The organism is Streptomyces sp. NPDC048504 (assembly GCF_043200035.1).
Lineage (GTDB): Bacteria > Actinomycetota > Actinomycetes > Streptomycetales > Streptomycetaceae > Streptomyces.
This window is the reverse complement of the sequence record NZ_JBICXA010000020.1, coordinates 223,270-268,188: the sequence shown is the minus strand read 5'-3', so window position 1 is coordinate 268,188 and position 44,919 is coordinate 223,270. Positions and strand designations below refer to the sequence as shown.

Genomic DNA, 44,919 nt, shown 5'->3' with positions numbered 1-44,919 from the left:
CCTTCGACCCCGTCCGCAAGCAGTACTTCTGGCACCGCTTCTTCTCCCACCAGCCGGACCTCAACTACGAGAACCCGGCCGTCCAGGAAGAGATCATCTCGGCGCTGAAGTTCTGGCTGGACCTGGGCATCGACGGTTTCCGCCTGGACGCGGTCCCGTACCTGTTCGCGGCCGAGGGCACCAACTGCGAAAACCTTCCGGCAACCCACGAGTTCCTGCGCCGGGTACGGAAGGAGATCGACGCGCAGTACCCCGACACGGTGGTGCTGGCGGAGGCGAACCAGTGGCCCGAGGACGTCGTCGACTACTTCGGCGACTTCCCGAGCGGCGGCGACGAGTGCCACATGGCGTTCCACTTCCCGGTGATGCCGAGGATCTTCATGGCGGTCCGGCGGGAGTCGAGGTATCCGGTCTCGGAGATCCTGGCCAAGACCCCGGCGATCCCGTCCGGCTGCCAGTGGGGCATCTTCCTGCGCAACCACGACGAGCTGACCCTGGAGATGGTCACCGACGAGGAACGCGACTACATGTGGGCGGAGTACGCGAAGGACCCGCGTATGCGCGCCAACATCGGCATCCGCAGGCGCCTGGCCCCTCTCCTGGACAACGACCGCAACCAGATCGAGCTGTTCACGGCCCTGCTCCTGTCGCTCCCCGGCTCGCCGATTCTCTACTACGGCGACGAGATCGGCATGGGCGACAACATCTGGCTCGGCGACCGCGACGCCGTCCGCACGCCGATGCAGTGGACACCGGATCGCAACGCAGGTTTTTCGTCCTGTGACCCCGGCCGGCTGTCGCTGCCGACCATCATGGACCCCGTCTACGGCTACCAGGTCACCAACGTCGAGGCGTCGATGTCGTCGCCCTCCTCGCTGCTGCACTGGACGCGCCGCATGATCGAGATCCGTAAGCAGAACCTGGCGTTCGGCCTCGGCTCGTACCGGGAACTGCCGTCGTCCAATCCGGCGGTGATCGCGTTCCTGCGCGAGTACGAGGACGACCTCGTCCTGTGCGTGAACAACTTCTCCCGGTTCGCGCAGCCGACGGAACTGGACCTGCGGGCGTTCAATGGGAGGCATCCGGTCGAACTGTTCGGCGGGGTGCGTTTTCCGGCCGTAGGAGAGCTGCCGTACTTGCTGACGCTGGCGGGGCACGGCTTCTACTGGTTCCGGCTCCGCAAGGAAGCCGCCTAGATCGCTGCTGGATCCGGGCTGGATCCCGGTGGGGCGGGGCGGTTTCGGTTTCCCCCGCCCCGCCCGGGGCACGCAACAGTGACACCCCGACCACCCCCGGGGAAAGGAACGTGACTCCATGGCGGAAACTGTCACACTCTCCGGCCGGACCAGTCCCGGTCCCGGTCCGGACCTCCTCGCGTCACTGGACCCCCTCCTGCGGGAGTGGCTGCCCAGGCAACGGTGGTTCGCGGGCAAAGGCCGTCCCGTCACCGGTTTCTCGCTGGTGGCGGCGACCGAGCTCCTCCCGGTGGACGGCACCAAGCCGGGCCTGTACCACCTCCTGGTCCGCGCCCATCAGTCCCCCGCCCCGGGCGACTGCTACCAACTCCTCATAGGCGTGCGCGAGGCGCTGCCACCCCGGCTCGCGCCCGCGCTCATCGGACATGTGGAGGAGGGCCCGCTCGCCGGTCACACGGTGTACGAGGCCCTGTACGACCCCCGGCCCGCCGAGGTGCTCCTGGAGGCGCTGCGCACCCGGGCCCGCATCGGCGGGCTGCGCTTCGAACGGGCCCCGGACGCCCCGGACATCGGCCCCGGCCTGACCCCGCGCCTGATGACGGCCGAGCAGTCCAATTCATCGGTGGTCTACGGCGACACGTACATCCTGAAACTGCTGCGCAGGATCGTGCCCGGCACCAACCCCGACCTGGAACTCCCGCTGGCCCTGGCGCTGGAGGGCTGCACGCGGGTACCGGCACCGACGGCGTGGCTACGGGCGGAGTTCGCGGACGAACCGTACGTCCTGGGAGTCCTCCAGCCCTTCGTGCGGGGCGCGGCGGACGGCTGGGAACTGGCGCTGGGCGAACTGTCCAAGGGCGAGGACTTCGGCACGGAGGCGAGGTCGCTGGGCCGGGCGACGGCGGAAGTACATGTCGCCCTGGCGCGGGCGCTGCCGACGATGACGTTGGGCCACGCACAGCTGGAACTGCTGGTGAGCGGCATGACGGAGCGCCTGGACGCGGCGGCACAGGCGGTACCGGCGCTCCGCCCGTACGCCCCCGGCCTGCACTCGGCGTTCTCGGCACTGGCGGATCTGGCGGCGGAGGGCCACACCTGGACCGCCCAACGCATCCACGGCGACCTGCACCTGGGCCAGTGCCTGCACTCACCGTCCGGGGAATGGTCCCTGATCGACTTCGAGGGCGAGCCCTCCAGGCCCCTCGCGGAACGCCGTATGCCCCAGCCGCCGGTACGGGACATCGCGGGGATGCTCCGTTCCTTCGACTACGCGGCCCACTCGACGACACCGGCCGCGCCGGGCTGGGCGGACATGTGCCGGGCGGCGTACTGCTCGGGGTACGCGGAGGTGACGGGGGTGGATCCGCGTACGGACCCGGTCCTGCTCCGCGCGTACGAGACGGACAAGGCGATCTACGAAGTCCTCTACGAGGCCCGCCACCGCCCGGACTGGCTCCCGGTCCCCATGTCAGCGGTACGGCGGCTGGCGAACCCCACGACTTGACCCGACCCACCTCGACCTCGACCACATCCCGCCCGCCTCGAACTCACCCCGCTCAGGAGGCTCTACCCGTGACCCCGCGTCCCCCGTCCAACGGTTCGGATCCACAGCCGAGGAAGAAAACGGCCGAGGAGAAGAGCGGTGCGGAAGTACAGCCGACGGCTCCTGCGGAGAAGGGGGGCGGTGACGGCGGCGGGGGTAAGAAGGGCGCCGAGGTTGTGGGGAAGGGTACGGCGGGCAAGGGGGGCGCGCTTAAAGGGGCTGCGGGCGAGAAGGCGGTGGGCGAGGGAGGCAGGGTCAAGGGGGCTGCGGGCAAGGGGGCGGCGGCGGAGAAGGCGATGGAAAAGAGGGGCGGGACGGGTAACGCCGTTGCGAAGAAGGCCGGGTCGAAGGGGGCGGCGGAGACGGCTGCGCCCGGGAAGGCCGGGAAGGCCGGGGCCACGAGGGCGGTGGCGAAGGACGCGCGGGCTGAGACGGCTAAGTCTGGAAAAGCGGCCGGAGCCAAGACAACGAAGAAGAACGCGCCGGCCGAGACGTCTGAGCCCGGGAAGGCCGCGGCAGCCGGAGTCAAAACGGCGAAGAGGTACACACCGGCCGAGACGACCGAGCCTGGGAAGGCCGGGGCCAAGAGGGCGACGACGAAGAACGCCGGTACGAAGAAGGCAGCGGCAACGAAGGCTGCGGCGAAGAGCGCCGTGCTCAAGAAGAAGAACGCCGTGGCGAAGACTGGTTCGGCGGAAGACACCTCGGCGACAGAAGCTGCGACGGAGAAGGCCATGACGAAGACGGGCGCCGCGAAGACGGGTACGGCGAAGAGGACGAACGTGACGGCGAAGGTCCCGGCGGAGACGGGCTCGGCAGAAGACGTCGTGGCGGAGACGGGCAGCACGAGGAAGACCGTGACGAAGAGGACCGCAGCGAAGAAGGGCGCGACCAAGAAGGTCGCCGCCAAGAAGGGTGCCGGGAAGAAGAACTCGGCGAAGAAGGGCCTGGCCAGGAAGACCATCGCGGCTGACGAGAAGTCCACGCGGAGGACGGTTACCGCCGACACGGGGGTGGATTCGGAGGCGGCTCCTCCCACGCAGGAAAGCGCGGCTCCCATATCGGAGGGGGCGGATTCCGCACCTGAGCAGGGGGCTCCCCCGGCGCAGGAGGCTTCCGCAGCAGAGCAGGCGGCTTCCACACCGGGTCAGGAGGCTGACGCCTCTGGCATCGCGTCCACGTCGGAGCCGGGCGCCACGTCGGAGCCGGGCCCCACCTCGGAACCGGGCCCCACCTCGGAACCGGGCCCCACCTCGGAACCGGGCCCCACCTCGGAACCGGGCCCCACCTCGGAACCGGCCTCGCCGCCGGCGGCGGCCGAGGCCGCAGAGCCGGCCACGTCCTCGACGCCGTCCACCGCACCCGCTCCGGCGGCGCCGCCAGCTCCGGACGACACCTCGGGTTCGGGGTCGGCCACACTGCCGACTCCTGCCGATGCCCCGAAGGCGCAGACGGCCACACCAGCGCCCCCGTCAGCCACACCGACCTCATCCACCGCTCCGGCTCCGGCCACACTGCCGGTATCGGCCGATACCTCAGAGTCAGTCACGCCCCCGACTCGGACCCAGCCTCCGATCCCGGCCACTGCCTCGGAATCGACCACACCACCGCCCACCGCACCGGCCTCGGCCGACGCACCGAAGCCGGCCACACCGCCGATCACCGAACCGGCCCCGGCCCCGCTGATGGCCCCGACCGACGCACACGAGTCGGCCACACCGACATCGCCGCCAACCGCATCCGCTCCGGACCAGACTCCGGCCGACGCCCCAGAGCCGGCCATACCCCCGGCCCCGGTAAGCGCTCCGGCTCAGCCCCAGCCTCCGGCCCCGGCCAACATCTCGGAGTCGACGGCACCCCCGACCACCGCACCGGCCTCGGCCACGCCACCGGCCTCGGCCGACGCACCGGAGCCGACCGAACCGCAGGCGCCGCCGACCCCGCTCACCGAACCGGCCCCGCCCGCCGCTCCAGCCGCGACGCCGGTGCCGCTGACAGCCCCCACCGACACCCCAGAGCCGGCCACCCAGCCCACTCCATCGGCCTCGCCCACCCCTCCCCCAACCCTCACCATCTCCCCCGCCCTGGACGCCACAGACCGCGATCGCCTCCTCCACGGAACCCACCACGCCCCCCACTCCGTACTCGGCGCCCACTCGGTCCCCGGCGGAGTAGCCTTCCGCGTGTTCCGGCCCTTCGCCCTCGGAGTCACGGTCGTGGCAGGTCAGTTGAAGGCCGAGCTGCATGATGACGGGGACGGGTTCTTCTCGGGGTTGCTGCCGTTGCAGGGTGTGCCGGAGTATCGGCTCGCCGTGGCCTACGAGGGCACCGTGCAGGAGGTCGAGGACGCGTACCGGTTCCTCCCCGCGCTCGGTGATCTGGATCTCCACCTGATCGGTGAGGGCCGGCACGAGGAGTTGTGGCAGGCGCTCGGGGCGCGGACGATGACGCATCAGGGGGTCGCCGGCACCCGGTTCACCGTGTGGGCGCCGGACGCGCAGGGTGTACGCCTCGCCGGTACCTTCAACTTCTGGGACGGGACGGGCGCCCCGCTGCGCTCACTCGGCGGCACCGGTGTCTGGGAACTGTTCATGCCGGGCATCGGCGAGGGCGAGCTGTACAAGTTCGAGATCACCCGGCCCGACGGGTCGAAGACGATGCGCGCCGACCCGATGGCCCGCCGCACCGAGGTACCGCCCGCCACGTCCTCGATCGTCCACGCCTCGCACTACGAGTGGAACGACGCGGAATGGCTCGCCCAGCGCGCCGAACTCCCCGCCCACAAGGCCCCCTTCTCCATCTACGAGCTCCATCTCGCCTCCTGGCGCCCGGGTCTGACCTACCGTCAGCTTGCCGAGCAACTCCCCGCCTACGTCAAGGACTTGGGCTTCACCCACGTCGAGATGATGCCGGTCGCCGAGCATCCGTACGGCGGCTCGTGGGGCTACCAGGTCACCGGCTTCTACGCCCCGACCGCCCGCCTCGGCACTCCCGACGACTTCAAGTTCCTGGTCGACGCGCTGCACCAGGCCGGTATCGGCGTCCTGATGGACTGGGTCCCGGCCCACTTCCCGCGCGACGACTGGGCGTTGGCCGAGTTCGACGGCCGCCCCCTGTACGAGCACGAGGACCCGCTCCGGGCCGCGCACCCCGACTGGGGCACCCTGGAGTTCGACTTCGGCCGCCGTGAGGTGCGCAACTTCCTTGTGGCGAACGCCGTCTACTGGTGCGAGGAGTTCCACATCGACGGCCTGCGCGTGGACGCGGTCGCCTCGATGCTCTACCTCGACTACTCACGCGAACCGGGCCAGTGGACCCCGAACGAGCACGGCGGCCGGGAGAACCTCGACGCCGTTGCCTTCCTCCAGGAGATGAACGCGACCGTCTATCGGCGGGTGCCCGGTGTCGTGACGATCGCCGAGGAATCCACCGCCTGGGACGGGGTCACGCGCGCCACGCACCACATCGGACCCGGCGGATTCGGCGGCCTGGGCTTCGGGTTGAAGTGGAACATGGGCTGGATGCACGACTCGCTCGACTACATGTCGCACGAGCCGGTCCACCGCAAGCACCACCACGGCGAGATGACGTTCTCGATGGTGTACGCGTACAGCGAGAACTACGTCCTGCCGATCTCCCACGACGAAGTAGTCCACGGCAAGCGCTCGTTGGTGTCGAAGATGCCCGGCGACTGGTGGCAGCAACGCGCCAACCTCCGCGCCTACCTCGCCTTCATGTGGGCCCACCCCGGCAAGCAACTCCTCTTCATGGGCCAGGAGTTCGCCCAAGGCGCCGAGTGGTCGGAGACAAACGGCCCCGACTGGTGGCTCCTGGACCCCTCCTACGGCGCCGAAGCCGACCACCGAGGCGTACGCGACCTCGTCCGCGACCTCAACACGGTCTACCGCCACACCCCCGCCCTCTGGCAACTGGACACGGACCCGTCCGGCTTCCAGTGGATCACCGGCGACGCGGCCGAGGACAACGTCTTCGCCTTCCTCCGCTACGACACCGACGGCTCCCCCCTCCTGGCCGTCAGCAACCTCTCCCCCGTGGTCCGCCACGACTACCGCCTGGGCACCCCCGACGACATCCCCGCCTGGCACGAGACCCTCAACACCGACACGGCCCTCTACGGCGGCAGCGACATCACCAACCCGGACCCCATCAAGCCCGAACCCCAACCGTGGCACGGCCGCCCGGCGAGCATCCGAGTGACCTTGCCGCCGTTGGCAACGGTCTGGCTGCGCCCGGCGTAGCAGCCCCAACTTCGCAACGCCAACCGGGACTTCTTCAACCCCGGCCGGCAAAACCCGGCCCGTCCGGCACTTACTGACGCAGGCCGGCATTACTCAGCCCGTCCGGCGTTTGAGGACGAGGCCCCTTCAGGGCCGATGGGGGTCTGGGGGCGCAGCCCCCAGGACGCCCACACCAACGCTGCCCACCATCACGCCGTCACACCGCCCCCGCTTCCGCCAAGCTCAGCGGCAGCGAACCCGTATGCAGCACCCCCAACCGCTGAGTAGCCCGAGTAAGCGCCACGTACAGATCACTCGTCCCGTACCGCCCCGGCTCGACAACCAACACCGAGTCGAACTCCAGCCCCTTCGCCTGCCGAGGATCAAGCAGAACGACACTCCGCGTCAGATCCGGCTCCGCGCCGGCCGTCACCCCGTCCAGCCGCGCGGCCAGCCTCCGGTGCAGATCACGAGGCGCGATGACCGCCAAGCGCCCCTCCGCAGGGGTGAGTTCATCCACGGCCTTGGCCACCGCACCCGGCAAGTCGTCAGTGGCCCGCACCCAGGGCCGTACCCCCGTGGCCCGCACGGAACTCGGCGGCTCGAAGCCCGGATTCTCCGCGCGGACGACCGCCGCCGCGAGGTCCATGATCTCGGCGGGGGTGCGGTAGTTGACGCCGAGCCGGGTGTGGTCGTAGCGGTCCTCGACGTACGGGGCGAGGATCTCCGACCAGGAGCCGACGCCTGCCGCTTCCGCCGTCTGGGCGGGATCGCCGACCAGGGTCATCGACCGCGTGGGACTCCGCCGCATCAGCAACCGCCAGGCCATCGGGGAGAGTTCCTGCGCCTCGTCGACGATGATGTGCCCGAACGCCCAGGTACGGTCGGCCGCCGCGCGCTCGGCGGCGCTGCGGTGGTCCTCCTCCTCGTGCCGCTCCGCGAAGCGTTCCGCGTCGATGATGTCGTGCGCGGACAGCACCTCGGAGCCCTCGGGGTCGCCCTCCTCCTTGTCCTCGAACTCGAACGTCCGGGACGCGAAGGACACGTCCAACACGCCCTGTGCGAACGACACTTGCTCCTCACGCTCGCGCTGGGCCCGGGCCTGCCGCACCCGGTCGTCCCGCCCGAGGAGCTCCGCGGCCTCGTCGAGCAGCGGTACGTCCGCCACGGTCCACTCGCGGGTCACCGGGCGGCGGATGGCGGCCGCGTCGTCGTCGGAGACGTAGCCCACGGGGTCGGCGAGGAAGTCCGCGACGAGGTACTGCGGGGTCAGGCGCGGCCACAACTGGTCGATGGCGGCCCAGACTTCGGGATTCTCGGCGAGTTCGTCGCGGATCTGGGTGATGTCGCTGGGGTCGAGGAGGTTGCCGCCGTCGAAGGGGTCGGTGCCGATGCGTTCGGCGAAGAGTTCGGTGAGCGTGTTGAGGATGTGGCCCTCGAAGTGCTCGCGGGCCGCGTTGTGCGGGAGCCCGGCCTCGCGGGTGCGGTCACGGGCCACGCGGACGAGGCCGTCGTCGAGCATCAGGATCTCGCGGTCGTGCTCGATCGCGATCACCGGGTCGGGCAGCGACTGCCAGTCGCGTACGACGGCGGCGAGGACGTCGGCCATGTCGGCGCGGCCCTTGACCGCGGCGGCGGCCCGGCTGTCGGTGGCCGTGGCCTTCACGCCGGGGAACAGCTCGCCGACGGTGGCGAGGAGTACGCCGGTCTCGCCGAGGGAGGGCAGCACCTCGCCGATGTAGCCGAGGAACGCGGGGTTCGGGCCGACGATCAGGACCGCGCGCCTGGCGAGCAACTCCCGGTATTCGTAGAGGAGATACGCGGCCCGGTGCAGCGCGACGGCGGTCTTGCCGGTGCCGGGGCCGCCCTCGACGACGAGCACCCCGCGGTAGGGCGCGCGGATGATCTCGTCCTGTTCGGCCTGGATGGTCTGCACGATGTCGCTCATCCGGCCGGTGCGCGCGGAGTTGAGCGCGGCGAGCAGGACGGCGTCGCCGCTCGGGTCCTCGTGGCCGGTGCGGGTGGCGTCGCCGAGGTCGAGGATCTCGTCGTGCAGGGCGGTGACGCGGCGCCCGTCGGTGGTGAGGTGCCGGCGGCGGCGCAGGTCCATCGGGGTGTGGCCGGTGGCCAGGTAGAAGGGGCGGGCGACGTCGGCCCGCCAGTCGATCAGGATCGGTGTGAGGTCGGCGTCGTCGGAGCGGATGCCGATGCGGCCGATGTGGTGGGTGGTGCCGGAGGTCAGATCGATCCGGCCGAAGCAGAGCGAGCCTTCCACGGCGTTCAGCGCGGCGAGCATCCCTGAGCGCTCGGCGACGAGGATGTCCCGCTCCAGCCGGGCCTGCCTGGGCGTGTTGCTCTGCCCGAGCGCGTCCGTGACGGAGTCCTCGGTGGCGTCGCGCAGCGCGTCCACGCGCGCGTACAGACCGTCGATGAATTCCTGCTCACCGTGAATTTCATCGCTGTTTGACAATTCCACTCCCGGACATATATACTGTGCTCACTAAGCCTCTTCGCGACTCAATTCCCGTGAAGTCGCGAACCATTGAATATACGCAAAGAAATCCCCCGAGCGCAATTGCTCGGGGGATTTCTTTGCGTATCGGGCGGGATCAGAGCACGTCGGAGAGCTCCTCCAGCAGCCGTCGCTTGGGCCGGGCCCCCACCATGGCCTTCACCGGCTCACCGCCCCGGAAGACCATGAACGTGGGCATCGAGAGGACCTTGTAGGCGTTCGTGGTCTCCGGATTCTGGTCCACGTTCAACTGCACCACCTTGAGTCGCTCGGCCTCCTCGGTGGCCAGGGCCCGCAGCACCGGCGCCATCTGCCGGCACGGGGGACACCAGTCCGCCGTGAACTCCACCAGCACCGGCAGCTCGGCCCCGATCACCTCCGCCGCGAAATCCTCGTCCGTCACGTCCATGACGTGGGTCACGTCGATCACAGTTCATGCCCTCCCAGTTCGCACAACGGTGGTGGCTCCTCAACCGTCGCGAGCCGCACCCCGATCTCCGCCCGCACCGCCTGCAACTCCCCGATCAGGGAGTCCAGTTCGGCCAGCTTGCGCCGGTAGACCGCGAGCGAGGCCGGGCACGAGTCGCCCTCCGGGTGCCCGGCCCGCAGACACTCCACGAAGGGCCGCGTCTCCTCCAGGTCGAACCCGAAGTCCTGCAGCGTCCTGATCTGCCGCAGCAGCTTCAGATCAGCCTCGTCGTACGTCCGGTACCCGTTGCCGCCCCGCCGCGCGGGCAGCAGCCCCCGCGCCTCGTAGTACCGCAGGGCCCGCGTCGTGGTCCCGGCCCGCGCGGCCAGCTCGCCGATTCGCATGCCTACGACGGTAATCCTTGACGTCGGCGTCAGGGCAACAGCGGTTTGCGCTCCACCGGGGAGGTCAGCACGATCGACGTCGTGGTGCGCCCGAGCGCGGAGACCGCTTCGAGGACCTCCTCCGGGTGGACGGTGTCCCGGACGGCGGTCTTGAGGATCCAGCAGTCCTCGCCGACGACATGGTGCACCTCGGTGATCTCGGGCCGCTCGATCAGCTCCAGGGTCCTGGGGTGCTTCAGGGTGTAGCCGCCGTGCGGGTCGACCCGGATGAACGCCTGGATGCCGTAGCCGAGCCGGCCCGGGACGACATGGGCGCCGTAGCCGCTGATCACGCCCGCGGTCTCCAGTCGGCGCACGCGTTCGGTGACCGCCGCCGGGCTCAGCCGGACCCGTCGGCCGAGCTCGCTGAGCTTGATCCGGCCGTCGGTCTGGAGGAGGTGGAGGATCTGCCGGTCCACCGCGTCGAAGGCAACCGGTGTTTCGGCGGCGGTGGCTCGCGAATGCCGTGGTTCTTTCGGTACGGCGGCCGGAACTCCCATGTCTTCCCCTTCAGATCCCGCGGATACGCCCGAAGAATTATGGCCATGGAAAAGGCACGGGACGTCCTGGTCATCGGCGGCAGCCGCTACTTCGGCAAGCGGCTCATCGCGCGGCTGCTGGCCGCCGGGGACCGGGTCACGGTCCTCAACCGGGGTTCGTCGGCGCCGCCCGCCGGAGTCGTTCACCTGACCGCCGACCGCGACGACGAGGACGCGCTGCGCGCCGCTCTCGGCCCGCGCACCTTCGACGTCGTCGTCGACCAGGTCTGCTACACCCCGCGCCAGGCGGTGATCGCCCGCCGCGTCTTCACCGGCCGCACCCGCCGCTATGTGATGACGTCGACGGTCGAGGCGTACGAGCACGAGGACTCGCCGACGCTCGTGAGCGAGACGGCCGTGGATCCGCTCGCGGTGGTCGTCGACCTCGAACTCCCCTGGGGCGACCCGGAGTTCCTCGACACGCACTACGGCGAGGGCAAGCGGCAGGCGGAGGCGGTGTTCGCGGCGGCCGGACCGGAGTTCCCGTACACGGCGGTCCGTGTGGCCCATGTCCTGGGCGGCGCCGACGACTTCACCGGCCGCCTGGCCCACTACGCCGACCGCATCCGCACCGGCGAGCCGATCGCGGTCCCCGCCACCAACCACCCGGCGACGTACATCCACGTCGACGAGATCGCCGACTTCCTCTTCTGGACGGCCGGCCAGGACTTCACCGGCCCGGTCAACGCGGCCTCCCACGACCCGCTGACCACGGCGGACCTGTGCGCGGCGCTCGCCGCACACCTGCCGTCGGGCAGGACGGCCTTCCGGACGGTGGAGGTGGGCGAGACCTCCCCGTTCTCCTTCGCCCGTTCCTACGGCATGGACAACTCCCGGGCGGAGAAGCTCGGTTTCGCTTTCGGCGACGCACGGCGGTGGCTTCCGCGGGCGGTCGCCGAGACCCTGGGAAAGGACAACTGACGAGCGGTACCGCGCACTTGGCGACCTACGCGTGAGCGCCGTGGAACTCGGCGCGATGCCGCTGTCCCTGGAGGGCCGCCCGCACGAACAACGCGCCCTCGCCCCCGTGCACGCCGCGCTGGACGCGGGCGTGACCCTGCTGGACACGGCGGACTCCTACCACCTTCCGGGCGCCGAACCCGGCCACGGCGAACGGCTGATCGCCCGCGCGCTCGCGACCCACGGCGGTGACACGTCCGACGTCCTGGTCACCACCAAAGGCGGCCGGGGCAGACCGGCCGACGGCAGTTGGACGGTGACCGGCTCCCCACACCTCAAGGCCGCCGCCGAGGCCTCCCTGAAGCGGCTCGGCGTCGACGCGATCGGCCTCTACCAACTCCACAAGCCCGACCCGGCAGTGCCGTACGAGGAATCAGTGGGCGCCCTGCGTGAGCTGCTCGACGAGGGAAAGATCCGGCGGGCCCACGCGATCCTCGGCGACCGCTTGGTCTCGGTGCAGAACCAGTTCTCGCCCGCCGTGCGGGACAGCGTGGCCGAGCTACGGCTGTGCGCCGAACTGGGGCTGGCCTTCCTGCCGTGGAGCCCGCTGGGTGGCATCTCCCGCAGCTCCCTGGACGGCCCGTCGAGCCTGGACCGCGGTCCAGGCTTCGGCACGTTCCACTCCGTGGCGCGCGAGCGCGAGGTCAGCCCACAACAGGTGTGTCTGGCCTGGCTGTTGGCGAAGTCGCCGAGCGTGATCCCCATCCCGGGAGCCAGTCGACCGAGCTGGCCCGCCTGGACACGACGACCGTGCCGATCGTGAACCGGTCGTAGGTGAGGAACTCGTGGACCGGGGTGTCAGACCATCACCCCGGCGGAGGTCTCCACCTCCAGCAGGGACGCGCTCTCCCGCTCCTCGTCGAAGGCCTTCCGCCCGCCGCGCAGCCCGAACAGCCGCTTGGCCAGGGCGATGTAGAGGACGGCGAGTACGTTGAGGACGAGGGTGGCGATCTTCAACCAGCTGATGTGTTCGGTGAGTTCGTAGATCTCCAGCGGCAGGAACGCCGCGGTCGCGACCACCGTCAGGTACTCCGCCCAGCGCTTGGCGTACCAGAGCCCGCCGGCCTCGACGAGTTCGATGAGCGCGTACGCCAGCAGCAGCACGGCGACCAGGACCAGCGTGGAGTGCTTGTAGCCGAAGGTCTTCTGGATGGTGCCGACGATCGGCGAGTGGTCGAGGTCGTAGTGGAAGTGCTTGAAGACCGGACGGAAGACGTCGAGGTAGTCGTCGAAGAGCCGGCGCACCGAGTCCTGGCTGTTGCTGAACTTCCATACGGCGGCGGCGACCAGCACGATGAACACCCCGCGCACGGCCCGCTCGATGGCGAGGAACCGCAGGATGAACAGGTCCCGCAGCACCTTCCCGCGCGGCACCAGGGGAGCGTGCTCGGCGGGCCCCGAACCGTGCGGTTCGCCGAGGACGAAGTCCCCGCAGCGCAGACACCGCCAGGCCTCCCCGAACCGGGTCTCGGCGCGCAGCCGTTCCCGCAGTGCCGTCTCCTCGGGCGCGTACGTGGCGTGCCCGTGCCGTGCGCAGTGCCGCCGGTCCCAGTCGATCTTCATGCCCATGGCCCCCGTGACTCCCACCGAACGCGAACGTGCCGTGCGCGCCGGAGGTTTCCGGCACGGCACGGCACGCTAGTACATCCCTGTAAGGACCGGGCGGCTGAGCGACGGGGGGACACCCAGCCGCCCGGAGTCCGTGGGGCGTCCGGGCCGTGTTCAGGCGGGTCCGGGCGCCCCGGATTCGGGGAGCGTCGACGAAGGCTCAGGCCTTGGCGAGTTCCTTCTCGCCGCCCTGCTCGGGTACGGCGTCGAGGTGGTCGTCGCCGTCCTTCTCGTCGAGCAACGTCTTCTCGTCGAAGGGGAGTTCACCGGCGAGGACCCGGTTCACCCGCTCCTTGTCGACCTCGCCGGTCCAGGTGCCGATGAGCAGCGTGGCGACGGCGTTGCCGGCGAAGTTGGTGACCGCGCGGGCCTCGCTCATGAAGCGGTCGATACCGATGATCAGGCCGACACCATCGACCAGGGCCGGCTTGTGCGACTGCAGACCACTGGCGAGTACGGCGATACCGGAACCGGAGACACCGGCCGCGCCCTTGGAGGCGACCATCATGAAGAGCAGCAGGCCGATCTGCTGGCCGATGTTCATCGGCTGGTCCATGGCGTCGGCGATGAACAGCGAGGCCATGGTCAGGTAGATCATCGTGCCGTCGAGGTTGAAGGAGTAGCCGGTCGGCACGGTGATGCCGACGACCGGGCGGCTGACACCCAGGTGCTCCATCTTCGCGATGAGCCGCGGCAGCGCGGACTCGGACGAGGAGGTGGAGACGATCAGCAGGAACTCGCGGCCGAGGTACTTCAGCAGCTGGAAGAGGTTGACCTTGGCGACCAGCTTGGTCAGCGTGCCGAGCACGACCACGATGAACAGGAAACAGGTGATGTAGAAGCCGGCCATGATCGTGCCCAGCGCTTTCAGCGCGTCCATACCGGTCTCGCCGATCACCGCGGCCATCGCGCCGAAGGCACCGACGGGCGCGGCCCACATGATCATGCCGAGGATGCGGAAGACCAGCTTCTGGATGTACTCGACCCCGCGCAGCACCGGCTCGCCGGTCCGGCCCATGGCCTGCAGCGCGAAGCCCGCGAGGAGCGCGATCAGCAGCGTCTGGAGGACCTGGCCCTCGGTGAACGCCGACACGAAGGTGGTCGGGATGATCCCGAGCAGGAAGTCGACCGGGCCTTCGGCGGCGGCCTGGGCCTGCGTGTGTCCGACGCCCTTGACGGCCTCGGTCAGGTGCATGCCGCTGCCCGGGTGGATGATGTTGCCGACGACCAGGCCGATGGCCAGCGCCACGAACGACATCGCGATGAAGTAGCCGAGCGCGAGCCCGCCGACCTTGCCGACCTGAGCGGCCTTCCGGACCGAGCCGACGCCGAGCACGATCGTGCAGAAGATGATCGGCGAGATCATCATCTTGATCAGCGCGACGAAGCCCGTACCGAGCGGCTTGAGCTCCTCGGCGAAGTCCGGCGCGGCGAACCCGACGGCGATGCCGAGGGCGACCGCGACGATCACCGCGATGTAGAGGTAGTGGGTGCGGTCCCGCTTCGCGGGCGGTGCTGCGGGTGCGGCAGGTGCGGGTGCGGGGGTGCTGGCCACGGCTGCCCTCCTTGACGACGTCGTCGGCATCATCCGGCGTGCGGCTCACGACCGGCGGAACCCGGGTGGCGAGTGCGGCTCACGTCCGGGGTTTGGGGATTTCAAGCGGTCCGGGAGGCGGCTGCTTCCGGGGGTTGCGGTGACTATCTCCCGGCTTGTGAGGGCGGTCACCCTTCCGTTCATTTAGTTCATGCTTAACCTGCGAGGCACACTGACGACATGCGCCTCCCGCACGTCCCCCGCCCCCGCAGCCTCGCCGGCCAGCTCTTCGGTATGCAGGCCGTGCTGATAGCGGTCGTCGTCGCCGGGTACGCGCTGTTCACCTACGTCAGCGACCGCAGCCAGGCCGAGGACGCGGCCGGCCGCCAGGCCATGGCGGTGGCGCGGTCGGTCGCGGACTCGCCGTCGGTGATCGCGGCGATCGGTACGTCGAACCCCACCGCGCACCTGGAGTCGTACTCCCTGAAGGTCCAGCGCGACACCCAGGTCGACTTCGTCACGATCATGAATCCGCAGGGCATTCGCTGGACGCACCCGGACCGGAAGCAGATCGGCAAGAAGTTCCTCGGCCACATCGGACCCGCTCTGGAGGGCGACTCCTTCACCGAGACCTACACCGGCACCCTCGGCGCGTCCGTCCGCGCGGTCACTCCCGTCTACGGCACCGACGGCATCCGGATCATCGGCCTGGTCAGCGCCGGCATCAAGGTGGAGGCGATCACGCAGCGGGTGCAGGACCAGGTCACGGCGCTGATCGGGGTGGCGGCCGGGGCCCTGGCACTGGGTGCCGTGGGAACGTACGTCGTCAACGCGCGCCTGCGCCGCCACACCCACGGCATGAACGCGAGCGAGCTGAGCCACATGCACGACTACCACCAGGCCGCGCTGCACGCGGTGCGCGAAGGGCTGCTGATGCTCGACGGTCAATACCGGGTGGCGCTGATGAACGACGGCGGGCGGGAGTTGCTGGGGGTCGGGCCCGAGGTGGACGTGGTGGGCCGGTCAGTGGCGAGCCTCGGTCTGCCCGCGCCGTTGACGGGCGCGCTGCTGTCGTCGGAGCCGCGTGTGGACGAGGTGCATCTGACGGCGTCCCGGGTGCTCGTGGTGAACACCTCGCCGGTGTCGGGCGGTGAGCGTCGCGGAACGGTGGTGACACTCCGGGACGTCACCGAACTCCAGTCCCTGATGGGCGAGTTGGACTCCGAGCGGGGCTTCACACAGGCGCTGCGCTCGCAGGCCCACGAGGCGGCGAACCGCCTGCACACGGTCGTCTCGCTGATCGAGTTGGGGCGGGCGGAGGAGGCGGTGGACTTCGCCACGGCCGAACTGGAGTTGGCCCAGACGCTGACCGACCAGGTCGTCTCGGCGGTCAACGAGCCTGTGCTGGCCGCCCTGTTGCTGGGCAAGACGGCTCAGTCGAACGAGCGGGGCGTGGAGTTGGTCGTATCGGAGGACAGCGGCCTGGACGACGGCCTGCTGCCGGATTCACTGCCCGCGCGGGACCTGGTGACCATCCTCGGGAACCTGATCGACAACGCGGTGGACGCGGCGCAGGGGAGCCTGCGGGCGCGGGTCACGGTGACGGCGTGCACGGAGGCGGGGTCGGACGGCTCCGCGTTGGTGCTGCGGGTCGCGGACACGGGGGCGGGGGTGGATCCGGCGCACGCGGAGGCGGTGTTCCAGCGGGGCTTCTCGACGAAGCCGGCCGGGCCCGGTGGTCGGGGCTTGGGGCTGGCGTTGGTGCGGCAGGCGGTGAACCGGCACGAGGGGACGTTGACGGTGGCTGAGGCGGAGGGGGGCGGGGCGGTGTTCGAGGTGCGGTTGCCTTTGTGGGGGGCGGGGAGCGAGGGTTCGAGTACCGGTCCCGGTGAGGCTTCTGGTGCCGGTGAGACTTTTGGTGTCGGTGAGGCCTCTGGTACCGGTGAGGCTTCTCGTGCTGCTGTGTCCGGAGGTGGTGACGCATGACCGGCGAACCGATCCGCGTCCTGATCGTCGAGGACGACCCCGTCGCCGCCGACGCGCACGTCATGTACGTCGGCCGGGTACCGGGGTTCGTGGCGGTGGGCAAGGCGCACACGGGGGCGGAGGCGCGCCGGGCACTGGAGCGGACGCAGGTGGACCTGTTGCTGCTGGACCTCCACCTTCCGGACGCGCACGGGCTGCAGCTCGCACGGTCGTTGCGGGCGGCCGGCTATCACGCCGACGTCATCGCGGTGACCTCGGCGCGGGATCTGGCGGTGGTGCGGGAGGGGGTGTCGCTGGGGGTCGTGCAGTACGTGCTGAAGCCGTTCACGTTCGCCACGCTCCGGGATCGCCTGGTGCGGTACGCCGAGTTCCATGCGGCGGCGGGTGAGGCGAGCGGTCAGGACGAGGTAGACCGGGCGTTGGCAGCTCTGCGGGCGCCTTCGCCTGCGGCGCTGCCCAAAGGGTTGAGTGCGCCGACGTTGGAGAAGGTGACGGTCGCACTGCGGGACTGCGGGGAAGGGCTCACCGCGGCTGGGGTTGCGGAGGCGGTGGGGATTTCCCGGATCACGGCTCGGCGGTATCTGGAGCATCTGGTGGAGGCGGGGCGGGCGGCGCGGAGTCCGCAGTACGGGACCGTGGGGCGGCCGGAGTTGCAGTACCGGTGGGTCAAGGGGTAGGCGGGCGGGGCGAGTTGAAGGGCCGCGCGTAACCGAGGACCTGGTGGCCGAGGCCGACGACGATGAGCGCCTCGGCCACGGACAGGGCGAGCAGGCCGGAGGACGTCTGCCCCGCGAACCAGTAGACGACGAGCCCGCCGAGCGGAACGACGCAGAACGCCAGCAGGTCGATCACACACTGGATGACCTTGCGGGAACGGCGCCGGCTGTCGGAACGGTGGGCGGTCTCCCACGCGAACAGCGCCTCGCCGCCGGTGAGTTCGGCGAGCCGGGGCCCCAGGTCGTCCCGCACATACGTCCCGATCGCGGAGATCTTCTCGTCGTTCACGAGGTAGGTCCAGCCGAGCACGACACACACCGGCGGCAGCGCGAGCAGCATCTCGGACTGCTTGGCCTGGGCCGCGGCGGCGATGACGGCGGCCACGACGGTGAGGGTGACGTAGAGGAGGTTGTCGCGGAACCCGATACGGGTCTTCTGCTCGTCCTTGACGGTCTGGTACTCGGCGAGGAGCAACTGGCCCACGCTGACGTCACGTTCCGGCATTGCCCTCGCCTCTCCCCCGAGTGGTGCCAACACAGCATCTGCGCAGGCGACTTGGAAGTACCTTAAGGGAGTGTCTGAGATGCCTGAGTTGCCACCCACTGTCGCGGTGCTGACCGCGCTGCCGCTGGAGTACAAGGCCGTACAGGCCCATCTCACGGCCGTACGGAAGCGGGAGCATCCGCGAGGCACCCGGGCCGCGGTCGGCCGACTCCCCGGCACACCCTGGTCCGTCGCCCTGGTCGAGATGGGCGAGGGAAACCTGACGGCCGCCGCGCTCACCGAGCGGGTGATGACGTGGCTGGAGCCACAGGCGGTGCTGTTCGTAGGGGTCGCCGGGGGCCTGAAGAGCGACATCGACCTGGGCGACGTAGTGGTGGCGACGAAGGTGTACGGCATCCACGGCGGCAAGGAGACACTGGAGGGCTTTCTCGTACGGCCGGAGGCGTGGCGCGCGTCGCACCGGCTGACCGCGGCCGCCCGGGAGGCGTTGCGGGACGACCCCCATGCCCACCTGAAGCCGATCGCCGCGGGCGATGTCGTCCTGGCCGCACCCGAGTCCGCGCTCGCGGAACACCTGCGGCGGCACTACAACGACGCGGCGGCCATCGAGATGGAGGGCTCGGGAGTCGTCAGCGCCGTGGATCTCGCCGGCGGTGACGCCCTGGTCATCCGGGGCATCAGCGACCGGGCCGACGCGGACAAGTCCCTTGCGGACGGGGAGGGTTGGCAGCCACGGGCCGCCGAGAACGCGGCGGCTGCGGCGGTGGCGGTGTTGCGGGAGCTGCGGCCGTTCCGTGGTAGGCGGGTCGGGGGGTCCGACAGGGAGGTCGAGGACTCCGAGGAGGGGCCCCATCGGGGGGCTACGGGGGCGATGGGGGCCACGGGGACCACGTACGGAGGGGATCACCTCGACTTTCGGGGGAGCACCTTCAACGGGCCGTTCGTCGCCAAGCAAGTGGGACGGCGGGACGGGGAACGGTAGTTCAGGGCGCGGTTCTGTGCATGGGCCGGTGCCGGTTGCCAGGGCCGCATTGCCTGCGGTGCCTGCGGGGTTCACCGGGCGGGACGAGGACTTGGCGCGGCTGTATCCCGTACTGGACCCGGCCGCGGAGTCCGAGCTGCCGGTGGTGATCTGCGCGGTGTCCGGGCTGGGCGGGATCGGGAAGACGTCGCTGGCGTTGTGTGCCGCGCACCGGGCCGTGCGGGACGGGTGGTTTCCGGGCGGGACGTTGTTCGTCGACTTTCGGGGGTACGACGCGGATCCGGTTACGGCGGATCAGGCGGTGGTCGCGTTGTTGGACGGGATGGGGGTGCGGGGGGCGGATCTTCCGCAGACGGTGGCTGGGCAGTACGGGCTGTATCGGCAGCTGTTGGCCGGGGAGCAGCGGCCCATTTTGTTGCTGCTCGACAACGCCTCGGATCCCGGGCAGGTGATGCCGCTTGTGCCAGGGACGGATCATCACCGGGTGTTGGTCACGTCTCGGGATCGATTGACTGAGTTGGACGCTCAGTTGATCGACCTCGATGTGCTCAACGCGGAGGATGCCGCCGACCTCATCGACAGGTCCTTGCGGCTCAGCGACCGCGGTGACGATCGGGCGACGCGTGAACCGGAGGCCGTGTCGGAGCTCGCCACGCTCTGCGGCCGCCATCCGCTCGCGCTGAGGATCACCGCTGGCATGCTGCGCAAGCGCCGCCATCGCTCCGTCGCATCCCTCGTGAACGAGTTGCGAGGCGTCGAGGACGTGACTGCGGCTGTCGGACTCCGCCCGGTCTTGGAAGCGGCGTACCGGCAACTGCCGCCTGAGCAGGCGAGGTTGCTACGTCTGCTCGCCCTGGCCCCTGCGGCCGAATTCGGCAGTGAAACGGCCGCTGCACTGGCAGCCCTCAGCGTCGACCGGACGTTCACCCTGCTCGAAGAGCTCGCGGCAGCCCATCTTGTTACGCCCCTTCCGGGAGGAGCGTACGTGCAGTGGCGGATGCATGACTTGGTAAGGGCGTTCGGGGTGGGTGTGGTCAAGGGGAATGCGGTGTTGTGGGAGGAGGGGGAAGCGGCGCGGGAGCGGGTGCTGGAGTTCTACTACCGGTGGGCGAATGCGGCGAATAGCCGGCTCCGGTGGCTGCCGGGGATGCCGGAGCCGGCGCGGTTCGGGGATCGAGCGGGAGCGTTGGCGTGGCTGGACTCCGAGAGAGCGGCGCTGGTGGCGGCGGTGCAGTGGGCACTGGAGGAGCGGTACGCGGACACAGCGGTGCTGCTGTCGCAGTGTCTGGCGGAGTATCTGGACTGGCGGCGCTCTTTCGACGACTGGATCACGGTCTGCGGTGTCGCACGGGAAGTTGCCCACCGCTTCGGCAACCAGCTGAGGGAGGCCATGGCGTGGAACAGCCTCGGCAACGCCTTAAAGGAGACGGGCCGGGCGGCGGAGGCCATCGACGCCCACACACGCGCCCGCGACCTGTACCAGACCGTCGGGGACCGCCACCGCGAGGCTTTCGCGTGGGGCAATCTCGGCAACGCCCTGCGGCAGGCGGGCCGGGCGGCGGAGGCCATCGACGCCTACACCCGGGCCCGCAACCTGTTCCAAGCCGCCGAGGACTGCCACCGCGAGGCCATGGCGTGGGATAGCCTCGGCAACGCCTTAAAGGAGACGGGCCGGGCGGAGGAGGCCATCGACGCCCACACACGCGCCCGCAACCTGTACCAGACCGTCGGAGACCGCCACCGCGAAGCCACCGCGTGGAACAACCTCGGCAACGCCCTGCGGGAGACGGGCCAGGCGGAGGAGGCGGAGGAGGCGTACGAGAAGGCCCTGGAGCGCTACCGGGAGTTCGACGACTGGTACAGGACAGGCCACACCCTCTCCAACCTGGCCCTCGCCCACCATCACGCCGCCCGCACCGCCGAGGCCCGCACCTGCTTCCTCCAGTCCGCCGACGCTTACACCCGCGCCAACGCCCCCACCGAAGCCGCTCTCGCCCAATCCCACGCAGACGCATTGACCTGACTAGACCACTCCACTTACCTTCACCGGGCAGCCATCCGCCCAGGCCACAACGTAGTGAGCCCGTAGGAGGTCATGCCCGTGCGCCCCACCGCCGCCCGCCCCCACCGAACTGCCGTACTCACGCCCCTAGTTGCTCTCGCCGCTCTCTCCCTCGCCGCAACCACCCTCACCGCCTGCGGCAGCGGTTCCGGCAGCAGCCCCGACACCGTCAAGATCTCCTTCAAGCAGTCGACGGACAACTCCATCAAGGTGATGGACACCTATCTCGCCGACATGAAGAAGCAGTTCGAGAAGCAGTACCCCGGCAAGAAGGTCGAGCTCGTCCCCATCAAGGCCCCGGACTCGGAGTACTACACCAAGCTCCAGCAGATGCTCCGCTCGCCGAAGACCGCCCCGGACCTGGTCTACGAGGACACGTTCCTCATCAACAGCGACATCACGTCCGGGTACTTGAAGCCCCTCGACTCGTACCTCACCAAGTGGCCGGACTGGAACCAGTTCATCGACACGGCGAAGTCCGCGGCCAAGGCCGAGGACGGGAAGACGTACGGCGTGCCGGACGGAACCGACACCCGAGGCCTCTGGTTCGACAAGGGGATCTTCAAGAAGGCGGGTCTGCCCGCGAATTGGCAGCCGAAGACGTGGGACGACGTCCTCGCCGCGGCCCGCACGATCAAGCAGAAGGTCCCGAACGTCACCCCCCTCAACGTCTACACCGGGAAGCCGGCCGGCGAGGCGGCGACCATGCAGGGCTTCGAGATGCTGCTCTACGGCACCAACGACGGCTCCGCGGACCCCCTTTACGACAAGTCGTCGAAGAAGTGGATCGCCGGCAGCCAGGGCTTCAAGGACGCGCTCTCCTTCGTCCACACGGTCTACAAGGAGAAGCTCGGCCCGGACGTGTCGGACGCCCTCGACCCCAACATCCAGACCTACGTGGCCGGTGAACTGCTCCCCAAGGGCAAACTCGGCATCGCCCTCGACGGATCCTGGTTGCCCCAGGCCTGGTTGAAGGGCAGCGGGCACGAATGGCCGGACTGGTCAAAGGAGTTGGGGCTCGCGTACATGCCCACCCAGCAGGGCCAGGCTCCCGGCAAGGTGAGCATGTCCGGCGGCTGGACCTGGGCGATCCCCTCCAAGGCCGGCAACCCGGACCTGGCCTTCGACTTCATCAAGACGATGCAGACGAAGGCGAACGCGGAGAAGTGGTACATCGCCAACTCCGGTATCTCCGTGCGGAAGGACGTCGCCGCCGACCCCGCCTACGCGACCGCCCAGCCCGGCATCAAGTTCTTCACGGACCTGGTCGCGAGCACGCACTACCGCCCCGCGTATCCGGCGTACCCGAAGGTCTCCACCGCCATCCAGGAGGCGATGGAGGGCGTGACGACGGGCGACATGTCGGTGGACAAGGCGGCGAGTTCGTACGACGACGAGCTCAAGTCGGCCACGGACAACCAGGTCACCGAGAAATGAGCGGCGGCGACCGCCGATGACCACGACACCGCAGCACGCGGGCCCGGGCGTGACGAAAGTCCCCCCGGGCCCGACGGCCCCGGCACCCCAACTCGCCACCGCGAAACGCCCGTTCACCCAAACCCTCACACGCCTCCTCCCCCTCTCCCCCGCCCTGATCCTCCTGCTCCTCTTCCTGGCCGGCCCGATCGCGTACTGCGCCTACATCGCCTTCACCGACCTCCAACTGACGGGCCAGGCCCACTCATCCTTCGTGGGCTTCGCGAATTTCCGCACGGCCTTCAAGGACTCGGAATTCCTCAACGCCGTATGGCTGACGCTGGTGTTCACGGTCCTGTCGTCCCTGGTCGGCCAGAACACGATCGGCCTGGCCCTGGCCGCGCTGATGCAACGCGCGTCGAAGCCGGTGCGCACGCTCACGGGCGGGATCGTGATCACGGCGTGGGTACTGCCGGAGGTGGTGGCAGGCTTCCTCCTCTACGCCTTCTTCCGCCGAGAAGGCACCCTGAACGCCATCCTGGACTGGCTCCATCTCCCCTCCCAGAACTGGCTCTTCACGCTTCCGATCCTGGCGGTGTCGTTCGCGAACGTGTGGCGGGGAACGGCGTTCTCGATGCTGGTGTACTCAGCAGCCCTGAACGAGATCCCCAAGGAGATCACGGAAGCGGCGGAGGTCGACGGCGCGAGCGGCTGGCGCCGGATGTGGCACATCACGCTGCCGATGATCCGCCGCTCGATCGGCACGAACCTGATGCTGAACACGCTGCAGACCCTGTCCGTCTTCGGCCTGATCTGGGTGATGACGCGAGGCGGCCCGGGAAACAAGAGCCAGACCCTCCCCCTCTACATGTACGAACAGGCCTTCCAGAACAGCATGATCGGCTACGCCACGGCGGTCGCGCTGCTCCTGCTCCTGGTCGGCTCGCTCTTCTCGGTGATCTACATGCGCCTGCTGCGAACGGAGGTCTGACCCATGGCACTCACCCTCTCCTCCCGCCGCAAGAGCCGACGCCTGGCTGCGGACGCGGGGCTGCTGGTGGTCGCGGCGACGTTCGCGCTGCCGCTGCTCTGGGTGGTCCTGTCGTCCCTCGACGCCCACGCGGACCTCAAGGTGAAGGCCCCCGACGGCCTGACCCTGGACAATTTCCACGCGATCCTGAACTCGGACATCACCTTCACGCCCCTGCTCAACAGCCTGATCCTGTGTGGCTTCGGAACGCTGCTGACAGTGGTGTTCGCGGCGCTGGCGGCGTATCCGCTGTCGCGTTTCCGGTCGCGCCTGAACCGCCCCTTCCTCCTGACGATCCTCTTCGCGACCAGCCTGCCGATCACCGCGATCATGGTGCCGGTGTACGCGTTGTTCGTGCAGGTGAATCTCATCGACACCATGCAGGGCACGATCTTCTTCTTCGCGGCGTCCCAACTCCCCTTCGCCATCTGGCTGATGAAGAACTTCATGGACGGCGTACCGAAGGAACTGGAGGAGGCAGCGTGGACCGACGGCGCGTCGTCCCTTCAGTCGCTCGTACGGATCGTTCTTCCGCTGATGGGGCCGGGGGTGGCGGTGGTGACCGTCTTCTCGTTCGTGATGATGTGGGGGAACTTCTTCGTCCCATTCATGCTGCTGCTCACGCCGGACCAGATGCCGGCGAGCGTGAGCATCAATGAGTTCTTCGGGAACCGGGGGATGGTGGCGTATGGGCAGTTGGCCGCGTTCTCGGTTGTTTATTCGACGCCGGTGATTTTGTTGTATGTGCTGGTGGCGAGGCGGTTGGGAGGGGGGTTTGCTTTGGGTGGGGCTATTAAGGGGTGAGTTCTTCGGCTCGGGTGCGGGCTTGGGCGGATTCGGTGGGGGAGTTGGCGCGGGTGTAGGCGTCGGCGGCTTGCAAGTAGCAGGTGCGGGCCTCGGCGGGGCGGTCTTCGCTCTCGTGGGCGAGGGCGAGATTTTGGAGGGCTGTGCCCGCCCGGTACTCGTCCTTGAACTCCCGATAGATCATCAGAGCCTTCTTGTGCGCATCGATTGCCTCCCCCGTCCGGTCCGCAAGCTGAAGGGCAAGGCCAAGGTTGTTCCACGCCGTGGCCTCGAAGTGTCGGTCCTCCATGCCCTGGTACAGCTCAAGGGCACGGGTGTGCGCCTCGATCGCCTCCCCCGCCGGGCCTGCCTCCTGTAGGGCGAGGCCGAGGTTGTTCCATGCCATGGCCTCGCCATGACGATCACCAACGCCCCGGTACAGCTCACGAGCACGGGTGTGCGCCTCGATCGCCTCCTCCACCCGGTCGATCTTCGGCAGGACGACGCCAAGGTTGTTCCACGCGTTGGCCTCGTGGCGACGATCCCCGGAAACCTGAAACAAGTGACGGGCGCGTACGTGCGCATCGACCGCCTCTTCCACCTGGCCCGTCTCCCGCAGAGCGTTGCCGAGGTTGCTCCACGCGATACCTTCGCTCACCCGGTTACCGGCGCGATGGGCTGCCTCCCCGACGACACCGCACACCGTGATCAAGTCGTCGAAAGAGCGCCGCCAGTCCAGATACTCCGCCAGGGCCTCGGACAGCCGCACCGCCGTGATCGCGAACCGCTCCTCCCGCGCCCACTGCACGGCCGCCACCAGCCCGGCCCTTTCTCCGTCGAACCACGCCAACGCTTCCGCCCGATTCCCGAACCGCTCCGGTTCCTCCGCACCTGGCAACCACCGCAACCGGTCATCAGCCTCGTATGCCCACCGGCAGTAGAACTCCAACACCCGCTCCCGCGCAGCCTCCCCCTCCTCCCACAACTCCTCCTCATCCTTGACCACCCTCAGCCCAAACGCCCGCACCAAGTCATGCAATCGCCACCGCCCACGCCCACTCCCCCTCTCAACAAGGTGGGCGCGGCACAACGCATCAAGCACACGCACCGGCGCAGTGTCCGCCCCGTCCAGCGAGGCGACGACCTCGGCCGTCACCTCGGGCCCCGGAGCCAGAGCCAACAGCCGTAGCAACCGGGCCTGTTCAGCCGGCAGACGCCGGTACGACAGGTCAAAGGCGGCCCGCACGCTGCGCTCACCATCGTCAAGGTGCAGGAGTCGGTCACCGGACTCGGCGAGTTCCACCACGAGTTCGGCCACGAGCTTGTCCCGGTCGAGGACGAGCAAGGCTGCGGCGATCTGAAGAGCCAGGGGTAAATGCCCACAGAGCAAGGCCAGTTCGGCAGCCGCCTCACTCTCATTCGCGACCCGCGCATCATCCGCAGCGGCGATCCGCAACGCACGGTCCAGGAGGTCGCACGCCTCCTCCGGGCTCAGCTCCCCCAACGGCAGTAGGCGCGCCCCGAGTTGGGGCAGCTTGCTCCGCGAGGTGGCAAGCAGCCGGTGCCGCACACCCCCCGGATGCAACGGGCGCACCTGCTCAGCCGAGGACGCGTTGTCGGCCAGGACGAGCACTGCCCCCAACTCCCGCTCCCGCGCCGCAAGCACCGAGCGATACAACGCGGCCCGCGCATCAACCCCGCTGGGAATGTGCTCCGGAGGCGTCCCAAGAGCCCTCAGCAGAGTCTCCAGCGCCTGCTCCGGCGTAACGCGATCATCGTCGTACCCATGCAAATTGACGAAGAGCACCCCACCCGGGAACCACCCCTGTTCGCAGGCCTCATGCACCGCCTCCACCGCGAGCGCGGTCTTGCCGATACCGCCGAGCCCGGAGACCGCGGCAACCAACACGGCTCCCGGCGCTTCTCCCCCATCCGGGTCGAACGCGCAGAGCAGCTCCGCGAGTTGATCACCGCGACCAGTGAAACCGGCGGCCTTCGGAGGCAGGGCGTCCAGCGCGGTGGGCGCCGGCCCGTGCTGGTGGTACTCCACCTTCTTCGCGGTGAAGTCCCCGTTGAACTCTCCGCCCCGGAAATCCTGGTGATCCCCGCCGTACTGCTCGCCCATCGTGCCGTCCCCGTGCCGCTGCCCCCGAATCGCGTGCCAACACGGTACGCCTACGGCCCCCACCCAACACCCGCTCTGGCCAGCCCACTTGCCAGTACCGTGAAGAAGTGCCCGACACACCGCCCACGGTCGCAGTCCTGACCGCACAGCCGCTCGAATACACCGCAGTACGCGCCCGTCTGACGGACATCGAGAAGCGGGTACGCCACACCGGCACGCGCGCCGGGGCGCACCTTGCGTCGAACGGGGCCCGACAGCAAGGATGTTGACCAGGTGTGAGTACAGCGTGACGCTGCGGGAAGAGCGGAACGCTCACAGATCCGTGAGCGTTGTGAGCGCCGTGCGCTAGAGACCGACCCAGGCCGCCAGGTGGCTGAGCGTGTCCGGGGTCCGCCGGGACAGGTGCACCAGACCTGTGATCGTGTCCCGGGCCCTGGGTGGTAGCGGGTCTGTTCGGGAGCCAGACGGCGCGCCTCGACCAGCGACTTCAGGGCCGCCTCGGTGTGCCCGGTCTCCATTTCGGTGCGTGCCTGGTCGATCAGGAAATGGGCACGGCGGGATGTGGCCAGTTGCGAAGGCAGCCTGATCTTCCGGGCCTGCTTGAGCGCATCGTCGTAACGTCGCATCTCGACGGCGGCGGACATCTTGTGCAGGGCGACGTTGGCCGGGCCGAAGCTGAGCCAGTGCACTTCGGAGGCGTCTCCGATGCGCTTCGCGATCCCGTTGGCCTCGGCGATGTGCCGGCCGACGCCCGCCTCGTCCTCGGCGCGCGCGGCCATGACGGAACCTCCGAGATGGAGCTGCCCGGTGACCGCCAAGGCCTCACGCGTCTTGTCGGCCTGGCCGATCACCATGTGTCCCGAGGCGATCAGCCGCTGCCCGATCCCGTACTCCCCCTCACGGAAGTAGACCAGCGCCCGCATGTACTGACGCACCGCGCCCAGGCAGGCGTCGGAAGCGCGCTCCGCCGCCCAAGCCATACGGTCCAGAGCGACCGAGGAGAGGTCGTAGTAGCCGAGCTTCACGCTGATGTCGTGTGCCGTGCGATAGGTCGAGGCCAGCGCCTGCCACAGCTCGGTCGAGGGCGTCGACCAGGCGCTGTGGGTGAGTTCGGCGATCAGGCCCGGTAATTCGCGGGCCGCGTTGCGCAGGTGCGTGGCCCGGACCTCCGCGCACAGGTGGTCGGCCCCAGCCATGAGCTGATCCGCCGGCCTGACCGTCAGATCCGGGTTCGGGCCAAGGTCGTAGAGGTCGAGGGACTCCCGGATCGGCCGAACCAGTTCGGCGAGCCTGTCGCGCTGCAACTCGGTCACGTACGGCTGCCCGGTGAGAACGGTGACATCGATCTGAAGTACGCGGGCGACGGCGGCGACGAAGTCCGCCGTGGCCGCTCGGGCGCGGCATTCCACCTGGTTCAGCAGACTGTAGGAATAGGGCAGCCGAGCGGCGAGCTGGCGCTGGGTAAGTCGGGCCAGCCTGCGCTGTTCCCTGATACGGGCGCCCGTGTGGTTCTCGTCCGGTGTCGGCATACCGGCTCTCCGTTCTGAGTAGCCATTGGAACAGTACCCAGGCCAGGCCACTCGCCCGTGCCCTTCCGCCTCGACTCCCTCCGGAGCAGGGACGATTGTGTGTGATCGGATGCCCCCCATGACGACCACCTCCCGCGTCCTCTATCTCTTCGCCTCCGCCGCACCCCCGTCTTCGACCTCGCCAAGGTCATCAAGCAAGCCCAGTCACGCAACTTCGACGTATGCCTAGGCCTCACCCCCACCACCGCCCGCTGGCTCGAACCCCAACTCGGCGAACTGGCACGGCTGACAGGCCACCCCGTGCGCAGCGAGTACAAGATGCCGGGCGAGCCGGACGTGTGGCCGAAGGCGGACGTCATCGCGGTCGCTCCGGCGACCTTCAACACGGTCAACTCGTGGGCGCTGGGCCTCACTCACGACTTCGTGGTCGGTGTCGTCGCCGAAAGCATCGGCAAGGGCATCCCGATCGTCGCGATGCCCTGCGTCAACTCGGCCTACGTACAGCACCGGCAGTTCGAGCGCAGCGTCGCGGAGTTGCGCGCGATGGGTGTGCAACTCCTGTACGGCGAGGGTGGCTTCGTGCCGAACCAGCCGGGGCAGGGCAAACCGAACGAGTTCCCCTGGGCACTGGTGCTCGATGCCGCAGCCGATACAAGGCCTACGAACCGCACCTGAACGGCCAACCGCCGAGCCCCCACACAGAGCGACCGACGACTTTGCGCCACCCCCCACTTCCCCCCACACCCGATCACCACCCCCACCACAAACGCACTCCCCTTCGAACCCCGCCCACACTCCCGACGCCGATCGAGTACCCCCCGCCGGCCCCCGACTCCCGCCGCGCCAGCCGAATGGCAAGGTAGAGCGGCATATTCACCGCCCGGCAGTCGCCACCAGACACCCCCCAGCCGCCCCCGGGCCACCACTCACCGTCACCGATCACCCCCACCCCACCCGCGATGGATCTCCCCGGTCCGACCGAATCCGTACGTTCCTACAATCCGTAATCCTGGCCGAACAGACCGTAGTCACCGCACTCAGGCACCCCTAGCTTGTGGCCCGTGCGCCGACCCCCTGCTCAGCCCAGCCAGTCCACGCCGCCGACACCGCCCACTCCGCCGTTCAACGCGCCCGCCGCCCACCGGCTCCGTACCGCGCTCAACATGGGCCCGGAACACGTCGCGTACGGCATGCGTGCCTCGTACGGGCTGTCTTACGTCACGCCTGACCTGGTCATCGCCTGGGAGCGTGGGCTCACCGCGCCCTCCGGTCCCGAACTCACCGCGCTCTCGGGGGTGTTGTGGTGCTCCCCGGCCGAACTCATCGGCAAGCCACGCACGCTGCGTGAGCATCGCCTCGCGCGCGGCCTCGCCCCGGAGGACGTCGCGCGGGCCGTCGGGCTCGAACTCCTCGCGTATCTGCGGATGGAGGAGCACGACCAGTGGCGCGGCACCGAGCGCCAGTCCTCCGCGCTCGCCGATCTGCTCGGCCTCTCGCTGCCGGACTTCATCAGCGTCACCGGGCGCGACAGCAGACTCGCCGAGTTGCTGCGCAGCGCGATGACGACGCGGTGGCAGGCGTACGTCCGCCCGATCGGCAAGATGGTGCCCCTGGACCGGCGGCTCCTGGAGGACTCCCTCCAGGAGTTGCACGAGGACTACCAGGCGCAGATGGTGGCCACCCTGAGCTGGGGCGGCGGCAACTCCGCCGTCGAGGCGGGCGAGGCCGGCCGTGACTTCCTCGACCAGATCATCAGCCGTTTCTGGTCCATGGTCGAGAGGAGTACCTACTGAGCGCCGTACCAACAAAAACGACTAAAAAACGGACTCCGCCTCATCCATCCGGTCCTTCGGCACCGTCTTCAGCTCGGTGACCGCCTCGGCCAGCGGCACCATCACCACGTCCGTCCCCCGCAGCGCGGTCATCCGCCCGAACTCCCCCTGGTGCGCGGCCTCCACCGCGTGCCAGCCGAAGCGGGTCGCCAGCACCCGGTCGTACGCGGTCGGTACGCCGCCGCGCTGGATGTGGCCGAGGATGACCGGCTTGGCCTCCTTGCCGAGGCGGCGCTCCAACTCGTAGGCCAGCGCCGTGCCGATGCCCTGGAAGCGCTCGTGGCCGAACTGGTCGATCTCGCCCTTGTTGTAGTCCATGGAACCCTCGGCGGGGTGCGCGCCCTCGGCCACGCACACGACGGCGAACTTCTTGCCGCGGGCGAAGCGTTCCTCGACCATCTTGACCAGGTCGGCCGGGTCGAAGGGGCGCTCGGGCAGGCAGATGCCGTGCGCGCCCGCCGCCATCCCGGACTCCAGCGCGATCCAGCCCGCGTGCCGGCCCATGACCTCGACGACCATCACCCGCTGGTGCGACTCCGCCGTCGTCTTCAGGCGGTCCATCGCCTCCGTCGCGACCCCGACCGCCGTGTCGAAGCCGAACGTCCGGTCCGTCGACGAGATGTCGTTGTCGATCGTCTTGGGGACTCCTACGACCGGCAGGCCCGCGTCGCTCAGCATGCGCGCCGCCGTCAGCGTGCCCTCGCCGCCGATCGGGATCAGCGCGTCGATCCCGAAGTCCCGCGCGATGTCCAGCGCGTTCTCGCAGGCCTCGCGGAGGCGGTCCCGCTCCAGTCGTGACGAGCCGAGGATCGTGCCGCCGCGGGCGAGGATACCGCTGACCGCGTCGAGGTCGAGGGTGCGGTAACGGCCGTCGAGCAGTCCGGCATAGCCGTCCTCGAAGCCGATGACCTCATCGCCGTAGTTGTCGACCGCTCGGTGCACGACCGACCGGATCACGGCGTTCAGGCCGGGGCAGTCGCCGCCTGCGGTGAGAACTCCGATACGCATCGTGCTGTGTCTCCTGCTCGCTGTTGACACCGGTGAGCCGAACCCGATTGTTTCACGTCCCCCAGGGCATCGCCGCTTCCCTCGGACTGACGGGCGCCCTATCCACCCCCGGAGGTACTGTCAAGAGGGTTCCGCTCACATCGGGCGGGCGATTTTTATGACCGCCGAAACGCACTCACCAGAAGCCGAAACGCACTGCCAGAAACCGCCAGAAGGGGAGACCACGCGTGACCCGCAGCGTGTACGTGACCGGGATCGACCGCGGCGACGGCCGTCAGGTCGTCGAGCTGGGGGTCATGGAGCTCCTGACCCGGCAGGTCGACCGGGTGGGGGTGTTCCGGCCCCTCGTCCACGACGGCCCCGATCGCCTGTTCGAATTGCTGCGTGCGCGCTACCGGCTCTCCCAGGACCCGGCCACCGTCTACGGCATGGACTACCACGAGGCCTCCGCCCTCCAGGCCGAGCAGGGCGCCGATGAGCTGGTGTCCACGCTCGTCGACCGGTTCCATCTCGTCGCGCGTGACTACGACGTCGTCCTCGTCCTGGGCACCGACTTCGCGGACACCCAGTTCCCGGACGAGCTGTCGCTCAACGCCCGCCTCGCGAACGAGTTCGGCGCGTCCGTGATCCCCGTCGTCGGCGGCCGCAAGCAGACCCCCGAGTCCGTGCTCGCGGAGACGCGCAACGCCTATCGCGCCTACGACGGCCTCGGCTGCGACGTCCTCGCCATGGTCACCAACCGGGTCGCCCGCGAGGACCGCGACGCGATCGCCGGCCGGCTCGACACCCGGCTGCCGGTGCCCTGCTACGTCGTCCCGGACGAGCCCGCCCTCTCCGCGCCGACCGTCGCCCAGATCACCCACGCCCTCGGCGGCAAGGTCCTCCTCGGGGACGACTCCGGGCTCGCCCGGGACGCCCTCGACTTCGTCTTCGGCGGCGCGATGCTGCCCAACTTCCTCAACGCGCTGACCCCGGGCTGTCTCGTCGTCACCCCCGGCGACCGCGCCGACCTCGTCATCGGCGCCCTCGCCGCGCACAGCGCCGGCACCCCGCCGATAGCCGGCGTCCTGCTCACCCTGAACGAGGTGCCGAGCCAGGGGATCCTCACTCTCGCCGCACGTCTCGCACCGGGCACCCCGGTGGTCTCGGTGGCCGGGAACTCCTTCCCCACCGCCGGTGAACTCTTCGCCCTGGAAGGGAAGTTGAACGCGGCCACCCCGCGCAAGGCGGAGACCGCGCTCGGCCTCTTCGAGCGGTACGTCGACACGAGCGACCTGTTGAAGCGGGTCTCGGCGCCGAGCAGCGACCGGCTCACCCCGATGATGTTCGAGCACACGCTCCTGGAGCGGGCCCGCTCCGACAAGCGCCGGATCGTCCTCCCCGAGGGCACCGAGGCCCGCGTCCTGCACGCCGCCGAGGTGCTGTTGCGGCGCGGTGTCTGCGAGTTGACCCTCCTCGGTCCCGAGGACCAGATCCGCAAGAAGGCCGCCGACCTCGGCATCGACCTCACCGCGGCCCAGTTGATCGACCCGCACACCTCCGGACTCCGCGACCGCTTCGCCGAGAAGTACGCCGCCCTGCGCGCCCACAAGGGCGTCACCGTGGAACTCGCCTACGACGTCGTCGCCGACGTGAACTACTTCGGCACCCTGATGGTGCAGGAGGGGCTCGCCGACGGCATGGTCTCCGGCGCCGTGCACTCCACGGCCGCGACCATCCGCCCCGCCTTCGAGATCATCAAGACCAAGCCGGACGCCGACATCGTCTCGTCCGTCTTCTTCATGTGCCTCGCCGACAAGGTGCTGGTGTACGGCGACTGCGCGGTCAACCCCGACCCGAACGCGGAGCAGTTGGCCGACATCGCCATCCAATCGGCCGCCACCGCCGAGCAGTTCGGCGTCCCGGCCCGGATCGCGATGCTGTCGTACTCCACCGGTACGTCCGGCTCGGGCGCCGACGTCGACAAGGTGCGCGAGGCGACCGAACTGGTCCGGCTGCGGCGGGCCGACCTGCGCATCGAGGGGCCGATCCAGTACGACGCCGCCGTCGAGCCGAGTGTCGCCGCCACGAAGATGCCGGAGTCCGAAGTCGCCGGTCAGGCAAGCGTGTTGATCTTCCCCGACCTGAACACCGGCAACAACACGTACAAGGCCGTGCAGCGTTCGGCCGGCGCGATCGCGGTCGGGCCGGTGCTGCAGGGGCTGCGCAAGCCGGTCAACGACCTGTCCCGGGGCGCGCTCGTCTCCGACATCGTCAACACCGTCGCCATCACGGCGATCCAGGCACAGAACCCGATCGAGAAGGCTTCCCAGCAGTGACCGCGACCCGTGTCCTCGTCCTCAACTCCGGCTCCTCGTCGGTGAAGTACCAGCTGCTCGACATGGCGGCCGGCACCCGTCTCGCCGTAGGACTCGTCGAGCGGATCGGCGAGGAGACCTCCCGGTTCAAGCACACCTGCGTCACGACCGGTGCCGTACGGGAGTCCTCCGGGCCGATCCCCGATCACGAGGGCGCTCTGAAGGCCGTGGCGGAGGAACTCTCCAAGGACGGACTCGGGCTGGATTCACCGGAGTTGGCGGCCATCGGGCATCGGGTCGTGCACGGTGGGCAGACCTTCACCGAGCCGACCGTCATCGACGACGCCGTGCTCGCCGAGATCGAACGGCTCATCCCTGTCGCGCCGTTGCACAATCCGGCGAACCTCGTCGGGATCCGTACCGCGATGGCGTTGCGGCCGGATCTGCCGCAGGTGGCCGTGTTCGACACGGCGTTCCACACGACGATGCCGGAGTCGGCCGCGCGGTACGCGATCGACGTGGCGACCGCGGACGCGTACCGGATCCGGCGGTACGGGTTCCACGGGACCTCGCACGCGTATGTGTCGCGGGCGACGGCGAAGCTGCTGGGGAAGGCGCCCGAGGACGTCAACGTGATCGTGCTGCACCTCGGGAACGGGGCGTCCGCCTCGGCCGTGCGGGGCGGGCGGTGTGTGGACACCTCCATGGGGCTGACGCCGTTGGAGGGGCTGGTGATGGGGACGCGGTCGGGAGACCTGGATCCGGCCGTCATCTTCCATTTGATGCGTGTTGGCGAAATGTCCACTGATGAGATCGACACTCTTCTCAACAAGAAGAGCGGTCTGATCGGGTTGTGCGGGGACAACGACATGCGCGAGATCCGGCGCCGGATCGACGAGGGTGACGAACAGGCGGAACTGGCCTTCGACATCTACATTCACCGATTGAAGAAGTACATCGGTGCCTACTGCGCGGTACTCGGCAAGGTGGACGCGGTCGCCTTCACCGCGGGGGTCGGGGAGAACGCGGGCGCCGTGCGGGAGGCCGCCGTCGCCGGCCTGGAACTGCTGGGGCTCCAGGTCGACGGGGCGCTGAACGCCGTACGGAGTGATGAGCCGCGGCTGATCTCGCCCGCGTCCGGGCGGGTCGCGGTCGCGGTGGTGCCGACGGACGAGGAATTGGAGATCGCCACACAGACCTATGCACTGGTCGGAAATTACAACGCCTGAGCGCATGCCCGCCCATTTGTATCTTCCGCCAGACGGAATATTCCGTAGCGAAACAAACCGATAGGATCGTCCCATGCGCCGTTCGAAAATCGTCTGTACTCTCGGCCCCGCGGTCGACTCCCACGAACAACTCGTGTCGCTGATCGAGGCCGGCATGAATGTGGCCCGCTTCAATTTCAGCCATGGCACCCACGCCGAGCACCAGGGGCGGTACGACCGCGTCCGTGCCGCGGCCAAGGAGACCGGCCGTGCCATCGGCGTCCTCGCCGACCTGCAGGGCCCGAAGATCCGCCTGGAGACCTTCGCGGAGGGTCCCGTCGAGCTGGTGCGCGGTGACGAGTTCACCATCACCACCGAGGACGTCCAGGGCGACAAGACCATCTGCGGTACGACGTACAAGGGCCTGCCCGGTGACGTCTCCCGCGGCGACCAGATCCTCATCAACGACGGCAACGTCGAGCTGAAGGTCCTGAGCGTCGAGGGCCCCCGCGTGAAGACGATCGTCATCGAGGGCGGCGTCATCTCCGACCACAAGGGCATCAACCTGCCCGGCGCGGCGGTCAACGTGCCCGCGCTGTCCGAGAAGGACGTCGAGGACCTGCGCTTCGCGCTGCGGATGGGCTGCGACATGGTCGCCCTGTCCTTCGTGCGCGACGCGAGCGACGTGTACGACGTCCACAAGGTGATGGACGAGGAGGGCCGCCGGGTCCCCGTCATCGCCAAGGTGGAGAAGCCGCAGGCGGTCGCCAACATGGAGGCCGTGGTCGCGGCGTTCGACGCGGTGATGGTGGCCCGCGGCGACCTCGCCGTCGAGTATCCGCTGGAGAAGGTCCCGATGGTGCAGAAGCGCCTCGTGGAGCTGTGCCGGCGCAACGCCAAGCCGGTGATCGTGGCGACCCAGATGATGGAGTCGATGATCACCAACTCCCGCCCCACGCGCGCCGAGGCCTCCGACGTGGCCAACGCGATCCTGGACGGCGCGGACGCGGTCATGCTGTCCGCCGAGTCCTCGGTCGGCGCCTACCCGATCGAGACCGTGCAGACGATGTCGAAGATCGTCGTCGCGGCCGAGGAGGAGCTGCTCAGCAAGGGCCTGCAGCCGCTCGTGCCGGGCAAGAAGCCGCGGACGCAGGGTGGTTCGATCGCGCGTGCCGCGTGCGAGATCGCCGACTTCCTCGGCGGCCGGGCCCTGGTGGCCTTCACGCAGTCCGGTGACACCGCCCGCCGCCTGTCCCGCTACCGCGCCTCGCAGCCGATCGTGGCCTTCACCATGGACGAGGGCACCCGCAACCAGCTGACGCTGAGCTGGGGCGTGGAGTCGCACGTGGTGCCGTTCGTGAACAGCACGGACGAGATGGTCGACATGGTCGACGCGGAGATCGCCAAGATCAACCGCTTCAACCCGGGCGACACCCTCATCATCACCGCCGGCTCGCCCCCCGGCGTCCCCGGCACGACCAACATGCTCCGCGTCCACCACCTCGGCGGCGGCGAGCGCGACTGACGCACCGCTGAAGGCACTTGTACGGCGCTGAGGGCGCCCCCTGTGACAGGGGGCGCCCTCAGTTTTGTGCGCGGCTCCCGAACGGGCTTGTGGGGCGGCTCAGTTCTGGTAGCTGTGCAGACCGGGGACGGTCAGCGTGCCGCCGAACTGGCCCGCCTGGACCACCTTCACGTTGGTGAAGTAGATCAACGGGATGTTCAGCGGCGGCGGGTTGTCCGGGTCGAACGTGATCGGGATCAGACCGAACAGGTTGCCCGAGATGGACTCCGTGTACATCACGGTGTCGCCGTCGCGGATGGTGGACGTCGAGCCGGCGGCCGCCTGCACGTGGTAGGTCTTGCCGGACTGCTTGTCGTTCACCGTCTGATGCAGGTCGCCGATGTCGGTCCCGCTGGAGATGACGTACTTCAGGACCTTCTTGACCTTGCCGCTGGCGGTCTTCACCTCGACGACACCCTGGTAGTCGGCACCCTTGAGCAGCAGCGAGCTGGCGCTCAGGTACCACGGGTCGTCCGGCAGCAGCACCTTGTTGTCGACGCCGCTGGTGTCGTCCGTGGCGACCGGGCAGTCCGAGGTGTCGGCGCTCTCGCTCGCGGACGGGCTCGGGGTGGCCGTGGCCGAAGCCGCGTCCTCGGCCGCCTTGGTGGTGTCCTCGGCCGCCTTGGACGCCGTGTCGGTCGTGTCCTTCACGGTGCCGTTCACCGTGTCGGTGACCTTCTTCGTCGTGTCCTTGACGGTGTCGGACACGCTGGAGGAGTCGTCCGAGGACGCGTCCTTCGTGGCGCTCGCCGAGGCGGACGCGGTCGGCGTCGGGGTGGCGCTCGCCGTGGAGTCGGAGCTCGACGAACCGCCGGTGAGGATCCCGGTGATGGCGTCGCCGATGCTGTCCAGCAGGCCGCCGCTGCTCGCGGACGCCGAGGGCGTCGCGGTGGCGGTACCGCTCGACGAACCGCTCGAATCCGCCGACTTGCTCGCGGACGGCGTGGGCGTGGCCGTGTCGTCGGAACCTGAATCCGACGAACCCGAAGACGCCTTGCCCGAGTCCTTCGTGCCGGAGTCCGCGTCGCCGGTGGCCGTGGCCGAGGGCGTCGCGTCGTCCTTGGACGAGTCGGCGGACTCGCTCGCGGACGTGGACGGCGTCGCCGAGGGGCTCGCCGTCGTGCCGGCGAGGGCGGCGACACAGTCCTTGTACTCGTCGGCCGTCAGGCTCTTCGACGACGGCGAGGTCGTCGATCCGTTGTCGGCGAGGGCGAGGGAGGACGTGAAGCCCATCCCCATGATCACGGCGGTCGGCATCGCCACCGTGGCTATCGCCTTGCCGGCGGGCATGTGGAGCCTGGTGAACAGCGGCTTCTTGGGTGCCGCATGCCGCGGCCCGGTTCTCACACGGGACTCGTCCACATCAGTCCCGTGGGTCACCTCGTCAGCCGGCACTGTGCCTCCCGTTCGCCCCGTTGTTCACCGGGCTCGTTCCTGACAGATCGTTCGGCTCGTCCGTACCGTCGGCGGACTCGTACGGCGCGGGCTCCTGGGGCTTGGCGTAGTACGACGCGGAGTCGTGCGGCGCCGCCTCGTACGGTGCGGCCTCGGCGGGCGCGCCGCCCTCTCCCTGTGCGACGTCCTGCAGCGCCTGCGGCTCCGGCGGTGCGCCCGGCGCCCACGACACGGCCAGCGCCCCGCCCACCATGGCGAGGAGGAAGCCGATCAGGAAGCCGCCGAGGTTGGACACGGGGATGGACACCAGCGCCAGCAGGATCGCCGCGACACCCGCGAAGGTGCGCACGTGCTTCTGGAACCAGAGGCTGAAGCCCAGGACGACCAGCAGTACGCCGATGATCAGGGACCCGGCGCCCGCGGTGGTGGCCATCGCCAGCGTCAGATGGCCCACCTGGAGATGTGCGTACGGGAAGTAGGCGATCGGGAGTCCGCCGAGCATGACGAACAGACCGGCCCAGAACGGCCTCGTGCCACGCCAGGCACGAAACTGCAGCCTCCGGCGGGCGAACTGGCCGGGTGCGGCAGGAGTCTCGGCGCTCATGGAAAACAGCTCCCTGGTACGGCGTTGCTGTGGTGGAGAGTTGCACCTCGTGTGAAGGCGCTGGTGGAAGGTGGACGGGCGGGGGCGCCACCGGCTCCCCCGCCCGTCGTCAAGTGCCTAGTAGCACTCGTGGGTGCCGGCCGAGACCGACATCTTCAGCCCGCTGAGCTTGAAGGTTCCGGCAGTGGTGGCCCACGCCGTCTGCTTCACGTTGGTCAGCTCGGCCGACTCGGCCTGCTGGGCGAAGCCGTAGGGGTTGGCAGCCTCGCTGCCGCCCTTCATGCCCGGACCCTTGCCGCCCTTGTCGGCGCCCGTGTTGCCGGCCGCCACACCGATGTCGATGTTGTGGAACACAGCGTCGGCGCTGAGGTCCTCGACGTCGATGTACAGGTTCGACGCCTCGACCGGCGTACCGCTGCCGCCGGCCTTCAGCACGAGGCTGACGGACCCGAGCAGCGGGATGTTCGGGGTGACCACCGACTGGCACATGTTGGTGATCGACGCGGACTTGAACGACGAGACCGCGACGGGGTGAAGCGACTTGCTGCCGTCCAGGTTGTAGCCCGAGTCCAGGGCTCCGTACTGGGCGAAGCCCGTGCCGTTGAGCTGGTCGGCCGTCACCTTGAACGACTGGCCGGAAACGCTGAATGACGCGGCGAGAGCACCCTGCGCGAGGGCGACACCTATACACGCCGTAGCGGCGACGCTGGGCACCATGACCACAGCGAAGCGCTTCCATCTCGTCCCGCCACGCACCTGGGACTCCATATTTCCTCCTTCTCGGACGTACATCTCCTGGCCCTGACTGCCCCCTATTGGCGGCTCAGCCGGGCAGGGATGGGAGAAGTGCTACGTCCTCGGGAAGGGGAGCGCCCGTCCTCGGAGGCGCGAACCGCGCACCGATCACCGGCGATCACCCCCGAGCGACAACCACTGGTCGCGCCTGACGCACATCACGCACAACCTTGCTGGACAGGCTCCGCCGAGCGGCGAAGACCCCCCTGCCCAAGAGCCGACTCCATTGTTTCCGGCTCTACTCGGTGGGGACCCAAGAAACCCCGTCGGCCCGACCGGCTGTCGGGGTACGGAAATGGACCGAGCGTCGCCGATCGTGGTGCATTCTCGCCGCCCGCACAAGGGGCTTCGTTACTGGGTAGTAACGGCCGGATAACCGAACAACGACCCGCCGGTATCGGTCGACGACGCTGGGTGTCATCGCGGGCCAGGACAAATCAGTTGACACCCGGGCGGAATCCGACAGATCAACGCCCTCGACTTACTCCAAGTAACAGCGGCCGCGATTACCAAGATTTGGTAAAGCGCGGCCGCAGTGACAGTCCGTCGGCAAATCTTTCACTCCGGCATCACAGGTCACGAGGTTTACCGACTGGTCAGAACCGGCCCCGCGCCCCGCTCAGAACAGCGCCCGCGCCAGTGCCCGCCGGGCCGCCGTCACCCTGGGGTCATCGGCCCCGACGACCTCGAACAGCTCCAGCAGCCGCAGCCGTACGGCATCCCGGTCGTCACCCACCGTGCGCCGCACGGTGTCGATCAGCCGGCTGAAGGCGTCCTCGACATGACCGCCCACCAGATCCAGGTCGGCGGCGGCGATCTGCGCGGGCACGTCACCCGGCTTCTCGGCGGCCTCGGTGCGCACCCGCTGCGGGTCGAGCGTCGAGACACGGTGCAGCAACTCGGCCTGGGCGAGCCCCAGCTTGGCCTCGGAGTTGCCCGGGTCGTCGCTCAGCACGTTCTTGTACGCCTGCACGGCCCCGCCGAAGTCCCCCGCGTCCAGGGCCTGTACGGCGGCTTCGAGCAGCGCGTCGTACGGTCCCGCCGGCACCTCGGCGACCGCCTCGGGCCGGTCGCCCGGCCCGGCGTCGGGGTCGACGGCCAGCCCGGTCAGGCCGAAGCGCTGCTCGGCGACCTGGATCAGCTGGTCGAGGGTCTGCCGGACCTGCGGCTCGGCGGCGGCCCCCTGGAAGAGCGGCAGCGCCTGGCCGGCGACCACCGCGAAGACGGCCGGGATGCCCTGCACCCCGAACTGCTGCATCAGCATCTGATTGGCGTCGACGTCGATCTTGGCAAGGACGAAGCGTCCGTTGTAATCGAGCGCGAGCCGCTCCAGGAGCGGGCTCAGCTGCTTGCACGGCTCGCACCACTCGGCCCAGAAGTCGATGACGACCGGTACCTCGGTGGACCGCTGCAGGACCTCGCTCTCGAACCCCGCCTCATCTACGTCGATCACCAGGTCGGCCGGGGAGACGGCACCGCCGCCGCCCTGCCGGGCGGTCTCGGCGCGCGCCTGCTCCGCCTTGGCCTTGGCCTCCTGGGCCGCCTTCACCGCGGCGAGGTCGACGACTCCGCTCATGGACATGTTCCGTGGCTGCATGCGTCTATCCTCCCCCGTCCGCGCGTGTGAATGAAAAGCGTTGTGAAAGCCGGTCTGTTCCAAGCCTGTTGTGAGCTGTTCGGCGCCGGGTCCCCACCCCGCGCCCAGTGGTTACGCTACGACCCGTAGCGTAATAGCACCGGCCCCCTCCCGGATACAGATACCCGGTGATCTCCCTCACTGCACCACAGGAACCGCCGGTTATGGTCAAGGGATGCAGAGCAGCACTCCCGCCCCGCGCGCCGCGGGACGCCCCCGCAGCACCACCGCGGACACCGCGATCCTGGCGGCGACCCGGGAGGCCCTGGTCGAACTCGGCTGGTCCAGGCTCACGTTGGGAGACGTCGCCACGCGCGCGGGGGTTGCGAAAACCACCCTCTACCGCCGCTGGGCAGGCAAGAACGAACTCGTCGTCGACGCGGTGGCGGAACTCTTCGACGAACTCCACCTCCCCGACCGGGGCACGCTGGCCGCCGACATCGAGGGCGTGGTCCTCCAGTTCGCGGCGATCCTGGCCCGCCCGGAGGCGAAGAGCGGCCTGATGGCGGTGGTAGCCGAATCGATCCACGACGACGCCCTGCGCGACCGCATCCGCGAATCGATCGTGGACCGCCAGAAATGCCTGGTCCTGGAGGGCAGGGCCCGGGCCCAGGCCCGCGGCGAACTCCCCCCGGAGACCGACCCGCAGGAAGCCGCCCGCACGGCCGACCTCATCTTCGACGTGGTCGCGGGCGCGGTAGTCCACCGCACCCTGGTAAGCGCGGAACCGGCCGACGAGGAGTGGGTCCACAGCTTCACCCAGGTCCTCCTGCTCGGCCTGACGTCCCTCACCAACCCCTAGGGCCGGTCCGGCGGATCCGGTCGCGAACGCGGGGCTCGGCAGGCACATCCGAGGCTCTGCAGTCGACCGCCACAACTCCCCAAACTCTCGGCTTCGCCCACCCCCGCAGACGCGGGACTCGCCACGCACATCTCAGGCACCGCCATCATCCCCGCGACTCCCCCGCTGCTCCCCCGCTGCGAGCTCCACCCACCTCCGCAGACGCGGGGCCCGCACGCACATCTCAGGCACCGCCGCCGACCGCCGTGACACCCCCGTGCCCACCTCCACGCACCTCCGCACACACGGGACTCCGCACGCACATCTGAGGCGCCGTGGTCGTCCGCCGCAACTCCCGCCGCTCCACCCACTTCCGCAGCCACGGGCCCCGGCGCCACACCCGCGACGTCGGCATCGGTCGCCCTCCCGCTCCTGGCTTCGCCGCTTCGCCGACCTCTGCCTCACGGCCTCACGGCTTCACGGCCTCACGGCTTCACGGCCTCACGCACCAGGCCCCGATCACCGGCGCCGATCGGGCCCCGCCTATCTCCTGCGACCTGATCCGTGGGACCGGCCTGGAGGCTGCGGGCTCGGTGTAACCCCTCGACTCGTCCCGCAGCACCCCGCAGATCTCCCCCAGCGTCGCCTCCGCCCGCGCAGCGTCCAGCTGGGCCCGGTCATGTGCCGTGGAGGCGTGGGCCTCCAGCCACGTCGATCCGGCCCCGCCGATCTTCCGCGCCCCGCTCCACCGAACCAGCCCTAGAACCCGGCAGGCTCCGTGTACACCCCCCACTCGTCCCGCAGCACCCCGCAGATCTCCCCCAGCGTCGCCTCCGCCCGCGCAGCGTCCAGCATCGGCCCGATCATGTTGGACCCGTCCCGCGCGGCCGCGAGCATCGCGTCCAGGGCCGCCGCTACGGCCGTCTCGTCCCGTACGCCCTTGCGCGCGCCCAGCTCCTGGATCTGGTCCCGCTCCACCTCGTGGCTGACGCGGAGGATCTCCAGGTCGCCGGTGACGGAGCCGTGGTGGACGTTGACGCCGACGACCCGCTTGTCGCCCTTCTCCACGGACCGCTGGTACTGGAACGCGGCCTCGGCGATCTCGCCGGTGAACCAGCCGTCCTCGATGCCGCGCAGGATGCCGGAGGTGATCGGCCCGATCGGGTGCTGTCCGTCCGGGTGGGCCCGCAGCCCCCGCTCCCGGATCTGCTCGAAGATCTTCTCGGCGTCCGCCTCGATCCGGTCGGTGAGCTGCTCGACGTACCACGAACCACCCAGCGGATCCGCCACGTTGGCGACCCCGGTCTCCTCCATCAGCACCTGCTGCGTCCGCAGCGCGATCTCCGCGGCCTGCTCACTGGGCAGCGCGAGGGTCTCGTCCAGCGCGTTGGTGTGCAGCGAGTTGGTCCCGCCGAGGACCGCCGCGAGCGCCTCGACTGCCGTACGCACCACGTTGTTGTACGGCTGCTGCGCGGTCAGCGAGACGCCGGCGGTCTGGGTGTGGAAACGCAGCCACTGGGCCTTCTCGGACCGCGCGCCGTACACGTCCCGCATCCAGCGGGCCCAAATGCGGCGCGCCGCGCGGAACTTGGCGATCTCCTCGAAGAAGTCGACGTGCGCGTCGAAGAAGAAGGACAGGCCGGGCGCGAAGACGTCCACGTCCAGGCCCCGGGACAGGCCGAGTTCGACGTACCCGAAGCCGTCCGCCAGCGTGTACGCCAGCTCCTGCGCGGCCGTGGAGCCGGCCTCGCGGATGTGGTAGCCGGAGACGGACAGCGGCTTGTAGGCGGGGATGCCGGTCGCGCAGTACTCCATGAGGTCGCCGATGAGGCGCAGGTGCGGCTCGGGCTGGAAGAGCCACTCCTTCTGGGCGATGTACTCCTTGAAGATGTCCGTCTGGAGCGTGCCGTTGAGGACGGCGGGGTCCACGCCCTGCCGCTCGGCCGCCACCAGGTACATGCAGAACACGGGGACGGCCGGCCCACTGATCGTCATCGACGTCGTGACGTCACCCAGCGGGATGCCCTTGAAGAGGACCTCCATGTCGGCGGCGGAGTCGATGGCGACCCCGCAGTGGCCGACCTCGCCGAGCGAGCGCGGGTCGTCGGAGTCGCGGCCCATCAGGGTCGGCATGTCGAAGGCCACGGAGAGGCCGCCGCCGCCGTTGGCGAGGATCTTCTTGTATCGCTCGTTGGTCTGCTCGGCGTTCCCGAACCCTGCGAACTGCCGGATGGTCCACGTCCGCCCCCGGTAGCCCGTCGCGTACAGCCCGCGCGTGTAGGGGTACTCCCCGGGCCACCCGATCCGCTCGAAGCCGTCGTACCTGTCCCCGGGGCGAGGCCCGTACACCGGCTCTACGGCGTCCCCCGAGAGCGTGGTACGTGTCCAATCCCTTGGGGGCTGTGCCCCCAAACCCCCGGCGGCCTCACGCGTGCGTGCGGCGTCGAACCGGGCCTGCCAGCGTCGGCGGCCCTCTGCGATGGCGTCAGCGTCCATACCCTCGAATTTACTAGGACGTCCTAGTAAATGTCGATGGGCGACCGCCGTACGCAACTCGTACGGCGGTGAAAGCGGTGAGGCTCAGACCTTCGCGGCGACCGGAGCCGGCTCGGCGAAGTGACCCTCCAGCTCGTGGCTGACCTTCCGCTCGACGAAGAACGCGGCCGTCGGGATCGTGCCCGCGAGGAGCACCCACAGCTGCTTGCCGACCGGCCACTTCGCCTTGGAGCCCAGGTCGAAGGCGAAGAGGAGGTACACGACGTACAGCCAGCCGTGCGCGATGGCGACGACCTCGGTGAAGCTCCCGGCGCCGTCGATCTTCAGGAGGTACTTGGCGATCATGCTCAGGCAGAGCAGGACCAGCAGCACACCCGTGGTGTACGCCAAAACGCGGTAGCGGGTGAACACGCTCTTTTTCATGAGGACGAGCGTAACCACCCGTTCCGGGCGATCTTTCGCCGGGGCGGCGGCCCGGGTCACTCCTCGTCGAAGTCCTCCGCGGCGACCCGGAGCGGCCGCAGCATCGCGAAGATCTCCCCGCACTCCTCGGCGTCGTAGGCACCGAGCCCGAAGTCCATCTCCATCAGGTCACGCGTGGCCGCGTCGCAGACCTCGCGGCCCTTGTCGGTGATGGAGGCGAGGGTGCCGCGGCCGTCGTTGGGATTGGGGCGCTTGGCGACGAGTCCGGACCTGACCAGGCGGTCCACGGTGTTCGTCACGGACGTGGGGTGCACCATGAGCCGCTCGCCGATCTTGGACATCGGCAGCTCGCCCGCCTTGGAGAAGGTGAGCAGCACGAGTGCCTCGTAGCGCGCGAAGGTCAGTCCGTACGGCTTGACGACCGCGTCGACCTCGGCGAGCAGGATCTGCTGCGCCCGCATGATCGAGGTGATGGCGGCCATGGACGGCACGTTCCCCCAGCGCTGTTTCCAGTGTTCGTCGGCACGGGCGATGGGGTCGAAAGGAAGACTGAGCGGCTTTGACACGGCACCAGACCTTACCGGCCGGTCACATCGTGGTCAGCCCCGTCTCGCCCATCGGTCCCGGGAGGTTCCGCGAGGCCCCGCGGAGCCGTACCCGTGTGCCCGGTGTCGTATCGGAGCGGGCCGTGCGGCTTGTGCCAGGATTACTGACTGATTGTCACTGAATGTCCCTCTCGCGCAAGGGAGCAGCATGTCCCGGCT

Annotated in this window: 36 protein-coding genes and 2 pseudogenes (1 of these 38 only partly in view); 19 read left to right on the top strand and 19 right to left on the bottom strand. The window is 69.2% G+C overall.

The window, feature by feature from the left end; all coding sequences use genetic code 11:
• Both treS and ACGFY9_RS40325 read left to right on the top strand, forming a co-directional pair.
• Positions 1-1,196 (top strand): maltose alpha-D-glucosyltransferase (gene treS / locus ACGFY9_RS40330; protein WP_365309778.1); only part of this gene is annotated, 1,196 nt, incomplete at its 5' end.
• Between the two features lie 118 nt (positions 1,197-1,314).
• Positions 1,315-2,700: a maltokinase gene (locus ACGFY9_RS40325; protein WP_393762746.1), complete on the top strand. Its 1,386-nt coding sequence runs from the start codon at positions 1,315-1,317 to the stop codon at positions 2,698-2,700.
• 52 nt (positions 2,701-2,752) lie between these two features.
• On the opposite strand, the gene ACGFY9_RS40320 is transcribed toward ACGFY9_RS40325, so the two are convergent.
• Positions 2,753-3,724: a hypothetical protein gene (locus tag ACGFY9_RS40320; RefSeq protein ID WP_393762744.1), complete on the bottom strand. Its 972-nt coding sequence runs from the start codon at positions 3,722-3,724 to the stop codon at positions 2,753-2,755.
• Positions 3,725-3,886: 162 nt separating this feature from the next.
• Positions 3,887-4,156 (bottom strand): hypothetical protein, encoded by a 270-nt coding sequence (locus ACGFY9_RS40315; RefSeq protein WP_393762742.1) that lies wholly within the window; start codon positions 4,154-4,156, stop codon positions 3,887-3,889.
• 268 nt (positions 4,157-4,424) lie between these two features.
• On the opposite strand from ACGFY9_RS40315, the gene glgB reads away from it, so the two are divergent.
• Positions 4,425-6,998 carry a 1,4-alpha-glucan branching enzyme gene (gene glgB, locus ACGFY9_RS40310; protein WP_393762740.1) on the top strand — a complete coding sequence of 858 codons (2,574 nt, stop codon included), beginning with the start codon at positions 4,425-4,427 and terminating at the stop codon, positions 6,996-6,998.
• Between the two features lie 196 nt (positions 6,999-7,194).
• On the opposite strand, the gene ACGFY9_RS40305 is transcribed toward glgB, so the two are convergent.
• The 4 genes from ACGFY9_RS40305 to ACGFY9_RS40290 all read right to left on the bottom strand — a co-directional run bounded on the left by ACGFY9_RS40305 (position 7,195) and on the right by ACGFY9_RS40290 (position 10,841).
• Positions 7,195-9,429, bottom strand: coding sequence for a HelD family protein (locus ACGFY9_RS40305; RefSeq protein ID WP_393762780.1), 2,235 nt, complete (start codon positions 9,427-9,429; stop codon positions 7,195-7,197).
• Between the two features lie 157 nt (positions 9,430-9,586).
• On the bottom strand, positions 9,587-9,898 hold the full coding sequence (gene trxA / locus ACGFY9_RS40300; protein ID WP_393762778.1) for a thioredoxin: 312 nt from the start codon (positions 9,896-9,898) through the stop codon (positions 9,587-9,589).
• A gap of 17 nt (positions 9,899-9,915) precedes the next feature.
• Entirely contained in the window at positions 9,916-10,302 is a 387-nt protein-coding gene (locus tag ACGFY9_RS40295; RefSeq protein ID WP_393762738.1) for a MerR family transcriptional regulator, read from the bottom strand.
• Between the two features lie 29 nt (positions 10,303-10,331).
• Positions 10,332-10,841 carry an Lrp/AsnC family transcriptional regulator gene (locus tag ACGFY9_RS40290; RefSeq protein ID WP_393762736.1) on the bottom strand — a complete coding sequence of 170 codons (510 nt, stop codon included), beginning with the start codon at positions 10,839-10,841 and terminating at the stop codon, positions 10,332-10,334.
• A gap of 39 nt (positions 10,842-10,880) precedes the next feature.
• On the opposite strand from ACGFY9_RS40290, the gene ACGFY9_RS40285 reads away from it, so the two are divergent.
• Both ACGFY9_RS40285 and ACGFY9_RS40280 read left to right on the top strand, forming a co-directional pair.
• Entirely contained in the window at positions 10,881-11,801 is a 921-nt protein-coding gene (locus ACGFY9_RS40285) for an NAD-dependent epimerase/dehydratase family protein (protein ID WP_393762734.1), read from the top strand.
• A gap of 55 nt (positions 11,802-11,856) precedes the next feature.
• The gene (locus ACGFY9_RS40280) at positions 11,857-12,603 is read left to right on the top strand and encodes an aldo/keto reductase (RefSeq protein ID WP_393762776.1); all 747 of its coding nucleotides are present in this window, start codon (positions 11,857-11,859) and stop codon (positions 12,601-12,603) included.
• 35 nt (positions 12,604-12,638) lie between these two features.
• On the opposite strand, the gene ACGFY9_RS40275 is transcribed toward ACGFY9_RS40280, so the two are convergent.
• Positions 12,639-13,403, bottom strand: a complete 765-nt coding sequence (locus tag ACGFY9_RS40275) for a DUF2127 domain-containing protein (RefSeq protein WP_393762774.1) — start codon at positions 13,401-13,403, stop codon at positions 12,639-12,641.
• A 205-nt stretch (positions 13,404-13,608) separates the two neighbouring features.
• Positions 13,609-15,036: a cation:dicarboxylate symporter family transporter gene (locus tag ACGFY9_RS40270; protein WP_393762732.1), complete on the bottom strand. Its 1,428-nt coding sequence runs from the start codon at positions 15,034-15,036 to the stop codon at positions 13,609-13,611.
• 186 nt (positions 15,037-15,222) lie between these two features.
• Here ACGFY9_RS40270 and ACGFY9_RS40265 point away from each other — a divergent pair, with 186 nt between their 5' ends.
• Both ACGFY9_RS40265 and ACGFY9_RS40260 read left to right on the top strand, forming a co-directional pair.
• Positions 15,223-16,968 (top strand): ATP-binding protein, encoded by a 1,746-nt coding sequence (locus ACGFY9_RS40265; protein ID WP_393762730.1) that lies wholly within the window; start codon positions 15,223-15,225, stop codon positions 16,966-16,968.
• Positions 16,965-17,645 carry a response regulator gene (locus ACGFY9_RS40260; RefSeq protein WP_393762728.1) on the top strand — a complete coding sequence of 227 codons (681 nt, stop codon included), beginning with the start codon at positions 16,965-16,967 and terminating at the stop codon, positions 17,643-17,645. Before ACGFY9_RS40265 ends, ACGFY9_RS40260 begins: the two co-directional genes overlap by 4 nt.
• Here the strand turns inward: ACGFY9_RS40260 and ACGFY9_RS40255 are convergent.
• Positions 17,635-18,189: a hypothetical protein gene (locus ACGFY9_RS40255; RefSeq protein WP_393762726.1), complete on the bottom strand. Its 555-nt coding sequence runs from the start codon at positions 18,187-18,189 to the stop codon at positions 17,635-17,637. The two genes, ACGFY9_RS40260 and ACGFY9_RS40255, sit on opposite strands and share 11 nt — an antisense overlap.
• A gap of 79 nt (positions 18,190-18,268) precedes the next feature.
• On the opposite strand from ACGFY9_RS40255, the gene ACGFY9_RS40250 reads away from it, so the two are divergent.
• From ACGFY9_RS40250 to ACGFY9_RS40230, 5 genes are all read left to right on the top strand, one after another.
• Positions 18,269-19,171 (top strand): 5'-methylthioadenosine/S-adenosylhomocysteine nucleosidase, encoded by a 903-nt coding sequence (locus ACGFY9_RS40250; protein ID WP_393762772.1) that lies wholly within the window; start codon positions 18,269-18,271, stop codon positions 19,169-19,171.
• 142 nt (positions 19,172-19,313) lie between these two features.
• The gene (locus ACGFY9_RS40245) at positions 19,314-21,194 is read left to right on the top strand and encodes a tetratricopeptide repeat protein (RefSeq protein ID WP_393762724.1); all 1,881 of its coding nucleotides are present in this window, start codon (positions 19,314-19,316) and stop codon (positions 21,192-21,194) included.
• A 72-nt stretch (positions 21,195-21,266) separates the two neighbouring features.
• Positions 21,267-22,670, top strand: a complete 1,404-nt coding sequence (locus ACGFY9_RS40240; RefSeq protein WP_393762722.1) for an extracellular solute-binding protein — start codon at positions 21,267-21,269, stop codon at positions 22,668-22,670.
• 16 nt (positions 22,671-22,686) lie between these two features.
• On the top strand, positions 22,687-23,640 hold the full coding sequence (locus ACGFY9_RS40235; RefSeq protein WP_393762720.1) for a carbohydrate ABC transporter permease: 954 nt from the start codon (positions 22,687-22,689) through the stop codon (positions 23,638-23,640).
• 3 nt (positions 23,641-23,643) lie between these two features.
• Positions 23,644-24,483 (top strand): carbohydrate ABC transporter permease, encoded by an 840-nt coding sequence (locus tag ACGFY9_RS40230; protein WP_393762718.1) that lies wholly within the window; start codon positions 23,644-23,646, stop codon positions 24,481-24,483.
• Here ACGFY9_RS40230 and ACGFY9_RS40225 read toward each other — a convergent pair.
• Both ACGFY9_RS40225 and ACGFY9_RS40220 read right to left on the bottom strand, forming a co-directional pair.
• Positions 24,473-26,587: a tetratricopeptide repeat protein gene (locus ACGFY9_RS40225; protein WP_393762716.1), complete on the bottom strand. Its 2,115-nt coding sequence runs from the start codon at positions 26,585-26,587 to the stop codon at positions 24,473-24,475. The genes ACGFY9_RS40230 and ACGFY9_RS40225 overlap by 11 nt on opposite strands.
• 345 nt (positions 26,588-26,932) lie before the next feature.
• Positions 26,933-28,116, bottom strand: a pseudogene (locus ACGFY9_RS40220) (helix-turn-helix domain-containing protein).
• Positions 28,117-28,234: 118 nt separating this feature from the next.
• Between ACGFY9_RS40220 and ACGFY9_RS40215 the strand changes: the two are divergent.
• Positions 28,235-28,791: pseudogene (locus tag ACGFY9_RS40215) on the top strand (flavoprotein).
• Between the two features lie 488 nt (positions 28,792-29,279).
• Positions 29,280-29,909 (top strand): XRE family transcriptional regulator, encoded by a 630-nt coding sequence (locus tag ACGFY9_RS40210; RefSeq protein ID WP_393762770.1) that lies wholly within the window; start codon positions 29,280-29,282, stop codon positions 29,907-29,909.
• A 21-nt stretch (positions 29,910-29,930) separates the two neighbouring features.
• On the opposite strand, the gene ACGFY9_RS40205 is transcribed toward ACGFY9_RS40210, so the two are convergent.
• On the bottom strand, positions 29,931-30,956 hold the full coding sequence (locus ACGFY9_RS40205; protein ID WP_033285452.1) for an ATP-dependent 6-phosphofructokinase: 1,026 nt from the start codon (positions 30,954-30,956) through the stop codon (positions 29,931-29,933).
• A 227-nt stretch (positions 30,957-31,183) separates the two neighbouring features.
• Between ACGFY9_RS40205 and pta the strand changes: the two genes are divergently transcribed.
• The 3 genes from pta to pyk all read left to right on the top strand — a co-directional run bounded on the left by pta (position 31,184) and on the right by pyk (position 35,986).
• Positions 31,184-33,274, top strand: a complete 2,091-nt coding sequence (gene pta, locus ACGFY9_RS40200) for a phosphate acetyltransferase (protein WP_393762714.1) — start codon at positions 31,184-31,186, stop codon at positions 33,272-33,274.
• Positions 33,271-34,482: an acetate kinase gene (locus tag ACGFY9_RS40195; RefSeq protein ID WP_393762712.1), complete on the top strand. Its 1,212-nt coding sequence runs from the start codon at positions 33,271-33,273 to the stop codon at positions 34,480-34,482. The genes pta and ACGFY9_RS40195 overlap by 4 nt, the downstream gene beginning before the upstream one ends.
• A 73-nt stretch (positions 34,483-34,555) precedes the next feature.
• A complete protein-coding gene (gene pyk / locus ACGFY9_RS40190) occupies positions 34,556-35,986 on the top strand; it encodes a pyruvate kinase (RefSeq protein ID WP_393762710.1) in 1,431 nt (476 codons plus the stop codon).
• A gap of 99 nt (positions 35,987-36,085) precedes the next feature.
• On the opposite strand, the gene ACGFY9_RS40185 is transcribed toward pyk, so the two are convergent.
• From ACGFY9_RS40185 to ACGFY9_RS40170, 4 genes are all read right to left on the bottom strand, one after another.
• A complete protein-coding gene (locus tag ACGFY9_RS40185) occupies positions 36,086-37,420 on the bottom strand; it encodes a hypothetical protein (protein ID WP_393762708.1) in 1,335 nt (444 codons plus the stop codon).
• Entirely contained in the window at positions 37,410-38,024 is a 615-nt protein-coding gene (locus tag ACGFY9_RS40180; RefSeq protein ID WP_393762706.1) for a DUF6114 domain-containing protein, read from the bottom strand. The genes ACGFY9_RS40185 and ACGFY9_RS40180 overlap by 11 nt, the downstream gene beginning before the upstream one ends.
• Before the next feature lie 117 nt (positions 38,025-38,141).
• Positions 38,142-38,792, bottom strand: coding sequence for a DUF6230 family protein (locus ACGFY9_RS40175; protein ID WP_393762704.1), 651 nt, complete (start codon positions 38,790-38,792; stop codon positions 38,142-38,144).
• A gap of 646 nt (positions 38,793-39,438) precedes the next feature.
• The gene (locus ACGFY9_RS40170) at positions 39,439-40,416 is read right to left on the bottom strand and encodes a tetratricopeptide repeat protein (protein ID WP_393762702.1); all 978 of its coding nucleotides are present in this window, start codon (positions 40,414-40,416) and stop codon (positions 39,439-39,441) included.
• A gap of 214 nt (positions 40,417-40,630) precedes the next feature.
• On the opposite strand from ACGFY9_RS40170, the gene ACGFY9_RS40165 reads away from it, so the two are divergent.
• Positions 40,631-41,257, top strand: coding sequence for a TetR/AcrR family transcriptional regulator (locus ACGFY9_RS40165; protein WP_393762700.1), 627 nt, complete (start codon positions 40,631-40,633; stop codon positions 41,255-41,257).
• Between the two features lie 738 nt (positions 41,258-41,995).
• Here the strand turns inward: ACGFY9_RS40165 and ACGFY9_RS40160 are convergent.
• The 3 genes from ACGFY9_RS40160 to ACGFY9_RS40150 form a co-directional block, all read right to left on the bottom strand.
• Positions 41,996-43,732, bottom strand: coding sequence for a methylmalonyl-CoA mutase (locus ACGFY9_RS40160; protein WP_393762698.1), 1,737 nt, complete (start codon positions 43,730-43,732; stop codon positions 41,996-41,998).
• Positions 43,733-43,816: 84 nt separating this feature from the next.
• Positions 43,817-44,155 (bottom strand): DUF3817 domain-containing protein, encoded by a 339-nt coding sequence (locus tag ACGFY9_RS40155; RefSeq protein ID WP_393762696.1) that lies wholly within the window; start codon positions 44,153-44,155, stop codon positions 43,817-43,819.
• Positions 44,156-44,211: 56 nt separating this feature from the next.
• Entirely contained in the window at positions 44,212-44,721 is a 510-nt protein-coding gene (locus ACGFY9_RS40150) for a MarR family winged helix-turn-helix transcriptional regulator (protein WP_393762694.1), read from the bottom strand.
• Positions 44,722-44,908: 187 nt separating this feature from the next.
• On the opposite strand from ACGFY9_RS40150, the gene ACGFY9_RS40145 reads away from it, so the two are divergent.
• Positions 44,909-44,919: the 5' portion of a glycoside hydrolase family 6 protein gene (locus ACGFY9_RS40145; protein WP_393762692.1), read on the top strand. 982 nt of this gene lie beyond the right edge of the window; 11 of the gene's 993 nt are visible here — the first part of the coding sequence; the start codon lies at positions 44,909-44,911; the stop codon falls past the right edge of the window.

Excerpts from the sequence above, each read along its gene's own strand:
- ACGFY9_RS40325 (WP_393762746.1), top strand. The coding sequence starts at position 1,315 with ATGGCGGAAACTGTCACACTCTCCGGCCGGACCAGTCCCGGTCCCGGT.
- glgB (WP_393762740.1), top strand. The coding sequence starts at position 4,425 with ATGGCCCCGACCGACGCACACGAGTCGGCCACACCGACATCGCCGCCA.
- trxA (WP_393762778.1), bottom strand. The coding sequence starts at position 9,898 with ATGGACGTGACGGACGAGGATTTCGCGGCGGAGGTGATCGGGGCCGAG.
- ACGFY9_RS40295 (WP_393762738.1), bottom strand. The coding sequence starts at position 10,302 with ATGCGAATCGGCGAGCTGGCCGCGCGGGCCGGGACCACGACGCGGGCC.
- ACGFY9_RS40290 (WP_393762736.1), bottom strand. The coding sequence starts at position 10,841 with ATGGGAGTTCCGGCCGCCGTACCGAAAGAACCACGGCATTCGCGAGCC.
- ACGFY9_RS40285 (WP_393762734.1), top strand. The coding sequence starts at position 10,881 with ATGGCCATGGAAAAGGCACGGGACGTCCTGGTCATCGGCGGCAGCCGC.
- ACGFY9_RS40280 (WP_393762776.1), top strand. The coding sequence starts at position 11,857 with ATGCCGCTGTCCCTGGAGGGCCGCCCGCACGAACAACGCGCCCTCGCC.
- ACGFY9_RS40275 (WP_393762774.1), bottom strand. The coding sequence starts at position 13,403 with ATGAAGATCGACTGGGACCGGCGGCACTGCGCACGGCACGGGCACGCC.
- ACGFY9_RS40270 (WP_393762732.1), bottom strand. The coding sequence starts at position 15,036 with ATGATGCCGACGACGTCGTCAAGGAGGGCAGCCGTGGCCAGCACCCCC.
- ACGFY9_RS40265 (WP_393762730.1), top strand. The coding sequence starts at position 15,223 with ATGCGCCTCCCGCACGTCCCCCGCCCCCGCAGCCTCGCCGGCCAGCTC.
- ACGFY9_RS40260 (WP_393762728.1), top strand. The coding sequence starts at position 16,965 with ATGACCGGCGAACCGATCCGCGTCCTGATCGTCGAGGACGACCCCGTC.
- ACGFY9_RS40255 (WP_393762726.1), bottom strand. The coding sequence starts at position 18,189 with ATGCCGGAACGTGACGTCAGCGTGGGCCAGTTGCTCCTCGCCGAGTAC.
- ACGFY9_RS40250 (WP_393762772.1), top strand. The coding sequence starts at position 18,269 with ATGCCTGAGTTGCCACCCACTGTCGCGGTGCTGACCGCGCTGCCGCTG.
- ACGFY9_RS40240 (WP_393762722.1), top strand. The coding sequence starts at position 21,267 with ATGCCCGTGCGCCCCACCGCCGCCCGCCCCCACCGAACTGCCGTACTC.
- ACGFY9_RS40235 (WP_393762720.1), top strand. The coding sequence starts at position 22,687 with ATGACCACGACACCGCAGCACGCGGGCCCGGGCGTGACGAAAGTCCCC.
- ACGFY9_RS40230 (WP_393762718.1), top strand. The coding sequence starts at position 23,644 with ATGGCACTCACCCTCTCCTCCCGCCGCAAGAGCCGACGCCTGGCTGCG.
- ACGFY9_RS40225 (WP_393762716.1), bottom strand. The coding sequence starts at position 26,587 with ATGGGCGAGCAGTACGGCGGGGATCACCAGGATTTCCGGGGCGGAGAG.
- ACGFY9_RS40210 (WP_393762770.1), top strand. The coding sequence starts at position 29,280 with ATGGGCCCGGAACACGTCGCGTACGGCATGCGTGCCTCGTACGGGCTG.
- ACGFY9_RS40205 (WP_033285452.1), bottom strand. The coding sequence starts at position 30,956 with ATGCGTATCGGAGTTCTCACCGCAGGCGGCGACTGCCCCGGCCTGAAC.
- pyk (WP_393762710.1), top strand. The coding sequence starts at position 34,556 with ATGCGCCGTTCGAAAATCGTCTGTACTCTCGGCCCCGCGGTCGACTCC.
- ACGFY9_RS40180 (WP_393762706.1), bottom strand. The coding sequence starts at position 38,024 with ATGAGCGCCGAGACTCCTGCCGCACCCGGCCAGTTCGCCCGCCGGAGG.
- ACGFY9_RS40175 (WP_393762704.1), bottom strand. The coding sequence starts at position 38,792 with ATGGAGTCCCAGGTGCGTGGCGGGACGAGATGGAAGCGCTTCGCTGTG.
- ACGFY9_RS40170 (WP_393762702.1), bottom strand. The coding sequence starts at position 40,416 with ATGCAGCCACGGAACATGTCCATGAGCGGAGTCGTCGACCTCGCCGCG.
- ACGFY9_RS40165 (WP_393762700.1), top strand. The coding sequence starts at position 40,631 with ATGCAGAGCAGCACTCCCGCCCCGCGCGCCGCGGGACGCCCCCGCAGC.
- ACGFY9_RS40160 (WP_393762698.1), bottom strand. The coding sequence starts at position 43,732 with ATGGACGCTGACGCCATCGCAGAGGGCCGCCGACGCTGGCAGGCCCGG.
- ACGFY9_RS40155 (WP_393762696.1), bottom strand. The coding sequence starts at position 44,155 with ATGAAAAAGAGCGTGTTCACCCGCTACCGCGTTTTGGCGTACACCACG.